This is a genomic window from Delftia sp. PE138 (assembly GCF_018320755.1).
In the GTDB taxonomy this organism is placed as follows: Bacteria; Pseudomonadota; Gammaproteobacteria; order Burkholderiales; family Burkholderiaceae_C; genus Comamonas; species Comamonas tsuruhatensis.
The window spans coordinates 1-54,678 of sequence record NZ_JABEPN010000008.1 but is presented as its reverse complement, the minus strand read 5'-3'; the positions used below and the strand labels follow the sequence as shown (position 1 = coordinate 54,678).

Genomic DNA, 54,678 nt, shown 5'->3' with positions numbered 1-54,678 from the left:
CCTTGTCGCGGGTCTCTAGGGGGTGTCAGGCCGTGGCCTCGCTGCGCTCCTCGGCGCGCGCCGGGCGGATCTGGCCGCGCTCCTGCACGAAGACGATGTGCTCGTCGGGCTGGTCGCTGTTGATGAAGCTGCGAAAGCGCTGGCGCACTTCGGGCGTGGTGACGGCGGTTTTCCACTCGCACTGGTAGGTGTCCACCACATGCTGCATCTGGGCCTCGAGTTCGGCGCCCAGGCCCAGGCTGTCGTTGACCACCACGTCCTTGAGGTAGTCCAGGCCGCCTTCCAGGTTTTCGCGCCAGGTGCTGGTGCGCTGCAGGCGGTCGGCCGTGCGCACGTAGAACATCAGGAAGCGGTCGATGAGCTGCAGCAGCCTGTCCTTGGACAGGTCGGAGGCGATCAGCTCGGCATGGCGCGGCTTCATGCCGCCGTTGCCGCAGACGTAGAGGTTCCAGCCCTTGTCGGTGGCGATCACGCCCACGTCCTTGCCCTGGGCCTCGGCGCATTCGCGCGTGCAGCCCGAGACGCCGAACTTGATCTTGTGCGGTGCGCGCAGGCCCTTGTAGCGGTTTTCCAGCTGCACGGCCAGGCCCACGCTGTCGTCCACGCCGTAGCGGCACCAGGTGGAGCCCACGCAGCTTTTGACGGTGCGCAGCGACTTGCCGTAGGCATGGCCGGACTCGAAGCCGGCCGCGATCAGCTCCTCCCAGATCAGCGGCAGCTGCTCCACGCGCGCGCCGAACAGGTCCACGCGGGCGCCGCCCGTGAGCTTGGTGTAAAGGCCGTATTTCTTGGCCACCTGGCCGACGGCGATCAGGCCGTCCGGCGTGACTTCGCCGCCGGGCATGCGCGGCACCACGGAGTAGCTGCCGTCCTTCTGGATATTGCCCAGGTAGTAGTCGTTGCTGTCCTGCAGGCTGGCCAGCTGCGGCTGCAGCACGAACTCGTTCCAGCACGAGGCCAGGATGCTGGCCGCCAGCGGCTTGCAGACATCGCAGCCCAGGCCCTTGCCGTGTCGGTGCAGCAGCTCGTCGAAGGTCTTGATGCCGCCCACGCGCACCAGGTGGTACAGCTCCTGGCGCGAGTGCGGGAAATGCTCGCAGACATGGTTGTTGACGGCCATGCCGCGCCGGGCCATCTCGGCCTTCATGACCTGGGTGGCCAGGGGCACGCAGCCGCCGCATGTGGCGCCGGCCTGGGTGCAGGCCTTGAGCTCGGCCATGGTGCAGGCGCCTTCGCCCACGGCCGCGCAGATCTGCGCCTTGGTGACGTTGTTGCACGAGCAGATCTGCGCCGTGTCGGGCAGGGCGTCCACGCCCAGGCCGGGCCTGGCCTTGCCGTCGCTGGAGGGCAGGATGAGGAACTCCGGCTCCTCGGGCAGGGCGATGCTGTTGAGCGTCATCTGCAGCAGCGTGCCGTACTCATCGGCATTGCCCACCAGCACGGCGCCCAGCAGCTGGCGGCCGTCCTCGCTGACCACGATCTTCTTGTAGACCTGCTTGCGCTCGTCGATGAACTGGTAGTTGCGGCTGCGCGGCGTCTTGCCCTGGGCGTCGCCGATGCTGGCCACATCCACGCCCATGAGCTTGAGCTTGGTGCTGAGATCGGCCCCGCCGAAGGCGGCCTCGGCCTCGCCCGCAATGTGGCGGGCCGCCACGCGTGCCATGTCGTAGCCGGGTGCCACCAGGCCGAAGGTCTGCTCGCGCCAGGAGGCGCATTCGCCAATGGCGTAGACGCTGCGGTCACTGGTGCGGCAATGGTCGTCCACGGCCACGCCGCCGCGCGGGCCTATGGCCAGGGCGCATTGGCGGGCGATCTCGTCGCGCGGGCGGATACCGGCGGAGAAGACGATCATGTCGGTTTCCAGGTGCGTGCCGTCGGCAAACACCATGCGGTGGCGCGCCGTGGCGCCGTCGGTGATCTCCAGCGTATTGCGGCCCGTGTGCACCTGCACGCCCAGGTCCTCGATCTTGCTGCGCAGCACGCGGCCGCCGCCGTCGTCCACCTGCACGGCCATCAGGCGCGGGGCGAACTCCACCACATGGGTCTCCAGGCCCAGGTCGCGCAGGGCCTTGGCGCATTCCAGGCCCAGCAGGCCGCCGCCCACCACCACGCCGGTTCTGGAGCGCGCGGCCGATGCCTGCATGGCCTCCAGGTCCTCGATGGTGCGGTAGACAAAGCAGTGCGGCCGGTCGCGCCCCGGCACGGGCGGCACGAAGGGCGCCGAGCCCGTGGCCAGCACCAGCCTGTCGTAGGGGATGACTTCGCCATCGGCCGTGGTCACGGTGCGCTCGCGCCGCTCCACGGCTGCCGCCTTGGCCGCCAGGCGCAGCGTGAAGCCGCTGGCCTCGAAGAAGCCGGGCGCCACCAGGCTCAGGTCCTCGGCGCTCTTGCCGGAGAAGAATTCCGACAGGTGAACACGGTCGTAGGCGGCGCGCGGCTCCTCGCACAGCACAGTGACGTTCGCATCTGCCACCCCCAGGGCATGCAGCTGCTCGAGAAATTTGTGGCCCACCATGCCGTGGCCGATCACAACGATGTTCATCTGGCGTCCTGCGTTGCGCATCCAGTGTTTTGCGGGCCGCAGGCCAGGGCCGGCGGGTCAGGGCTGCCAATGCAAGTGCCGTGCCAGCACCGCTGCGCGGTGCCTGCCCGTGGTGCACGCTGCCTGGTGCGCAGACAGCGTGCACCGCAATGCGCCCGCCGCACCGCGCAGGGGCGGGGTGCGCCGTGGTGGTGCGTCAAGTGCGATCAAGTGCGCCAGGTCCGCCAGGAACGCCCGGTGCTTCAGGCGCGAGGCAGTCCCTGCGCGCGGCTGCGCCAGGCCTCGGGCGCGCAACCGAATTGCGCAGCGAACCAGCGCGTGAAGGCGCTGTGGCTGGCATAGCCGAGCATGGACGCGATCTGGCCCACGCTGTAGTGGGGATGGTCCAGGTAGCGCAGGGCCAGTTCGTGGCGCACTTCGGTCAGCAGCTCGCTGAAGCTCAGGCCCTCGCGGTCCAGTTCACGCTGCAGCGTGCGCAGGCTGCGCCCCATGCCCTGCGCCACGCCTGCGCAGGTGGCGTTGCCCGAGGGCAGCAGCAGGTAGATGACCCGGCGCGCCTGGTGCCCCACGGAGGCGGCACGGTGGGCCGGCATGGCCTCCACCAGCCGCAGCGCATAGCGCGCCAGCGCGGGGTCGGCCAGCGGGTTGGGCTCGTCCAGGTCGGCGGCGCGGCAGGCGATGCCGTTGAACTCGGCGCCGAACGTGATGCGGCAGCGGAACATGCGGCGGTGCTCGGACAGGTCGGCCGGTGGCGCGTGGCTGAAGCTGACGCCCTGCGGCCGCCAGCGCTCGCGCAGCAATGCCTCGCACATGCGCCACAGCACGCCCATGGCCAGTTCCACGGACTGGCGCATGGCGCCGTGCAGGACGAAGTCCTCGCGCAGGATGACGATGTCCCCTGCATCCTCCAGGTGGATCAGCAGCGATTCGTTGACCAGGTGCATATGCGCGACCAGCGTGTCCAGCGCATGGCGCAGCGTGGGCTGGTGCTGCAGCAGCAGGCTCACGGCGCCGAAGCTCGACAGCTGGCGGTGCCGGGCCATGCGCAGGCCCAGGGACTCGCAGCCCGTGGACTGGGCCGCGTCTTCCAGCAGGCGCGCGACGATGGCCACGTCGATCAGCTGGTCCTGCTCGCGCAGCAGCGCGGGCCGCAGGCCGGCCTGGCGCAGTGCCTTGTCGGGGTCGCCGCCCAGTTCGCGCATGACGTCCGAAAAATGGGTCAAGGCCGCCGCGCGCACCATGGTGACCATGCTTGCCCTCCTGTCAGTCCGTGGCCTGGTGGCACGAAATGCAAAGAGGATGGCATGGCTTGCATAGTCCGCGGAACCGGGTTTTCCTACATTGCAGAGACCGGCCCCACGCCGGGCGGACCGTGCCGCCACGGGCCTTCACAACAATGACAGGAGACAGGCATGCGCATAGAGCCCATGACATGCGCCATCGGCGCCGAATTGCTCGGCGTGCGGCTGGCCGACGCGGTGCGCGACGACGCGCTTTTCTCGGAGATCCGGGCGGCGCTGCTGCGCCACAAGGTGCTGTTCCTGCGCGACCAGGGCCTGGCGCGCGCCGAGCACGTGGCCTTTGCGCGGCGCTTCGGCGAGCTGGAGGACCATCCGGTGGCCGGCAGCGACCCCGAGCATCCGGGCCTGGTGCGCATCTACAGGACGCCCGAGCAGCCCAACGACCGCTACGAGAATTCCTGGCACTGCGACGCCACCTGGCGCGAGGCGCCGCCCATGGGCTGCGTGCTGCACTGCGTGGAATGCCCGCCCGTGGGCGGCGACACCCTGTGGGCCAACATGGCGCTGGCCTACGAACGCCTGCCGGACGCCGTCAAGGCGCTGATCGCGCCGCTGCGCGCGCGCCACAGCATCGAATGCACGTTCGGTGCGGCCATGCCCATCGAAAGGCGGCTGGCGCTCAAGGCCCAGTACCCCGATGCCGAGCATCCCGTGGTCCGCACCCATCCCGAGACCGGCGAGAAGGTGCTGTTCGTGAACGGCTTCACCACGCATTTCACCAATTTCCATACGCCCGCCAATGTGCGCGTGGGCCAGGACTTCACGCAGGGCGCCTCCGGCCTGCTGCAGTACCTGATCGGCCAGGCTGCCATCCCCGAGTACCAGGTGCGCTGGCGCTGGCGGGCGGGCAGCGTGGCGATCTGGGACAACCGCGCCACCCAGCACTACGCGGCCATGGACTACCCGCCCAGCCACCGGAAGATGGAGCGCGCGGGCATCGTCGGCACGCCGACCTTCTGAACCACGATCACGACACAAGGAGACATGCCATGAACTTTCTCGACGGCCACCTGTTCCCCGAAAACCAGCAGCCCCTGATCATCACGGCCGCGCCCTATGCGCCCTCGTGGCTGCCCTCGGACTTTCCCGGCGAGATCGCCGTGACCATGGAAGAGCAGATCCAGAAGGCCGTGGACTGCTACAACGCCGGCGCCACCGTGCTGCACCTGCATGTGCGCGAACTGGATGGCAAAGGCAGCAAGCGCCTGTCCAAGTTCAACGAGCTGATCGCCGGCGTGCGTGCGCGTGTGCCCGAGATGATCATCCAGGTGGGCGGATCGATCAGCTTTGCTCCCGAGACGGACGGCGCGGCCGCCAAGTGGCTGTCCGACGACACGCGCCACATGCTGGCCGAGCTGCAGCCCGTGCCCGACCAGGTCACGGTGACCATCAATACCTCGCAGATGAATTTCCTGGAGCAGTTCGATGCGCGCGACATACGCGGCACCTCCATGGAGGACCCGGCCGTCTTCAATGCCTACAGGGAGATGACCGTGCCCGCCCAGCCCGGCTGGGCCGAGGAGCACATCCGGCGCCTGTCGGCCGCCGGCATCCAGAGCGCCTTCCAGTGCTACAACATCAACAGCTTCGAGTCGGTGGAGCGGCTCATGCGCCGCGGCATCTACAAGGGCCCGCTGGTGATGAACTGGGTGGCGATTGGCGGCGGCATGGATGCGCCCAGCATCTACAGCCTGGCCAACTTCGTGCGTGCCGTGCCCGACGGCGCCGTGCTCACCGTGGAAAGCTCGGTGCTCAACGTGCTGCCCGTGAACATGATGGGCATCGCCATGGGGCTTCATGTGCGCTGCGGTACCGAGGACAACCTCTGGAACCAGCGCCGCACGGCCAAGATGGGCACGGTGGCGCAGATCGAGCAGCTGGTGCGCATCGCAGGCGAGTTCGGCCGCCCCATCGCCACGGCGCAGCAGGCGCGGGAGATCTGCCGGATCGGCCAGTTCTACGGCACCGTGGACGAGACGCTGGCGGCCAACGGCTTCGCACCCAACCGCAACGGCGCCCAGCAGGGATTTCTGCGCAAGGCCGCCTGAACCGGGAGCCCATGATGCAACGCATGCCCCCCTGGACTGCCATCGCCCTGGCCGCCTCGCTGCTGGCCGGTGGCGCCCACGCCTTCGGCGACAAGCCGGTCCGGCTCATCGTGCCGGCGCCGCCCGGCGGCACCATCGACGTGTTCGCGCGCATCATCAGCGACCAACTGGCGCAGGAGGTACGCCAGCCCGTCATCGTCGAGAACCGGCCCGGCGCCGGTGGCGCCATCGCCGTCAAGCACATGCTGTCCCAGCCGGCCGACGGCAGCACGCTGCTGGTGACGGTGACCAACATCCTCACCGAGGTGCCCCATGTGCTCAAGGTCGGCTTCGACCCCATGAAGGACGTGCGGCCCGTGGCGCAGATGGCGCGCTCGGTGATGCTGTTCATCGCCTCGCCGCAGTTTCCCGCGCGCGACGGGGCCGAGGCCATCGCCTACGTGAAGGCCCACCCGGGCACGCTGTCGTTCGCCTCGTACAGCCAGGGCACGGCCTCGCAGTACGCGGGCGCCATCCTCAACAGAAGGGCCCACCTGGACATGGAGCATGTGGCCTTCCCGGGCTCGGCGCCCGCGCTGGCCCAGGTCATGGGCAACCAGATCCCGCTGATGTTCGACGGATCGGTCACCTCCAAGCCGCTGATCGCGGGCGGCAAGGTCAGGCTGCTGGCCGTGGCCTACAAGAGCCGGCTGCCCGACTACCCGCAGGTGCCCACGCTGGCCGAGCTGGGCTACCCCGAGGTGGATTTCAGCAACTGGAGCGGCGTGTTCGCCTCGGCGCAGACGCCGCGCCCGCTGCTGGAGAAGATCCACGGCGCGCTGGCCCGGGTCAACGCCCGCAAGGCCGTGCGCGAACGCTATGCGGGCACGGGCTTCGAGCCCGTAGAAGGCGATCGCTCGCTGGAGCAGATGTCCACCGACCTGCGCACCGAGTTCGACCGCAATGCCGAGATCGTCCGGAACTTCGACATCCGGCTCAACTGATGCAGGGCGCCTCACGCAGGCGCTACACAAGGAGACTCCATGGCAAAGGCCATACGCTTTCATACCACCGGCGGCCCCGAGGTGCTCAGGCTGGAGCATGCCGAGGCCGGCGCGCCGGGACCCGGCCAGGCGCGCGTGCGCCACAGCTTCATCGCCGTCAATTTCATCGACATCTATTTCCGCACGGGCCGCTATCCGCTGGCCCTGCCCAACGGCCTGGGCTCGGACGCCGTGGGCGTGGTCGAGGCCGTGGGGGAGGGCGTGACCGAAGTGCGGCCCGGCGACCGCGTGGGCTACCTGATGGGCCCGCAGGGCGCCTACAGCGATGTGCGCGTGATGCCGGCCGATGTGCTGATCCCGCTGCCCGACGGCATCAGCGACCGCACGGCGGCCACGCTGATGATGAAGGGCATGACGGCGCAGTACCTGTTCCGCCAGGTCCATCCGCTGCAGGGGGGCGAAACCATCCTCTACCACGCGGCGGCCGGAGGCGTGGGGCTGATCGCCTGCCAGTGGGCGCGTGCCCTGGGCGTGACCATGATCGGCACGGTGAGCACCGACGAAAAGGCCGCCGCCGCGCGCGCCAACGGCTGCGCCCACGTCATCGTGACCTCGCGCGAGAACACCGTCGCTCGCGTGATGGAGATCACGGGTGGCCAGGGCGTGCCCGTGGTCTATGACTCGGTGGGCAAGGACACGCTCATGGATTCGCTGGACTGCCTGCAGCCGCGCGGCCGGCTGATCAGCAACGGCACCTCGTCGGGCTCGGTGGTGGTGGACTCCCAGCTGCTGGCCTCCAAGGGATCGATCTGGATGACGCGGCCCGCGATGGTGCACTACATCCAGCCGCGCGCCCACATGCTGGAGATGGCGCGCGAGCTGTTCGACCATGTGCTGGCCGGGCGCATCGCCAGCGAGCCCCAGCAAAGCTTTGCGCTGGCCGATGCGGCCCAGGCGCACCAGGCGCTGGAGTCGCGCCGCACCGCGGGCGCGACGGTGCTGATTCCCTGAAATGGACCTGCCATGCAGACCCCTGCGCTCCATGCCTTCGGCACCGTGGCCGCAGGCCGCAGGCCCGTCACCTGCGGCCTTATCCGCAGTGCCAGCCTGCATGGCTATGCCGACCTGGTGAAAAGCCTGGGCCATGATCCCGCCGTCCTTGTGCGCGCGGCGGGACTGTCGGCGCGCCTGCTCGACGACCCGGAGACGCTGATTCCCATCCATGCCGTGCGCGAGCTGCTGGAGGTGGCCGCGCGCACCACGGGAACGCAGGATTTCGCGCTGCGCCTGGCGGCGCGGCGCAGCCTGTCCCACCTGGGCCCCATCAGCCTTGTGCTGCAGCAAGAGCCCACGCCGCGCCAGGCGCTGGACACGCTGTGCCGCTACCTCAAGCTGCTGAGTGCGGGCATGTTCGTACGCATCGAGGACGCGGGCTCCGGGGTGCTGGTGCGCCAGGACCTGGTGCCCATCGCGGGCATGGCCATGCGCCAGTCCATGGAGCTGGCGGTGGGCGTGATGTTTCGCGTGCTGCGCGAGCTGATCGGCGCCCAGTGGCGCCCGCAGCAGGTCAGCTTCGTACACCGCGCACCGGCCGATGCATCGGCCCACCGTGCCTTCTTCGGCGTGACCCCTTTGTTTGACCAGCCTTTCAACGGCATGGTCTGCCGCCTGGCGGATCTGCAACTGCTGCGCGAATGCGGCCAGGCGCAGGGCTCGGGCGTTGCGCGCTTTGCGCGAAGCCATCTGGAGCAGGCGCTGCGCAGCCGGGGCGAAGGCATGCAGGCGGCCTGCAGGGAGCTGATCATTGCATTGCTGCCGGGCGGCCGCTGCACGGCCCAGCAGGTGGCGCGCCACCTGGGAATGGACCGCCGCACGCTGCACCGCCGCCTGCTTGCGGAAGGGCAGACTTTCTCGGCACTGCTCGACACCCTCCGCAGGGAACTGGTGCTGCGCCATCTGCAAGACGGTGGCCAGCCCCTGAGCGAGGTGGCGGGCCTGCTGGGGTTTGCCGCGCCCAGCGGCTTTTGCCACTGGTTCCGGGCCGCTTTCGGCGCCAGCGTCTCGGACTGGCGCAGGCGGGGGCAGGGACGGGTTGGCGAGGCCTAGTGCGTCAGGCGGTCTTGCGCAGAAATCCCTGGTTGCCGCCGTTGCGGTTGGGCGCGAAGCCGTTGGCCGCCAATGTCTCTTCGGCGGTGTCGTAGAACACGCCAATCTTGCTGATGGCGCGCGCCTGTTGCGCCGTGGCGATGGGGCGGCCGAACTCGCGCGCGATGCGCGCCAGCTGTTCGATCTGGGAGACCGTGCTGGCCTTGGCGCTGCGCGACTGGTTCCACAGGCAGTCCTCGGTGCCGCAGCGCACGTGCAGCCCCATGGCGATGCCCATCATGTTCACGGGCAGCACGTTGCGCACATTGCTTTCCACGGTGAGCACGGCGCCGTCGGGCACGGCGCGCACGAAGTGGGCCAGGCTGTAGATGCTGGGCGCGTCCATGCCGCCGCCGATCGCCACCCAGTTCATCACCAGCGGGCCCTTGTAGATGCCGCGGCGCATGAGCCGCTCCACCGACTCGAAGCTGTTGATGTTGTAGCACTGGAAGGCGCTCTGGATGCCGGCGGCGGACAGGCGCCGGATGTGCTCCTCGGCCCAGCCGGGCTGGGCGGGCACGGTCATCTCCTTGTAGGCGTCGAAGATGGCGGGATTCTCGCGCGAGGTGCCCCTGAAGTCCGCGTCCTCGGCCTGCTCCGTCACGTTCATCTGCGAGGTATTGACGGTCACCGTGACCTGGTCGGGCACGGGCTCCAGCTCGGCCAGCATGTGGCGCGTGTCATCGGACAGCCACTTGGCGGCCGCGCCGTCCGTCTCGGGAGCAAAGCTGATCGATCCGCCCACCTGGATGATCATCTCGGGCACACGCGCACGCACGCCGGCGATCAGCTCGTTGAACTTCGACAGGCGCTTGCTGCCTTTGCCATCCAGCTCGCGCACATGCAGGTGCAGCACGGTGGCGCCGGCGTTGTAGCAGTCCACGGCCTTCTGGATCTGCTCGTCCATGGTCACGGGAATGTCTTCGGGGAAATCGCCGGGCAGCCAGCCCGGCGCATAGGGGGCTGCCGTGATGATCAGGGGCTGCTGGTTTTCGGGGAACAGGTGGCCATCGAGAAAATTCATGGGACGCTCCGGTGGGTGGGGGTGAGGGGTAGGTGTGGGAAGAGTCTGTGCAGGGCCTCAGCGCGGGATGTCGCCGACGATGCCCGCGCGCTCCATGCGGCGGGGCGCCGGGTAGTAGTCGTTGAGCGCGTAGTGCTGGGTGCTGCGGTTGTCCCAGACGGCCACGTCGCCGGGCTTCCAGGACCAGCGCACCTGGTATTCGGGAATCGTGGCGCGGCTGATCAGGTAGTTCATCAGCAGCGCGGCGCCGGGCGCCTTGTCTATGCCGTGGCGCACGTTCTCGGGCGTGCTGTAGTTGACGAAGTGGGTGCTGAAGCCCGCGCCCACGAACAGCAGCTTCTCGCCGGTCTCGGGGTGGGTGCGCACCACGGGATGCTCCACGGGCGGGTGCTCGCTGGCCAGCCGAGCGCGCGCCTCGGGCGCCATCACGGCACCGAAGGTGTGCTCTATGCCGGCCTTGGCGCGCAGGCCGTCGATGCTGCGCTTGATGCTCTCGGGCAGCTCCTCGTAGGCCTTGACCATGTTGACCCAGATGGTGTCGCCGCCGATCGGCGGGCACTCTATGCAGCGCAGCACCGCGCCCATGGCCGGGTTGGGGCGCCACAGGCCATCGCAGTGCCAGGTGTTTTCGTAGCTGTGCGGATCGTCGCTGCGGTAGATGCGCACCAGGCCAGGGTGCTCGGGATCGCTGCCTGCCACGGGATGGTCCTCCAGTGGGCCGAAGCGGCTGGCAAAGGCCACATGTTCGGCGCGCGTGATGTCCTGGTCCCGGAAGAACAGCACGCGATGGGTCAGCAGCGCGGCGCGGATGTCCGCGAACAGTGCGGCGTCGCGTGCGGCATCGCCGAGATGGATGCCGGAGATTTCGGCGCCGATGGCGGGGGTGATCTGTCGGATCTGCATGGTCGGTGTTTCCCTGGAAGTCAGTTCGCGGTGATCTGGTATTTCTTCACGATGCCGGCGTTGCGCTCGGACATCTGGCGTGTCTCGCGCTGCAGCGCGGCGGTGTCGGTGAGCACCTCGGGCTCCAGCCCCACGTCGGAGAGCTTTTGCTGCACGGCCGGCGCGCTGGCCGCTTTCCCGATGGCGGCGCGCAGGCGTTCCATGGTTTCGGGCGGCAGGCGGGCCGGCGCGATCAGGCCCACCCAGCCGCGAAACTGCAGCTCGGGGTAGCCGAGTTCGGCGGTGGTCGGCACCTGGGGCAGGTGGCGTGAACGCCGGGGGCCGGAGAACGCGTAGGCACGCAGCTTGCCGGCCCTGATCAGGGGTACCGAGGTCAGCATGCCGTCGAACATGACGTCCACCTGGCCGCCCAGCAGGGCCTGCACGGCCGGCGGCGAGCCCGCGTAGCCCACGTGCTGCAGGTCCAGGCCCGCCTTGTCGCTGAGGATCAGGCCGGCGTAGTGCGACACGGTGCCGGGGCTGTAGCTGGCAAAGCTGGTCTGGCCTTTGCGTGCCTTGAGCTGCGCGAGCAGCTCCTGCAAGTCCTGGGCGGGCTGGCTGGCCGCGGCCACCAGCACCACGCCCGAGCGGGCCAGCGAGGCCAGGGGCACCAGGTCCTTGAGCGGATCGAAGGGCATCTTGATCACATGGGGGATCTCGGCCAGCAGATTGCTTGCGCCCACCAGCAGCGTCTGCCCATCGGCGGGCGCCTGCAGCAGGGTCTGCATGCCCAGCAGGCCGCCTGCGCCCGGGCGGTTGTCTATCACCACGGCCTGGCCTGTTTCAGACGCGAGCTGCTGGCCCACGACGCGCGCCACGATGTCCATGGTGCCGCCCGGCGGTGCGGGCACGATGAGCCTGAGCGGCTGGCGGCTCCAGGCCGTACCGGCGATGGCGATGGTGATGGCGCAGCCCGCGAGCAGCGTGGCGATGGCGTGGGGCAGTCTCATATCCGTGTCTCCTTGTTCCGTGTTCTGGCATCCAGTATCGAAAGCCCGCTTTCCCGGGACTTGCCATTGGGGGACAGGCATTTGCCTTGTTGGGACAAATCCATGGCAACCCTGACCAGGGCAACCCGCGCATGTCGTGAATTGCAAAACCGTTGGCATGAACTGCCAAGAAGCGGCGCGATGGCTTTCCTAGAGTCGATTCGTGGCGCAGGACCGCGCCAGCCCCACGACGAACAGGAGACCCCCATGCCCCGACTTCACCCCCATCCCTGCGGCCTGCACGCGCTGGGCCTGCTGTGTCTGGCAGGCGCGGCCGCCGCCCAGGCGCCCACCTCGGTCACGCTGTTCGGCGTGATGGACGCCGGCATCAGCCGCTACAGCGTGCGCAGCGATTCCTGGGACGCGGGCCCCGCGCGCTCGGCGCGGCAAAGCACCTGGGCGCTGTCGCCCTCGGGCAACCTGGCCAGCCGCATCGGGCTGCGCGCCAGCGAGGACCTGGGCGGCGGCCTCATGGCCGGCCTGTGGCTGGAGGCGCCGGTGGCCAATGACACGGGCGGCGGCGCACTCAACTTCGGGCGGCGCGCCACCATCAGCCTGTCCGGTCGCCTGGGCGAGCTGCGCATGGGGCGCGACCACACGCCTTCGTTTCTGAACGACTGGGCCTTCGACCCCTTCACCGTCAACGGCGTGGGCACCAACCTGATCGCCGTGGTCAACAGCAACCTGGCCATCGCCCGCGCGCTGGCCACGGGCGGCCTGCTGGGCGGCGGGCTGTCGGCGGGCACGGACACCTATCTGCGCGCAGGCAACTCCATCGGTTATTTCCTGCCGCCGGGCCTGGGCGGCGTCTACGGGCAGGCCATGTACGCCTTCCCCGAGAACAGCTCGAAGCGGGGGCGCTACGCGGGTGCCCGCATCGGCTGGGCCATGGGGGCGGCCGATGTGGCGCTGGGCTATGGCGAGAACACCCTGGGCACCTCGGGCGCCGGCGCGGAAAAGATCCGCTCGCTGAACCTGGGCGGCTCCTATGACTTCGGCACTGTCAAGCTGTTTGGCGAATGGTCCGGCGTGCGCAACGAGCGGCGCGACGCCGGCACGCTGGCCGCGATCAACGACCGCTACCTGGGCGTGCTGGCCGGCGTGAACATCCCCGTGGGCCAGGGGGCGCTGCGCGCCTCCTATGCACGTGTGCAGTTCAGGAATGGCCAGGGCCTGGCCGACGGCGATTCCTCGGTGAACAAGCTCGCCCTGGGCTATGTGCACCCGCTGTCCAAACGCACGGCGCTGTACGCCACGGTGTCACGCATCAGCGTGGGCAACGGGCGCAACAACCCGGGCGTGATGGGCGTGACGCCGCTGGTGGTCAGCAACCCGGCCATCCTGCCCCAGCCCGGCTACCTGACCACGGGCGGCATGCAGCCGGCCGGCGCGCTCGGGCTGGACCTGGGCCTGCGGCTGATGTTCTGAACGGCCGGGCCCATAGTCCTGAACGGCCGTGCCAATAGCCGTGCCAATAGCCGTGGCGCCCGGGTGCCCATCTTCGCCTGCGCTAATCTGCGCGGCATGAATGGATCTTCTGCATGGACCCTGGGTTGGCGCACCCTGTGGCGCGACCTGCGCGCGGGCGAGTTGCGCCTGTTGATCGTCGCCGTGATGCTGGCCGTGGCCGCGCTCAGTTCGGTGGGCTTTTTTGCCGACCGGCTGCAGGCGGGGCTGCAGCGCGATGCGCGCCAGCTGCTGGGCGGCGACGTGGTCGTGGTCGGCGACAACCCCACGGCGCCGGCCTTTGCCGAGCGCGCACGCGCCGAAGGGCTGCAGGCCCTGGAGACATCCAGCTTCCCGACCATGGCGCGCGCCAGCGACGCGCAAGGCGGCATGAGCCGCTTGGTGGCGCTCAAGAGCGTGCCCGAAGGTTATCCGCTGCGCGGCAGCCTGCGCGTGGCCGATGCCCCCGGCGCGGCCGACCGGGCCACGCGCGAGATACCGGCGCGGGGCGAGGCCTGGGTCGATGCGCCGCTGCTGGAGTCGCTGGGCATAGGCGTGGGGGACATGCTACTGCTGGGCGACGCCCAACTGCGCGTGGCGCGCATCATCTCCATCGAGCCCGACCGGGGCGCAGGCTTCATGAACTTTGCGCCGCGCGTGATGATCACCTCCGCCGACCTTGCCGCCACAGGCCTGGTGCAGCCGGCCAGCCGCATCACCTACCGCCTGGCCGTGGCCGGCGCGGGTGATGGCTCCGAGCCGGCCGTGCAGCGCTACCGCGTCTGGGCCGAGCAGCAGGCCAAGGCGCCCGGCGTGCATGGCGTGCGCGTGGAGTCGCTGGACAGCGGCCGCCCCGAGATGCGCCAGACGCTGGACCGCGCCGAGAAATTCCTGAGCCTGGTCGCCCTGCTGGCGGCGCTGCTGTCGGCCGTGGCCGTGGCCCTGGCTGCGCGCGGCTTTGCCAACAGCCACCTCGACGCCTCGGCCATGCTGCGCGTGCTCGGCCAGAGCCAACGGCGCATTGCAGGGGCCTATACGGTGGAGTTCGTGCTGGTCGGTCTGGCCTCCAGCGCCGCTGGCGTGCTGCTGGGCTGGGCCATCCACCATGTGTTCGTGCTGCTGCTGGCCGGGCTGGTGGAAACCGCCTTGCCCGCACCGGGCCTGTGGCCTGCGGTCTTCGGCGTGGGCATGGGGCTGACCCTGCTGCTGGCCTTTGGCCTGCCGCCCGTGCTGCAGCTGGCGCGCGTGCCGCCGCTGCGCGTCATGCGCCGCGACCTGGGCGCGCTCAAGCCTGCCTCGGTGGTGGTGCTGGCCGTGGGCGTGGCAGGCTTTGCGGCGTTGCTGCTGGCGGCCAGCCGCGACATCAAGCTGGGCCTGATCGCCGTGGGTGGCTTTGCCGTGGCCGTGCTGCTGTTCGCGGCCCTGGGCTGGCTGGCCGTGCAGGTGCTGCGCCGCCTGGTGCACGAGAGCACGGCGCCACGCTGGCTGGTGCTGGCCACGCGCCAGATCGCCGCGCGCCCCGCCTATGCCGTGGTGCAGATCAGCAGCCTGGCCGTGGGGCTGCTGGCGCTCATGCTGCTGGTGCTGCTGCGCACCGACCTCATCGGCAGCTGGCGCCAGGCCACGCCGGCCAATGCGCCCAACCGCTTCGTCATCAACGTGCAGCCCGAGCAGGCCGACGGTTTCCGCGCGGCGCTGGACAAGGCTGGCGTCACCTCCTATGACTGGTTCCCCATGATCCGGGGGCGTCTGGTCACCGTCAACGGCAAGCCGGTCAGCCCCGACGACTTCAGCGAAGACCGTGCCAAGCGCCTGGTGGACCGGGAGTTCAACCTCTCCACCACGGCGCAGGCGCCCGCGCACAACCTGATCACGGCGGGCACCTGGACGCCTGGCGCCAAGGGCGAGATCAGCGTGGAGGACGGCATTGCCGAGACCCTGGGCCTCAAGCTCGGCGACACGCTGGGCTTCGACGTGGGCGGCGTGCCCAGCGAGGCGCGCATCACCAGCCTGCGCAAGGTGGACTGGGGATCGATGCGGGCCAACTTCTTCGTCATCTATCCCGTGGACCACCTGGACGACGTGGCCGTCAGCTACCTGGCCGCCTACCGCGCGCCCGACGTGGCGGGCTTCGACAACGCCCTGGTGCGCGAGTTTCCCAACATCACCAACGTGGACCTGAGCACCACGCTGGCCCAGGTGCAGCGCGTGCTGGACCAGGTGATACGCGCGGTGGAATTCCTCTTCGGCTTCACCCTGGCCGCCGGCCTGGTCGTGCTCTTCGCCGCCGTCACCGCCACGCGCGAGGAGCGTGCGCGCGAGTACGCCATCATGCGCGCCGTCGGTGCCCAGGCGCGGCTGCTGGCGCAGGTGCAGCGCGCCGAGCTGGCTGGCGTGGGCCTGCTGGCGGGTTTCCTGGCCAGTTGTGCGGCGGGGGCCGTGGGCTGGGCCCTGGCGCGCTGGGTGTTCGAGTTCAACTGGACCGTGCCCTGGTGGGCTCCGCTGGCGGGGGCCGTTGCCGGGGCCTTGCTGGCCTGGATGGCGGGGTGGTGGGCGTTGCGGGAGGTGTTGAGGAGGCCTGTGATGGATACGTTGAGGCAGGTGGCTGAGTAGGTCTTTGGGCTCTGTTTTTTGCCCCTGCCGGGTGGTTGTTTTTCGAGGCCGGGGTTCGGCCCGGCAGCCGACCCGCTTTCTTGTCGCGCGACAAGAAAGCGGGGCAAAGAAGCGCGCCCCAAACTGCCCACGACCCTTCGCTTCGCTGCGGGCGACCTGCGTTGGGCGGGATGCGGGGTGTGCCGCAGAACTCGCTTTGCGCTTCGCGCGCCGCTCAAACAACTGCGGCAAGTCAGATGACGAAGCAAGCCTGTCCTTCGGCAGGCTTGCCACCCCGCATCCCGCCCAACGCAGGCGTGGGCAGAAGGGGGGAGGCTGAGGGATAGCCAACAGCCAACAGCCAACAGCCAACAGCCGGCGCCATCGCTCCGCTCGGCGTGAAACCGGCGCCGAGCGAAGCGACGGCCCGTCAAAACTCCCCGTATGTCAGCGCCTGCGGCGTGGTGGTTGCGGGGTTGCAGTCCTGCCGAAGGACAGGACTGCTTCGTCAACTGACTCGCTGCGGTTGTCTGAGCGGAGTTCACGAAGTGAACGCAGCGAGTTCCGCAGCGAACCCCGCAACCGCCACGACGCAGGTTGCCCGCAGCGAAGCGGAGGGTCGCGGACATTCGGGTCGCCTTCTTTGATCTGACCTTTCTTGGCGAATCAAGAAAGGGCAGTCGGCCGCCGGGCCGAGACCCGGCCTCGAAAAACAACCACCCGGCAGGGGCAAAAAAAGGCGACTCCGGCGAGCAGGGACACAACTCAGCCCTCCTTGAACAACCTCCCCCCCACAAAATCCACAAACGCCCTCACCTTAGGCGACAACTGCCGACTCGACGCCCACAGCGCCGAAAACTGCCCCGTGTGCGTCAGGTCCTCCGCCAGCACCCGCTGCAGTTCGCCACGCCCCAGTGCATCCCGCGCAAGGAAGTCCGGCATATAGGCCAGCCCCATGCCCGCCACGGCCGCGCCCAGCATGGCTTCCATGTTGTTGCAGACCAGGGCGGCGGGCAGGTGGGGCGGCATGCCGGGCAGCACCCATTCTTCCAGCTTGCCGCTGCTCAGGAAGCGGTAGCGCAGGCAGCTGTGCTGTGCCAGCTCGGCGGGGGATTGCGGTATGCCCCGTGCCGCCAGGTAGTCGGGCGAGCCGGCCAGGATGAAGCGGAACGGCCCCAGCCGGCGCGCGACCAGGCGCGAGTCGGCCAGTTCGCCGCTGCGGATGACCACGTCCAGGCCGGCCTCGACCACGTCCACCAGGTGGTCGTTGAAGTCCAGGTCCAGGTCAACCTCCGGGTACAGGGCCTGGAACTCGGGCAGCACAGGCAGCAGGAAGCGGTAGCCGATGGTGGGCAGGCTCACGCGCAGCCGTCCGCGCGGCGCCTCGGCGGCGGCCTGCATGGTGGCGCGCGCATCGTGCAGTTCATCCAGGATGCGGCGGCAGCGCTCATGGAACAGCGCGCCTTCCTGTGTGAGCCGCACCTGGCGCGTGGTGCGCTGGAACAGGCGCAGGCCCAACTGCTGTTCCAGCCGCGCCACGTTCTTGCCTACGGCCGAGGCCGAGATGCCCAGGGCGCGCCCGGCCTCGGCAAAGCTCAGCAGGTCGGCTGCACGCACAAAGGATTCGAGTCCGCTGAAGCTGTCCATGTCGATTGCCAACCTGGGGTCGGGAGTGTGGGGAGTCTGGCGCCTATTTTCACGGCATTGCAGCGCTTTTATCGTTCATGCATGCCTGGCCATGTGCGGCCGGGAAATTGCGAAAGCCTTGCCAACCATGTCCTCCTGCCTGACTTCTTCCCGCGCACCGGGTGCGCTCCACGGCACAGCGCGACCGCATGCATCCCCGGTCTGGGTGCTGTTGTCGGTCTGCCTTGCAGCGCTGGCGATGCCGCTGAGCTTTACCGGGCCGGCCGTGGCCCTGTCTGCGCTGCGCGAGGCGCTGGGCGGCGGGCCGCTGGCGCTCAACTGGGTGACGAATGCCTTCATGCTGAGCTTTGGCGCCACGCTGATGGCGGCCGGCGCGCTGGCCGATCTGCACGGGCGGCGGCGCGTTTTCCTGACCGGGCTGGGCGTGGTGCTGGCCAGTGCGCTGGCCCAGGCATGCCTGGGCGGGCAGGGGGCCATTGTCGTGTTCAACCTGCTGCGTGCGCTGCAGGGCCTGGGCGCGGCGGCCGCGCTGGCGGGCGGCACGGCGGCGCTGGCCCAGGTGTTCGATGGAGCGGGGCGCATGCGTGCCTTCAGTGGCGTGGGCACGTCGTTTGGCGTGGGCCTAGCCTTCGGGCCGTTGCTGTCGGGCTGGTTGCTGGGCGTGGCGGGCTGGCGCGGCGTGGTGCTTTGCGTGGCCGCCGTGGCGCTGGCCGCGCTGGTGCTGGGGCTGCGCTGCATGCCTCAGTCGCGCAACCCGAAGGCGCAGCGGCTGGACCGGGCCGGTGCGCTGCTGTTCACCGCAGCCCTGGCGCTGCTGACCTGGGGCGTGCTGCAGGGGCCGGAGGCGGGCTGGTACAGCGGGGCGGCGCTGCTGCCGCTGGCCGGTGCCGCGCTGGCGCTGGCGGCCTTTGTGGCCGTGGAGCGGCGCGTGCAGCAGCGCACGGGGCAGCCCATGCTGGACCTGTCGCTGTTTCGCTATCCGCGTTTCGTGGGCGTGCAGTTGCTGGCGGGTGCGCCGGCCTATGCCTTCGTGGTGCTGCTGGTGCTGCTGCCGGTGCGCTTCATCGGCGTGGAGGGCATGGCGCCGCTGCAGGCGGGGCAGCTGATGTTTGTGCTGTCCCTGCCCATGCTGTTCGTGCCGTTGCTGGCGGGCTGGCTCACGCGCTGGGTTTCGGCCGCGCTGCTGTGCCTGGCGGGGTTGCTGGTGTGCGCTGCGGGCCTGCTGTGGCTGGGCGGGTGCGCGCCGGGCACGGCCTTTGCGCAGATGGCGGCGCCGCTGGTGTTGGTCGGCCTGGGCATCGGGCTGCCCTGGGGTTTGATGGATGGCCTGGCCGTGAGCGTGGTGCCCAGCGAGCGCGCGGGCATGGCCACGGGCATTTTCAGCACGGTGCGCGTGGCGGGCGAGGGCATGGCGCTGGCGCTGGTGGGCGCGGGGCTGGCTGCATTGCTGGCATGGCGTCTGTCGGCACTTGCAGCTCAGGCGCCCCAGGCGGTGCATGCCACCGGCCGCGCGGCGCAGTTGCTGGTGACGGGGAACATCGCCGAGGCCATGGCCCTGCTGCCCGGCCTGTCTGCACCCGCCGTGCTGGCGGCCTATGGCCAGGCCTTTGGCATCTTGCTGGATGTGCTGGCAGGCATCACGGTGCTCACGGCGCTGGCGGTGTACGGGTTCCTGCGTGCCGGGGCCCCCACGGATACCGGTACGGGCACGGACATGGCACATGCCTGACAATCGCGGGTTTCACTCAGCCGCCAGCCGCTTTTCGCCATGTCAGAGGAATCCCAAAACAACGCCCCCCAGACCCCCTATGAATGGATCGGCGGCGAGCCCAGGGTGCAGGCCCTGGTGGACCGTTTCTACGATCTCATGGACCTGGAGCCCGGCTATGCCGAACTGCGTGCCGCCCATGGCAGCACGCTGGCCGACGCGCGCCAGAAGCTGTTCTGGTTCCTGTGCGGCTGGCTGGGCGGCCCTGACCATTACCAGGAACGCTTCGGCCATCCGCGACTGCGCATGCGCCACATGCCGTTTTCCATCGGCATCCTGGAACGCGACCAGTGGGTGGCCTGCATGGACCAGGCCATGGGCGAGACCGGCGTGCCCGAGGATTTGCGCGTGCGCCTCAAGGCCAGCTTCATGAACACGGCCGACTGGATGCGGAACCGGTAGCAGGTGGCTGCCCCCGGCGCTGCTGAAAAAAAAAGGCCGGCCCCCTGCAGGAGGCCGGCCCAAGCAGCAATCGGTTGGGGTTCAGAGCTTTTCGTCGCGCATGTAGTACCAGTGGTACAGGAACCGCTGCCCCAGCCGGCGAAACGGCGCAAACGCGGGCGAGCGCACCATGTTGAAGACGTTCGGATACTCCAGCTCCGAGTTGTAGATGGGCAGCTCGAAGGTCTTGCTCTGGCGCCCCGCGATGCGCTCGGCCATGCGACGGCCCGCGTGGGCCGAGAAGGAGACGCCGTTGCCGCCATAGCCCACGGCGTAGAAGATGCTCTGGCCCGGGTCGGGCTGGAAGACGCGCGGCATCATGTCGTGGCTCACATCGACCCAGCCCCACCAGGAGTAGTCGATGGTGATGCCCTTGAGCGCCGGGAACTTGCGGTGCAGGCCGTCCACCAGCTTGGCCATGTGGATGGGGTTGGGCGCATCGGCACCCGTGACGGCGCTGCGGCTGCCGATCTGCACGCGGTTGTCGGGCAGGCGGCGGTAGTAAAAGCGCAGCGTGCGCGTGTCGGTGATGACCTGGGTGGTCTTGAAGCCCGTGGCCTCCAGTTCCTGCTCGGTCAGCGGCCGCGTGACCAGCGAGTTCGAGAGGATGGGCATGATCTTGGAGCGCAGGCTGCCATGCAGGGCGTTGCTGGTGTAGCCGCCCGTGGCAAAGCCCACGGCGCGCGCCCGCACGGTGCCGCCGGGCGTGCGCAGGTGGTGCACGCCGTTGCGCGTCTCGACGCCCAGCACCGGGCTGGCCGGGTGCACCTTGACGCCCAGCTCCCGCGCCTTGCGCAGGTAGCCGAAGGCCAGCTTGAGCGGGTGCACGCCGATGCCGTCGGGCTCGTGCATGGCGCCGTGGCTGTCGGCATCGTTCACATAGTCGCGGCGCAGCTCCTCGGGGCTGAGCATGCGGGCGTCGTAGCCGAAGACCTCGCGCATGATCTGGGTCTCGTTGCGCAGGAAGTCGAGTTTCTTTTCGCGGTGGGCGATGTAGAGGTGGCCGCCGGGCTGGGGCTCGCACTCGGGGAATTCGGCCACCAGGTCCTTGAAGGTCTGGAAGCCCTCGCGGATCTCGGCGTCGAGCTTGAGCGCCACGTCCTTGCCCCAGCGTGCGATCCATTGCGAGCGGTACAGGCGCCCGCTGGCGTTCTGCCCCTGGCCGCCGTTGCGGCTGGTGCAACCCCAGGCGGTCTGGTTGGCGTCCAGCACCACGGCGCGGATGCCGTGTTCGCGCGCCAGGAACAGGGCCGTGGCCAGGCCCGTGAAGCCCGAGCCGACGATGGCCACGTCCACGTCCATGTCGCCGGTGACCGGGCCGTCATCGTCTGGCGGGCGTCCCGCCGTGCCGACCCAGTAAGTGGGCGCATAGCCCGTGCCGTGGCCCGGGTTGGCGGCCACCAGCGGGTCGTACTGAGGGTCGTAGGGACGCAGGTGGCTGGGGCGGATGTCCTCGGCTTTCATGGCGGATGTCTCCTGGTGCGGCGGCTTGGGATCTGCCGCTTTTTGCTATGGATTCGGTGGAATGGGGCCAGTGCCGGCGAGCCCTGCAAGGCGGTGCACCGACGATGGAATCAGCATAGCCAGCAGGCCATGGAGCCAGTTAGCGCCACAGCCCAGCTTTCGATAGAGCCAGTGGCGGCCGGTGCGCGCGCCTGGACCTAACGATTGATGGCATCTGGTTCTAACGGGTCCGTGTGCCTGCTACCTACCATGGCCCATCGACATTTCGATGACGCGGCGCGGCAGCCCTGCCCGGGCCCGGCGCCGTGGGACCCACCACAGACAAGGAGACAGCATGAGCGCAGACACCAACCCTCCCGACGCACAGTTCCTGGCCCGCTTCGCCGAGGCCTGGAACCGCCACGACATCGAGGCCCTGATGGGCTTCATGGCCGATGAATGCGAGTTCCACGCCGTGGCCGGCCCCGACCTCATGGGCCGCAGCTTCATCGGCCGCCAAGCCGTGCGCGAGGGCTTCCAGATGGCCTGGCAGGCCTTTCCCGATGCGGCCTGGCTCGATGGAGACCACTTCGTGCAGGGCGACCGTGGCGTGTCCGAGAGCACCTTCAAGGGCACCAAGGCCGACGGCCTGCGCGTGGAAGCGCGCATGGTGGATGTCTTCACCTTCAAGGACGGAAAGATCGCCGTGAAGAACGCCTTCCGCAAGGACCGCCCGCCGGTGGCGGCCGCCTGACGGCGCGGGGCCTTGCGGCCCCGTGCCACCGGGAACACCGGATACGCCACGGCAAGGCGCGCACCTGCGCAGCCACCACAACAGAGCATCAGCCGTGGCGCCTGAATAAAACAGGAGACAAGACATGATCGGAAATCAGCACGCCTCTTCACCGGGGCTTTCGCACGGGCTCAAGGAACGCCACATGACCATGATCGCCCTCGGTGGCGTCATCGGCGCCGGGCTGTTCGTGGGCAGCGGCGTCGTCATCAAGTCGGCCGGGCCGGCCGCGATTCTTTCCTTCCTCATCACGGGCCTGCTCGTGGTCCTGGTCATGCGCATGCTGGGCGAGCTGGCCTGCTCCATGCCCGGGGGAGGATCGTTCTACGAGTTTGCGCGCGAGGCCTGGCGCGACCGCCCCGGCGTGGGCCGGCTGGCAGGCTTTCTGACGGGCTGGATGTACTGGTACTTCTGGGTCATCGTCGTGGCGCTGGAGGCCGTGGCCGGAGCCGACCTGGTGCGCTACTGGCTGCCCGATGTGCCCAACTGGAGCATCAGCCTGGTGCTGCTGGTGATGCTGACGCTGACCAACCTGGTGTCGGTCAAGTCCTTTGGCGAGTTCGAGTTCTGGTTCGCCTCCATCAAGGTGGCGGCCATCGTGGTCTTCCTGTTCGTGGCCGGCGTCTACGTGCTGGGCCTGACGCCCGCCTCGCAGGGCATGCACTTCGGCAACCTCACCGGCAACGGCGGCTTCATGCCCAACGGCATCGTGCCCGTGCTGACCGGGGCGGTGGCGGCCACGGGCTTTTACTTCGGCGCCGAGATCGTGACCATTGCCGCCGCCGAGACGGCCGAGCCGCAGAAGGCCGTGGCCAAGGCGACCAACTCGGTGATCACGCGCGTGCTGGTGTTCTATGTGGGCTCCATCTTCCTGGTGGCCTGCCTGGTGCCCTGGAATGCGGGCGGCATTGCCACGCCGTATGTCAGCGCGCTCAACACCATGGGCGTGCCGGCCGCCGCGCAGATCATGAATGCCATCGTGCTGACGGCCGTGCTGTCGGCGCTCAACTCGGGGCTGTATGCGTCATCTCGCATGCTGTTCGCGCTGACGCGGCGCGGCGACGCGCCCCAGGCGCTGGCCAAGGTCAGCCGCAATGGCGTGCCCACGCGGGCCATCCTGGTGGCCACGCTGTTCGGCTACGGCGCCGTGGTGATGTCCTATGTGTCGCCCGACAAGGTGTTCGCCTTCCTGGTCAACTCCTACGGCACGGTGGCGATCTTCGTCTACATCCTGATCGCCATCTCGCAGCTGCGCCTGCGCGCCCGGCTGGAGCGCGAGGCGCCCCACCAGCTCAAGGTGCGCATGTGGTGCTATCCGTACCTGACCTGGTTCGCCATCTTCGGCATGCTGTCCATCGTCATCGCCATGGCCTTCATCCCCGAGCAGCGCACGCCGCTGGCGCTGGGCGTGGCCAGCCTGTGCATTTTGCTGCTGGCCTACGCCGTGCGGCAGTTCCTGCAGCGCGGCGTGGCGCCCGTGGTGACATCGCTGTCCGAGGCTGCGCGGCCCGAGCCGCAGAAGTACTGACCCAGGGGCGACGGGACCGGCAGGGCCGGTCCCGGCCATTCCTTGCGTTACTGCTGCTCCTCACGGATCGCATCGGCCAGGGCCTTCACGCCCTGGCCGATGTCGTTGGCGGGTATGGATTGGTAGCCCATGCGCATGTAGCTGCCGGGCGTGCCCGGGCGTGCGAAGAACACATCGCCGGGCTCGATGAGCACGCCGTGCGCGGCGGCGCGCTGCGCCAGGGCTTCGACAGGAATGTGGTCGGGCAGTTGCACCCAGCACGAGCCGCCGCCGCGCACGGGCGTGATGCGGCAGCCGGGCGCATGCTCGGCCATGGCGGCCGTGAGGGCTGCGTGCCGCTCCTTCTGCGCCTGGGCCAGGCGCCGCTGCTGGGCCTCGTAGTGGCCCAGGGAGATGAACATGGCCAGCGTGCGCTGCACGAAGGTGGCGGGGTGGCGGATCATGAGCCGGCGCAGTGCACGCAGCTCGCGTATCAGCTCTGGTGCGGCCACGATGTATCCCACGCGCAGGCCCGGCGCCAGGCTCTTGGACAGGCTGCCCACGTAGATCACGCGGTTGCTGCGGTCCAGGCTCTTGAGCGCCGGAATGGGCTGGCCGTCGAAGCTGCTCTCGCTCTCGTAGTCGTCCTCGATGAGGATGATGTCGTGCGCCTCGGCCATCTCCAGCAGCGCCTCGCGCCGGGCCAGCGGCATGGTCACGCCCGTGGGGCACTGGTGGCTGGGCGTCACGTAGAGGTAGTCCAGCTGGCGCAGCAGCGGCGTGACCGGCAGGCCCTGGCCGTCCACCGGCAGCGGGATGACCTGGGAGGTGCGGCTGCTGAAGATGTTGCGCGCATCGGGGTAGCCGGGCTCCTCGATGCCCACGGCCGTGCCCTCGCGCATCAGCAGGTCGGCCACCATGTAGAGGGCGTGCTGCGCACCCACGGTGATGATCAGCTCGTCGGCCGAGGCCCAGACGCCGCGGCGCGGCAGGATCTTGGTCTGCACCTGCTGGATCAGCATCTCGTCGTCGCGCGCGATCTGGTCGGGCGCCCACTGGCGTATGTCCAGCACGCCCAGGGCCTTGAGGCAGCATTCGCGCCAGGCGGCCGTGGGAAACAGCTCCTTGTCGAACTGGCCGTACAGGAAGGGATAGGGGTAGCGCTGCCAGTCCTCTTCCTTGACGATGCTGCGCTGCTGGCTGGGCAGCAGCCACAGGCGCCGCGACCAGTCGGTGCGGCGGCCTTCGCCAGGGGTGCTGCTGGCCGCAGCGCCGCCCGGCGTGCGCCCCTTGAGTACGTCGGGATGGATGAAGTGGCCCTTGCGCTGGCGGCTCAGCAAAAAGGCTTCCTCGGCCAGCTGCTGGTAGGCCAGCACCACGGTGATGCGTGCCACGCCCAGGTGGCGCGCCAGCTCGCGGCTGGAGGGAATGGATTCGCCGGGTGCGAGGATGCCCGAGAGGATGGCATCGACCAGCATCTCGCGGATCTGGCCCTGCAGGCTCAGGGAGGGGCGGGCGCTGCGGCGAAACAGCTGCCCCCACATGGCGCCCTCGGGCGGTTGCGGCTGCGTGGCCGCGCGCTTGTCTGTCATGTCTTGTCGTTCCCGCCGCTGCGGCGGGCCGCTCGCTGTGTTTGTCTCCCGCGCAGGTGCAGGGCAGGGCCTGCATCCGCGACCGGCCAATATAGGCCAGCCGGTGCGCCACGGGGCCCGGAGTTTGCGATGGTTGCAATTTTTGCGGAGAGGCCGGAAATTGATATACAATCGTTGTCTTGGCGGCTGTAGCTCAGCTGGATAGAGTACTTGGCTACGAACCAAGGGGTCGTGGGTTCGATTCCTGCCAGCCGCACCAAAACGACAAGCCTCAGAACTGCAAAGTTCTGAGGCTTTTTCGTTTCAGGCGCCCGCACGGAGGCCGTGGCCATGGTTCAGGCGCTGGTCAACGGTTATTTTTCGATATTTTCATGGTTTTCCGTAGGCGTTCAAAAAGCACGCTATAATTCGAAGATTGGCGGCTGTAGCTCAGCTGGATAGAGTACTTGGCTACGAACCAAGGGGTCGTGGGTTCGATTCCTGCCAGCCGCACCAAAACGACAAGCCTCAGAACTGCAAAGTTCTGAGGCTTTTTCGTTTGTGCTCAGTTGGTGTCGAGGTTTGTGCGGCGTCTTCGCCTGCTGCGGTGATCTGTGTGAAGATCGGCTCCCTATGAGCAAGGCTTTCACCAAGGAATCCGACGGCGACGACGATGATGAAGTCGGCCTGCCGCCCTTGCCGCCGGGCGGCAAGAACTACATCACGCCCCAGGGCTTCGAGCGGCTGAAGACGGAGCTGCTGGACCTGATCGACAACGAGCGCCCGCGCATCGTGGAGATCGTGCACTGGGCGGCCAGCAATGGCGACCGCTCCGAGAACGGCGACTATCTGTACGGCAAGAAGCGCCTGCGCGAGATCGACCGGCGCATCCGCTTCCTGACCAAGCGGCTGGAGATCGCCGAGGTGGTCGATCCCTCCGTGCATGCCGGCAGCGAGCAGATCTACTTCGGCGCGACCGTCACCTATGTCGATGACGAGGGCGAGGAGCGCACCATCACCATCATGGGCATCGACGAGGCCGACAGCGCACGCCAGCAGGTCAGCTGGATCGCACCCGTCTCGCGCGCCCTGCTCAAGGCCCGTGTGGGCGACGAGGTGGCCCTGCCCACACCCGCAGGTGTGCGCACGCTGGAAGTGCTGGAAGTCACCTACCCGGAGCCGGGCAGCGCCGCCGGGTGAGAGCGTTCAGGGCTGCAGTTTCTGCAGCAGCTCCAGCGTGGGATAGCCATCGGCCACCAGGCCCTGGCTTTGCTGGAACTGGCGCAGGCCCGCGCGCGTGGCCGGGCCCATCACGCCATCGGCCGTGCCGGCTGAAAATCCCCGGTCGTTGAGCGCGGCCTGCAAGGCGCGCAACTGCTCGCGCGACAGCGGGGCCAGATCGCGCGGCCAGGCCGCCTGCACGCCCGGGCCACCGGCCAGCTGCTGCGACAGCAGGCCCACGCCCAGCGCGTAATTCACGGAGTTGTTGTAGCGCAGGATGGTGCGGAAGTTGGCGCCCACCATGAAGGCCGGGCCGCGCGCGCCGGCCGGTGCGATCACGCTGGCTTCGGCCATGGCGGGCAGGGCGGAGCCGTCCACGGCCTGCACGCCCTCGGCCGCCCATTGCGCGCTGTCCTGGCGCACGCTGGTCTCGGCGCGTGCATGGTCAAAGCCTGCCGGCAGGCGCACTTCCACGCCCCAGGGCTCGCCCGTCTTCCAGCCCGAATGGGCCAGGTAGTTCGCCGTGGAGGCCGTCACATCGGGCAGGCTGCCCCAGATGTCACGGCGGCCATCGCCATCGGCATCCACCGCATAGGCCAGGAAGACCGAGGGCAGGAACTGCGTATGGCCCATGGCGCCGGCCCAGGAGCCGATCATGTGGGCCGCGTCGATGTCGCCGTTGTCGATGATGCGCAGGGCGGCCAGCAACTCCTTCTGAGCCCAGGCCGCGCGCCGGCCGTCGAAGGCCAGGGTGGCCAGCGCATCGACGGTGGGGAAGTTGCCGAAGTTGTTGCCGTAATTGCTTTCCATGCCCCAGATGGCGGCGATCACCTCGGCCGGCACGCCATGGCGCTGGCTGGCCGCCTGCAGCGGTGCAGCCGCTTCGCGCAGCTTGGCACGGCCCTGGGCAATGCGCTGGGCCGAGACGGCGCTGTCCAGGTACTGCCAGGGCGTGCGCGTGAACTCGGGCTGCGAGCGGTCCAGCTGCACCGCGCGCCGCTGCAGCCGGGCCGGCTCCAGCGCGCTGCTCACGGTCTTGGCGGAGATGCCGGCCTCCAGCGCCTTGCGCGCAAAGTCCCGCTTCCAGGCCTCGAAGCTGGCGGCCTCGGCCTGCTGGGACGCCTCTTGCGCGCCGCTTGCCTCGGCAGCAGGCGCTGCGGCCGGGCCGGCCTGTGCCGCCGCGGCAGGGGCGGCCGCAGCCATGGAAGTCGCCGCAGCGGAAGCTGGCGCTGGCACTGGCGTGGGCGCAGGTCGGGAGGCGCAGCCGGCCAGCAGAGCGGCAGTCAGGGCGGTGGCCAGTCCGGCGCGGGTCAGCATGTGGGGGCCGTTGGCGTTGCTGGGGACGGGGGCGGTGGCATGTGCGTGGGGCATGCAGCCATTGTCTCCGCTGCGCCCTGGCGCTGAATGCAACACGGTGTTTCCGCACCAAGCCATCCATGGATCGCTATGCTGTGCTCCCATGACTGCTGCACCATCGCCCTCCCTGTCCCCGCCTGTGCAGGATGCCGCGCAGGCGCTGCGTGCCCTGCTGCGCCCTGGCCAGCGCTGGCTGGTGCTGACGGGCGCAGGTTGCAGCACAGGCTCGGGCATTCCGGACTACCGCGATGCGGCGGGGCAGTGGAAGCGGCCCCAGCCCGTGACGCTGCAGGCCTTCATGGGCAGCCATGCCACGCGCCAGCGCTATTGGGCGCGCAGCCTGCTGGGCTGGCCCGTGATGGCGCAGGCCCGGCCCGGCCCGGCCCATGAGGCGCTGGCGCTGCTGCAGCAGCGCGGATGGATGGCCGGCCTGGTCACCCAGAACGTGGACGGCCTGCATACGGCAGCAGGCAGCGAGGGTGTCATCGACCTGCACGGCCGCATTGCCGCCGTGCGCTGCATGGGTTGTGGCGCCGGCATGGAGCGCGCCGCGCTGCAGGCCATGCTGCTGCAGCGCAACCCCGGCTGGGCCGGCCTGAGCGCCCAGGCCGCGCCCGATGGCGATGCCGACCTGGAGGGGCGCGACTTCAGCCGCTTCGACGTGCCGGCCTGCCCGCACTGCGGCGGCGTGCTCAAGCCCGATGTGGTGTTCTACGGCGAGGGCGTGCCGCGCGAGCGCGTGGCGGCGGTGCGGGCCGCGCTCGGGCATGCGCAGGGCCTGCTGGTCGTGGGCTCGTCGCTGATGGTGTATTCGGGCCTGCGCTTCGTGCACGAGGCCGTGGCCCAGGGCAAGCCGGTGGTGGCGGTCAACCAGGGCCGCATGCGGGCCGAAGATCTGCTGGCCTGCAAGTTCGAGCACGACTGCGGCCAGCTGCTTCAGCAACTGGTGCAGGACCTGTAGAGACGAGACCGGCCCGCAGGGCCGGGGTCAGGGAATGACGCGCGATGCGCGCACCACCGAATGCACGCGGCGCAGGTTGCGCAGCGCGGACTCCACCTGCTGGTTGTCGTGCACCGAGATCACGAAGCACAGGTCCGTGGTGCTCATGGCGGCCTCGTCGGCCATGTCCACGCGCAGGATGTCCACTTCGGCGCCGGCCAGCTCGGCTGCCACGCGGGCGAGCACGCCCTTGCCGTTGTTGACGGTGACGACGATGCGGGCCTCGAAAAGGCGCGCGGCATCGATGTCATCTGCCCATTCCACGACGATGAAGCGGTCGCTGTCCTTTTCCTGCAGGCGCTGTGCGATCTTGCATTGCGCGTGGTGCACGATCAGGCCTTCGCCGCTGCCCAGATAGCCCACGATGGCGTCGCCCGGCACGGGCCGGCAGCACTGCGCGTAGTGGATGGAGCCTTGGTTGGAGCCGTCCAGCAGCACGGCGCCCTGGAAGGGCCGGTTGCTGGCATTGAAGCGTTCGCGCGTGAGCAGCAGGGCGTCGGGCCGGTGGCCGTGGCGCGCCATCAGCGCCGTCAGGCGCGAGGCCACCAGCGACGCAATGCGCCGGCCCATGCCGATGTCCACCATCAGGTCGGCGCGGCTGCGGCTGCCTGCCATGCGCAGCACTTCGTCCCACAGCGCCTGGTTGGCTTCATCGGCCGGCGGCACGGCGTCCATGCCTTCGGCGCGCATGGCCTGGGCCAGCAGGTTCTCGCCCAGGCGTGCCGATTCGCTTTGCGCGGCCGACTTCAGGTAATGGCGGATCTTGGAGCGCGCGCGGCCGGTCTTGACGAAGCCCAGCCAGGCCGGGTTGGGCGTGGCGTCTTCGGAGGTGACGATCTGCACCACGTCGCCGCTCTTGAGTTCGGTGCGCAGCGGCACTTCCTCGTTGTTGATGCGCGCGGCGGTCATGTGGTTGCCGACCTTGCTGTGGATCGCATAGGCGAAGTCCACCACGGTGGCGCCGCGCGGCATGGCCATGATCTCGCTCTTGGGCGTGAACACGTAGACGGCGTCGGGGAACAGGTCCACCTTGACGTGGTCCCAGAACTCGGCGGCATCGCGCGTCTCGTTCTGGATGTCCAGCAGCGATTGGAGCCACTGCGTGCCCAGCTGCTCGGAATCGTGGCCGGGCTGGGCCTTGTAGAGCCAATGGGCGGCCACGCCGGCCTCGGCGACGATGTGCATTTCCTCGGTGCGGATCTGGAACTCGATGTTCACGCCCGAGGGGCCCACCAGCGTGGTGTGCAGCGACTGGTAGCCATTGTTCTTGGCAATGGCGATGTAGTCCTTGAAGCGGCCCGGCATGGGCTTGTACATCTGGTGCAGCACGCCCAGCGCCGTGTAGCAATCGATAACGCGCGGCAAGATGATGCGAAAGCCGTAGATGTCCGTCACCTTGGCAAAGCTCAGCTGGTTCTTCTCCATGCGCAGATAGAGCGAATACAGCGTGCTTTCACGGCCGGCAAGGCGGGCCTGCAGCCCCGCGCCGGCGAACTCGGCATTGACCTCGTCCTGCACGCGCTGGACCAGATCGCGGCGTCGCTTGCGCGAGCGGGCGATGGCTTTTTCCAGCGTGGCGTAGCGCCAGGGATGCAGGTGGCGGAAGGCCAGGTCCTGCAGCTCGCGGTAGGTCTGGTTCAGCCCCAGGCGGTGGGCGATGGGTGCGTAGATCTCCAGTGTTTCCGACGAGATGCGGCCCCACTTGCTGCGCGGCATGTCGCCCATGGTGCGCATGTTGTGGGTGCGGTCGGCCAGCTTGATCAGGATCACGCGCACATCGCGCGCCATGGCCAGCAGCATCTTGCGGAAGGATTCCGCCTGGTTCTCTTCGCGCGTGTTGAACTGCAGCTTGTCCAGCTTCGTGAGGCCGTCGACCAGCTCGGCCACGTCCTGGCCGAAGCGCTGGGCGAGATCGGCCTTGGTGACGCCGCAGTCTTCCATCGCATCGTGCAGCAGCGCGGCCATCAGGGCCGGGGCGTCGAGCTTCCAGCTCGCGCACAGCGCCGTGACCGCGATGGGATGGGTGATATAGGGTTCGCCGCTGCTGCGCCACTGGTCGCTGTGGGCCTGGTCGGCGAAGGCATAGGCTTCGCGCACCTGCTCGATGCTGGTGGCATCCAGGTATCCCAGGTGCTCCATCAGTCCGGCAAAGGCATTGGCCGACACGGCGGTTGCCTGCTCTGCAGACATGCGCTCGGGCCGGGGTGGCGGTACGGGATCAGAGGGGGCTGTGAACGAAGTCAAGGCCGCTTTCATGACTTAAATGTAGCGTGCATGCTGGTTTGTGCAGGCTTCATGTAAAAAAAGCACCGCTGTGCGGTGCTCTTTGTGGGGCCATTGTGTTGCTTTGCAGCAAATCAGCCCGGAACCTTCTTCAGCATCTCGATGCCGACCTTGCCTTCGGCGATCTCGCGCAGCGCGGTGACGCCGGGCTTGTTCTTGGTTTCGATCTTGGGCGTGTGACCCTGGCTCAGCATGCGTGCGCGGTAAGTGGCGGCCAACACGAGCTGGAAGCGGTTAGGGATCTGCTCCAGGCAGTCTTCAACAGTGATGCGTGCCATCAGGATCTCCGGGAAACGTCAGTTGGGTTCAGAAATATTGAGAGACTCGAAGGTCTCTGCGCGGCGGCTGCGCTGAGCCGCATACTTGAGGCGCTGGGCGTGGATGATCGTCTTGAGATCAAACAGTGCGCTCTCGAACAATTCGTTGATTATAACGAAGTCGAATTTCGCCACCTGGGCCATCTCCTCGGCCGCGTTCTTCAGGCGCAGCTCGATCACCTCGGGCGCGTCCTCGCCCCGGTTTTCCAGGCGGGCACGCAGCTCGTCCCAGCTGGGCGGCAGGATGAAGATCAGCACGGCGTTCGGAAACGCTTGCTTGACCTGCAGTGCGCCCTGGTAGTCGATCTCCAGCAGCACGTCGGTGCCGACCTGGATACGCTCTTCCAGAGCCTTCTTGGCCGTGCCGTAGCGGCGGCTGTGCACGTTCGCCCATTCGACGAAGGCGTTGTTCGACACCATGGCGTCGAACTCCTGGTCGGAGACGAAGTAGTACTCGCGGCCGTGCTTTTCCTGGCCACGCGGCGCGCGCGTGGTGTGGGAGACGGAAGGGGAGACGCGCGCATCGAACTCGCGCAGCGCACGCACCAGGCTGGACTTGCCGGCCCCGCTGGGGGCCGAGACGACAAAGAGGTTTCCGGGGTAATCCATGGAATTTTGCGCAGTGTGTTCACGCATGGGCATCTGTGTTGGGCTTATTCGATGTTCTGCACCTGCTCGCGCATCTGCTCGATCAGCACCTTCATGTCCACGCTGATGCGGGTCAGCTCCAGCGTGGCGGACTTGGAGCCCAGCGTATTGGCTTCGCGGTGCAGTTCCTGGATCAGGAAGTCCAGGCGCTTGCCGATCTCGCCGCCCTTCTTGAGCAGGCTCTGGATCTCGTCCAGGTGCGAGTCCAGGCGGGTGACTTCCTCGGCCACGTCGATGCGGATGGCAAAGGCGGTGGCCTCGGTCAGGGCGCGGTCCTGGGCGGCTTCGGGCGCCACGGCGCCTTCGGCCAGGGCCATCGCTTCCTTCCAGCGCTCCATGAAGCGCAGGCGCTGCTGCTCCACGAGCTGGGGCACCAGGGGCGTGGCATCTGCCGCGAGCTTGCGCAGCTGCGCGATGCGGTCCAGCAGCATGGTGGCCAGGCGCTTGCCTTCGCGGGCGCGGGCCTCCAGCAGTTCGGTCAGGGCCTGCTCTGCCAGCGTGGGCAGCACGCTGCTCCAGTCAACGGCCGAGTTGCCGCTGCCGCTGGCCAGGCGCAGGGCGTCGGAGACGGACAGGCTGCGGGCGTCGGGCAGCCAGGACTGGACAGTGTCCTGGAGCATGGCCAGGCGCTGCAGCATGGCGGTGGAGGGGTCGGGCAGGGAGTTGCCGTCGTCGTTGTCGATGGCGGCGCGCACCTCGACCTTGCCGCGCTTGAGGCGGGCGGTCAAAAGGGCCCGCAAGGCTGGCTCATGCGCGCGCAGTTCGTCGGGCAGGCGGAACGAAAGATCCAGGAAGCGGCTGTTGACCGAGCGGATCTCCAGACCGAGCCGGCTGTTGCGGCCCGACGCTCCACCATCTTCTTCGGACGCGCCGTGCTGGGCACTGGCGTATCCGGTCATGCTGTAAACTGGCATTGGACTTTTGATGGATGCTTGCAATTACCCGATTATCCGGGTTTCGCCCCATCCCTGAGACTCACCGGAGAAAAATGTCTTCCAAGATCAAGCCGGCGCCATTGCCGCCAGGCAGCACGATCGGCGGCTATCGGGTGGTGCGCAGGCTTGCTTCCGGCGGTTTCGGCGTCGTTTACCTGGCCTTGGATGCAGAGGGCAAGCAGGTGGCGATCAAGGAATACCTGCCCGCCTCGCTGGCCACCCGTGCCCCCGGAGAGCTGCAGCCCGCCGTGGCGCCCGAAAAACTTTCGCTGTACCGCCTGGGCCTCAAGAGCTTCTTCGAGGAAGGGCGTTCACTGGCGCAGATCTCGCACGCTTCCGTGGTCAGCGTGCTCAACTTCTTTCGCGAGAACGAAACCGTCTACATGGTGATGAACTACCTGGAGGGTGCCACCCTGCAGGACTTCGTTGTCACCGCGCGCGAGCTCAAGGCCGAGAAGGTGTTCCGCGAATCGACCATTCGCTCGCTGTTCGACGAGGTGCTGCGCGGCCTGCGCATCGTGCACCAGCACAAGATGCTGCACCTGGACATCAAGCCGGCCAACATCTTCATCACCAATGACGACCGTGCCGTGATGATCGACTTCGGCGCGGCGCGCGAGGTGCTGTCCAAGGAAGGCAACTTCATCCGCCCCATGTACACGCCGGGCTTTGCCGCGCCCGAGATGTACCGCCGCGACGCATCGCTGGGTCCCTGGACCGACATCTACGCCATCGGCGCCTGCATCTATGCCTGCATGCAGGGATTTCCGCCCAACGAGGCGCCGCAGCGTCAGGACAAGGACCGGCTCACGCTGGCGCTGACCAAGCTGCGCGGCGTGTATTCGGACAATCTCATCGAGGTGGTCGAGTGGTGCATGGCCGTGGACCCGGGATCGCGTCCGCAGTCGGTTTTTGCGCTGCAAAAGGAATTGAGCCGCGAAGGCGAGCGTCGCTACACCAAGCTCAGCGTCTCCGAGCGCATGCGCCTGCAGCTGGACACGCTGGTGACCGACGCCAAGAAGAACATGCAAAAGATCAGCGGCGCAGCAGGCCTGCCAGCCGTGGGCCAGGAGCGCAAGCCATGAGGTTTTCGGTATTCCAGCTGAGCCGCCGCGGCGGCCGTGCGCTCAATGAAGACCGCATGGGTTACTGCTACACGCGGGAAGCCGTGCTCTTCGTGCTGGCCGACGGCATGGGCGGCCATCCCGAAGGCGAGGTCGCCGCGCAGCTGGCGCTGCAGGTGATGTCCGTGCATTTCCAGCGCCAGGCCAAGCCGCTGCTCGAAGATCCGCAGGGCTTTCTGGTCGATGCGCTGCTGCACGCGCACCGGCAGATCCTGCGCTATGCCAGCGCCAAGGGAATGATCGACACGCCGCGCACCACGCTGGTCGCCGCCGTCATCCAGAAGGGCAAGATCACCTGGATCCATTGCGGCGACTCGCGCCTGTACCTGGTGCGCGGCGGCGAGCTGCTGGTGCGCACGCGCGATCACTCCTATCTGGAGATGGGCGAGATCGCCGCGCAGCTCAAGACATCGAGCCGCAACGTGCTGTTCACCTGCCTGGGCTCTCCGTCCAAGCCCATCTACGACGTGACCGAGCCGCGCCGGCTGGAGCAGGGCGACAAGCTGCTGCTGTGCTCCGACGGCCTGTGGGGCAGCGTGGACGAAGGGCACCTGCTGCGCACCCTGCACGGCCGCACCGTGTCCCAGGCCATTCCCCAGCTGGTCGATACGGCGCTGCGCAATGCGGGCGATGCCAGCGACAACGTCACGGCCATTGCCATGGAGTGGGAGACGCCAGACGCCTTCGAGTCCACCATGGGCATCTCCACCCAGGACATCGAGAACGACGCGTTTGAATCCACGATCCAGGGCGGGGCAATCGAAGACCTGGAAGATGAGCTCGACGACGCGGCCATCGAGCGCTCCATCGCCGAGATCAACGAAGCGATACGCCGCTCGGCCGAGCGCCAGTTCAAGCGCTGACCGCCGCTGCCGGCCCGCGGCAGCGGTGCCGTTGGCGCGCATGGACTACCGAACCTATTGACGACAAAGGGCGCACGGGCGCCCGACTGGATTTCTACGATGAAGATTGTGTTGGCCTCCAACAACCGCGGCAAGCTCGCCGAGCTGCAAGCCATGTTCGCCCCGCTGGGCGTTGAACTGATTCGCCAGGGCGACCTGTTCGAGGGCGAGGCGCCCGAGCCGCATTGCACCTTTGTGGAGAACGCGCTGGCCAAGGCCCGTTTCGCAGCCGAGCGCACCGGCCTGCCCGCCATTGCCGACGACGCCGGCATGTGCGTCTCGCACTTCGGCGGCCTGCCGGGCGTGGACACGGCCTACTACTGCACGCAGTTCGGCTACGAGAAAAGCGACGACAACAACGTGCGCGCTCTGCTGGAGCAGATGCAGGGCGTGGCCGACCGCCGCGCCGCCATGGTCAGCACCCTGGTGGGCGTGCGCAGCGCAAAGGATCCCGAACCGCTGATCGCCATGGGCCGCGTGCTCGGCGAGATCACCACCGAGCGCCGTGGCACGCAGGGCTTCGGCTTCGACCCCGTGATGTACATCCCCGAGCTGGGCCAGACCTTCGCCGAGATGGACCCGGCCGTGAAGCACGCGCATAGCCACCGCGGCCGCGCCACGCTGCAGATGATCGAACTCGTGCGCGAGCGCTGGGTGCGATGATTCCCATCCAGCCCCAGGATTCGGCCTCCGGCGCCCAGGCCGCCGTGCAGCGCGACATCCAGCACTACATGCGCCCCGGCACGCTGCAGCTCGGCAGCCTGCCGCCGCTGTCGCTGTATGTGCACCTGCCCTGGTGCATTCGCAAGTGCCCGTACTGCGACTTCAACTCGCACGAGCACGGCCGCGACGGCCCCGAGCTGCCCGAAGACCGCTACGTCGACGCCCTGGTCGCCGACCTGGAGAGCGCGCTGCCGCTGATCTGGGGCCGCACCGTGCACAGCATCTTCATCGGCGGCGGCACGCCCAGCCTGTTCTCGCCCGAGGCCATCGACCGGCTGCTGGCCGCCATCCGCGCGCGCCTGCGCATGGAGGCCGATTGCGAGATCACCATGGAGGCCAACCCCGGCACCTTCGAGACCGACCGCTTCCGCGCCTTCCGCGCGGCCGGCGTCACGCGGCTGTCCATTGGCGTGCAGAGCTTCGACGACCGCTTCCTGCAGGCCGTGGGCCGCGTGCACGACGGCGCCCAGGCGCGTGCGGCCGTGCGCGAGGCGGCCGACAGCTTCGAGACCTTCAACATCGACCTGATGTACGCGCTGCCCGGCCAGACCGAACTGGACCTGGCGCGTGATCTGGACGTGGCCCTGTCCTTCGCGCCGCCGCACCTGTCGGTCTATCACCTGACCATCGAACCCAATACGTATTTCGCCAAGTTCCCGCCGGCTATCCCCGAGGACGACCTGGCCTACGACATGCTGGACCGCATCACCGCGCGCACCGCCGCCGCAGGCATGCAGCGCTACGAGATATCGGCCTATGCGCGCGAGGGCCACCAGTGCTGGCACAACCGCAACTACTGGCAGTTCGGCGACTACCTGGGCATAGGCGCGGGCGCGCACAGCAAGCTCAGCTTTGCGCACCGCATCGTGCGCCAGGTGCGCTTTCGCGATCCCGCTCGCTACATGGACCAGGCCCTGGCCGGCGCGCCACTGGCGCAGGACGGCGAGGTGCGCCGCGCCGACCTGCCCTTCGAATACATGCTCAACGCGCTGCGCCTGCGCGAAGGCTTTGCGCTGCAGGACTTCATGGAGCGCACGGGCCTGCCGCTGTCGTCCATCGCCAAGGGGCTGGATGCAGCACAGGCCAAGGGCCTGATCACGCGCGACCTGGGCCGGGTGGTGCCCACGGAGCGGGGCTTTGACTTCCTCAGCGACCTGCAGGAGCTGTTCCTGGCGGAGTGAGCGGGCCAACGACCATTGAAAAAGGACGCCTCGGCGTCCTTTTTTCGTCCAGCGCCACCGCGCAATCGGTCGGCGATCAGCCGCAGCGCACGGCCACGATGCGGCCTGTGCCGTCGACCACCAGGTTCAGGCGTTCCTGATTGAACTCCATCGTCGTTGGCTGGCCTTCGCGCAGCACGCGGGCCATGTAGGCGCCCGACTGCTTGCGTGCGGCCTCCAGCGTGGCCGAGGTATTGCTCTTGCCCACGAAGGACTGGGCCGATGCCGCATTGCAGACCTGCACGGGGCGCGGGGCCGGTTGCGCCCCACCGCCGCTGCTGCTGCCACCAAAGGGATTGCCCATGCCGGCGCAACCCGCAACCAGGGTGGTGGCGCCCAGCAGGGCCAGGGCGGCAAGGCGGCGGTGCAGGGCTGGGGTGGTGATCGTCGGCATGGTCTGTCTCCTCAATTCAGGGGGTGTGTGCTGCACAGTATCAGGGCGGGCGCTGGCGCATCGCCTCGGACAACGCCGCATACCTTAGCCGGGCTCGGGCGGTGCCATTGGCATGCGGAAGTAACAGGCGGCAGCAAAGGCATCACGAAGGCATTGCCAAGGTGCTGCCAGGGCATCACCGCCGCGCGCTGCGGCCTTCCGCAGGGGCGTGGTGGAAGACCGTGGCCTCCAGGCCCATGGCGCGTATCCTGGCCGCCGCCTGATCGGCGCTGCGCTGCTTGGCAAAGGGGCCCGAGCGCACGCGCACGATCTCGCCCTTGTTGCTGTGCAGGGTCTGGCTGAGCGTGGGCAGCTTGGCTTTCTCCAGCCGCTCCACCACGCGCCCGGCATTGGCGGCTTCAGAGAACACGCCGATGTTGATGTAGTAGTTGCCCGGCTCCAGAGCCGCCGAGGCAGGCTTGGCAGGTGCCGGGGCCTTTGCGACGGGTTCGGCAGGCTTGGCAGGCTTGGCTGGTTTGGTTTCAGCCGCCACCTTGGAGGGCTTGGCGGGCGCTGGAGTGGCTGTGTGTACGGACGCTGGTGCAGGTGCAGGTGCTCTGGCTGGCACCAACGCGGCCTTGACGGGAATGGCTGCCGCTGCAGTGGCCGCGACGGCACCCGCAGCGCCGGCAGCTGCTACTACGGGCATGGGTTCGACCGTGCCGGAGACGGTGCTGCCGGCGGCGGGCAAGGGCGCTTGCGGATCAGGGCGCGCCTCTGCCTGGGCGACTGGCTCTTGCGGCCGGGGCGTGGGTGCGGGAGTGGGGGCGGGTGTGGGCGCCGGTTCCGTCCTTGGCGTTTCAACGGCAGCTACGGCTGCGGCGGGCGTTGGCGCCACGGCTGGTGCAGCTGGCGAAACTGGTGCAGCGGCCGGCATGGCTTCGGATGGAATCACCTCGGTCTGTGCCGCCATGAAATGTGGCGTGCCCGACAGCGCCCAGATGCCGGCACCCGCAGCGGCGGCAAGCACCGCACCGGCCGCCACGGCCAGCCGCTTGCGCAAGGGCGTGGCCGCCCGGCGGGCCAGGCGTTCGTGCGCTGCGGCCATGTTGGGGGCCTCGCCAATGGCTTGCAGGGTGAGGCGGCGCACATGGTGCCAGTACAGGGCATTGGCGCCCAGGCCGGGAATGGCAATCGCCATCAGCACCAGCATGGCATCGATGCCGTGGGCTATGGCCGGGGGCAGGCCCAGCGCGGGGCGCAGCAGCAGGCCCCAGACCAGGCCCGTGCCGCCGGCGGCCAGCGCGTAGAGGCCGCCCTCTTGCCACAGCCCGCGCAGCCCGCACCAGGGCAGGGTGAACAGGCCTGCGGCCAGGTTCCAGGTGGGCAGGGGCTTGCCCAGCGCATCGAAGCGCTCGAACAGGCGCAGGTAGTAGTCGCGCGAGGGCTCGCCAATCAGGCTGGCGTACAGGCCGGGCATCAGGCCTGCACCCTGGCCACCGGTGAAGCTGGTCGTGCCGGAATTCGTGCCGGAACTTGCGCCGGGGGCCGCCCTTTCGTCGGCGGCCGGGCCGTCATCGCCGTGCTGCAGCGCATAGGCTGCGGCGGCGAAGGCGCTGGCGATCGAGGGCGGCAGCTTGCTGGGGCTCTTGGCGGTGCCGGGCTCGGCAAAGGCGGGCTCCTGCCGTGCAGGGGCCGCCTGCCTTCCGAAGTCGATGGTGGCGGGAGGTGCTGAGATGGCGTCTTCCGATGGGGCGGGCATGTCAGCAATTGTGTCATGCACTCGTGGCTGTCGGAATCACGACATTCGTGGCTATCGATCGGGCGAATCCATCGCGCCCGATCGATTGGAGGCTGCTGTCAGCCCTGGCGCGCGGGCAGCACCGTGGCGCGGCACTCGCCGAAGCCGATGCGCGCGGCGCCCGGCTTCTCGCACCAGCCGCGCAGGATCACGGCATCGCCATCCTGCAGGAAGGTGCGGCTCTCGCCATTGGCCAGCGCCACGGGCTTCTTGCCGCCTTCGGTCAGCTCCAGCAGAGCGCCGGCCTCGCTGGAGGTGGGGCCGGACAGCGTGCCCGTGCCCAGCAGGTCACCGGGCTGCAGGTCGCAGCCGTTGACGCTGTGGTGGGCCACCAGCTGGGCCATGGTCCAGTAGGCGTGGCGGTAGCTGGTGTGGGTGATCTGCTGGGCGGCCTGGCCTTCGGCGCGCATGCGGCCGGTCTCCAGCGCCACGCTCAGCTGCACGTCGAACGCGCCGCGCTCGGAATTGGCGGGCGAGCTGAGGTAGGGCAGGGGCTGGGGATCTGCGGCGGGCCGCGTGAACGCCGTGCGATAGGGCTCCAGCGCCTCCAGCGTCACGATCCAGGGCGAGACCGTGGTGGCGAAGTTCTTCGACAGGAAGGGGCCCAGCGGCTGGTATTCCCAGGCCTGGATGTCGCGCGCCGACCAGTCGTTGAGCAGGCACAGGCCGAAGATGTGGTGTTCGGCCTCGTCCATGGAAATCGCCTCGCCCCAGGCGTTGCCGGCGCCGGTGTAGATGCCCATCTCCAGCTCATAGTCCAGGCGTGCGCAGGGCTTGAGTGCGGGCGCGGCGGCGTCGGGCGCCTTCAGCTGGCCCATGGGGCGGCGGAAGTCCACGCCCGACACGCGCAGGCTGGAGGCGCGGCCGTGGTAGCCAATTGGCACCCACTTGTAGTTCTCCATCAGCGGGTTGTCCGGGCGGAACAGCTTGCCGACGTTGGTGGCGTGGTGCACCGAGGTGTAGAAGTCCGTGTAGTCGCCGACCTGGGCCGGCACCGTGTATTCCACGTCGGACTGGGCCACCAAGCAATCCTGCAGTGCCGCCTGTGCGGCAGCGCCTTCGCGCAGCGCGCGCGACAGCGCCAGGCGCAGGGCCGACCAGGCGGCCGGCCCCATGGCCATGAAGCCGTTCAGGCGCTGCTGCGAAGCGGCCTCCAGCTGCGGCTGCACGGCATCGCCCAGCGCCTTGAGGGCGCTTGCGCGCGCCAGGTCCAGCACCTGGTCGCCGATGGCCACGCCGCCGCGCCAGGCCTCCTGGCTGCCTGCGCGGCGGAACACCGCAAACGGCAGGTTCTGGATGGGGAAGTCGCTGGCGCCGGTGTTGGCCGAGGCCACCCAGCTGCGCAGGCCTGCGTCATGGGTTTCGTTCAAGGACATCTGTCTCTCCTGGTTGGGTTTGTCTGTCGTTGGTATGAAAAGGGGTTTGGCGGGGCAGGGCGAGGCGTGGCGGGGTCAGGCGGCGGCAAAGCCGCCGTCCATGTTCCAGTGTGCGCCGCGCACCTGGGCGGCCTGCTCGCTGGCCAGGAAACCGGCCAGCGCCGCCACCTGCTCCACGGTCACGAAGGCCTGGGAGGGCTGCTTGGCGCCCAGCAGCTGGCGGGCCGCCGCGTCGGCATCCAGCCCCTCGCGCGCGGCCAGCGCATCGATCTGCCGTTGCACCAGCGGCGTCAGCACCCAGCCCGGGCAGATGGCGTTGCAGGTCACGGGCGTGGTGGCGAACTCCAGCGCCACCGACTTGGTCAGGCCGATCAGCCCGTGCTTGCTGGCCACATAGGCCGGCTTGCGCGCCACGCCCACCAGCCCGCTGACCGAGGCGATATTGATGATGCGGCCCCAGCCGCGCTCCAGCATCTGCGGCGCGCAGGCCTGGATGGCGTGGAAGGGCGCCGACAGGTTGACGGCCAGCAGCTCGTCCCACTTGCCGGCCGGGAATTCGAGCAGCGGGCTCACATGCTGCATGCCTGCGTTGTTGACCAGGATGTCGATGGCGCCCATCTCGGCCGCAATGCGCTGCGCCAGCGGGGCGATGGCGCTGCCGTCGCGCAGGTCCAGCCCGTAGTGGCGCACCGGCACGCCATGCGTTTGGGCGATTTCGCGCACCAGCGCATCGGTCTCGGCAGAAGCGGCGGCCTGGCCATGCAGCGCGATGGCCGCGCCCTCGCTGGCCAGATGGCGCGCCACGGCCAGGCCGATGCCGCTGGTCGAGCCGGTGATCCAGGCCACGCGGCCCGCATGCGGGCGGCTGGCCGGGGCGGAGGGGGTGGGGTTCATTTCAGAAGATCCATTTCCATATGCACGTACTCGCTGAGAAAGCGCACCCGCGCCCAGTAGATCAGCAGCCCGTCGGCATTGCAGGCCCAGCGCAGCGCCTGCATCAGCGGCGTGCCCAGGGCCACGCCCAGGTGCTCGGCGGCCAGTTCGTCGGCCGGCGCCACGCTCAGGTGCTGGCGCGCCACGGCAATGCGCGAGGGGTCGCTGCTCAGGGCCACGGCCAGGGAGCTGCGCTGCAGCTGGGCCTCGATCGCGGGGAACAGTTCCTGCTCCAGGTACAGCTGCGACAGGCAAAACCGCGCCGCGTCATGGTCGTACACGCGCAGCAGGTGCACGTAGGCGGGGGCCATGCGGCCCACGTCGGGGAAGCCTTCGGGAATCGGCGGCAGGCAGTCGCGCCCGGTGTGCAGGGTGATCTGGCCGATGTGGGCGCCAAAGGCCACCAGCTCCTTCCAGCTGGTGGGCAGCAGAAAGGACGGCGGCTTGTAGGGCGCCGCAATCACCCGCGTGCCGCCGCGCTTGCGCGTGAGCAGCAGGCCCTCTGCCACCAGGGCGCCCAGCGCCATGCGCACCGTGGTGCGCGACACGCCATGCAGCGCCTGCAGCTCCTGCACCGTGGGAATGGCGCTGCCTACGGGCCAGGCGCCCGTGGACACCTTGCTGCGGAACAGCCGCGCCAGCTGCAGGTGCAGCTTGTCCCGGCCTTGTTGAGGGGCCGACGCGGTGGAGTTGGAGGGCATGAAGGCAATAAAGTATCTATTCAGTGCTTTTATTTTTGCACAAAGCAATAGCCCTGACAGCCTGCACTGACGCCCGTCGTTGACAAATGTCTTCAATTGGACAGGCCGAATGACTTTTAAACTGCGGCCCTTTTTCCGTTTTTCGAACGTTGGCCAGAGCGGCCGTTGGGTATTTCATGCAGCAGCAACATGCTTGGGAGTTTTTTCGCGCCGGTGGAGTGGACCAGGTGGTCATCCGCACCGGGCAGGACATTGCGCACATCGGCGAGCTGGACCAGAAGCTGTGGGTGGCCCTGGCCTGCCCCACGCGCGGCATCGAGTTCGACAGCGACACGCTGGACCTGATCGACGAAGACAAGGACGGCCGCATCCGCCCGCCCGAGCTGATCGCCGCCTGCCAATGGGCCGTGGCGCGCGTGCGCGACCCGCAGGTGCTGGCCGATGGCGGCGACGTGCTGCAACTGTCCAGCCTGGAGCGCGACAGCGAGCAGGGCGCCCTGCTGCATGCCGAGGCCGAGCGCATGCTGGCCCTGTCCGGCCAGGCCGGCGGCTCCGCGCTGAGCCTGGCCCAGGTGCGCGAGCGCCTGGCCTCCCTGGCGGCCATGCGCTTCAATGGCGATGGCATCGTCAGCCCCGCCACGGCCGAGGGCGACAAGGCACTGGCCGAGCTGATCGAACGCATTGGCAAGGCCTACGGCACCGCTGCCGGCGCCGACGGCGTGGCCGGCATCGCGCGCCAGCAGGCAGAGGCTTTCTATGCGGACCTGCGCGCACTGCGCGACTGGCATGCGGGCGCCGAGGCCCTGGGCTGCGGCATTGCCGAGCGCGACCAGGCCCTGGCCGCCGCCCGCGCCGTGGACGCGGTCCAGGCCAAGGTGGACGACTTCTTCGCACGCACACGCCTGGCCGCCTTCGACACGCGCGCGCAGGACCCGCTCAACCCCTCCGTGGAGGGCTATGCCGCCCTGGGCCGCGAAGTGCTGGACAGCGGCGCCCAAGCCATTGCCGCGCTGCCCCTGGCCGCCGTGGCGGCCGATCGCGCGCTGCCGCTGACGCAGGGGGTCAACCCCGCATGGGCCGGCGCGCTGCAGGCGCTGCGCGAGCAGGCCGTGCAGCCCGTGCTGGGCGAAGACCTGCAGGAGATCACCGCCGCGCAGTGGGAGCAGGTCAAGGCCGCCCTGCAGCCCTGCCGCCAATGGCTGGCGGCCCGGCCCGCCACGCCGCTCGATGCCCTGTCTCAACAGGAGGTGCAGGCGCTGCTGGACGGCGGCCAGGAAGCCGCGCTGCTGGACCTCATCGCCCAGGACGAGTCCGAAAAGGAACACAGCCTGCAGGCCGTAGCGCTGGAAAAATTGATCCGCCTGCAGCGCGACCTGCTGGCGCTGCTCAACAACTTCGTCTCGTTCAGCCTCTTTTACCGGCGCGAGGGCGCGGCCTTCCAGGCCGGCACGCTCTACCTGGATGCGCGCAGCTGCGACCTGACCGTGGAAGTGAGCGACACGGCTGCCCATGCCGCGCTGGCCGGCCGCGCCAAGACCTGCCTGGCCTACTGCGAGCTCAGGCGCGAGGGCAAGAAGAAAGCCATCGTCGCGGCCTTCACTGCGGGCGATGTGGACTTTCTCTTCGTGGGCCGCAACGGCGTGTTCTATGACCGCGCGGGCAACGACTGGGACGCCACCATCGTCAAGCTCATCGAGAACCCCACCAGCATCGGCCAGGCCTTCTTCCTGCCCTACAAGAAATTCCTGCGCATGGTGGAGGAACAGGTGGCCAAGCGCGCCTCGGCCAAGGAAGATGGCGTGACCGCCAGCCTGGGCACGCAGGCCGGCCAGCTGGTCACGGCGCCCGGCACCGCTGCGGCCAACGCCACAGCCGCCACGGCTGCGGCCGCCCCGCGCAAGACCGATGTGGGCACCGTGGCCGCCCTGGGCGTGGCCCTGGGCTCCATCAGCGCCGTGCTGGTGGGCATCTTTGGCAAGTTCATCGACCTGGGGCCCTGGATTCCCGTGGCCCTGGTCGGCCTCATCGCGGCCATCTCAGGGCCCAGCATGATGATTGCCTGGCTCAAGCTGCGCCAGCGCAGCCTGGGGCCCATCCTGGACGCCAGCGGCTGGGCCATCAACGGCCGCATGCGCATCAACCTGCCGCTGGGCCGCAGCCTGTCGCAGACCGCCAAGGTGCCGGTGGGCGCGCGGCGCACGGCGGGCGATCCCTATGCGGAAGGCAACGGCCTGCGCAACATCCTGGTGGCGCTGGCCGTGGTGGCCTTGCTGGCACTGATGGCCTGGCGCCTGCACTGGGTCGATGGCCTGCTGCCCGCCGGCTGGCAGTACGGCGCGGCACCGGCCGCTGTGCCGGCTGCGCAAGAGACGGCGCCTGCACCGGCAGCGGCCCCAGCACCGGCACCGGCACCTGCAGCGGCGGCTCAGTAAGTCGATGCCAAGGGGCGAGCAAGCCACTTGCCCCGCCCCGGTCGGGAAACCTCAAGGCGCGACAATAGCGCCATGACCACCCCCACCCACGTACAACGCAGTGCCGTGCCCCTGAGCACGCACGACACCACCCGCATCGACGACCTGCGCATCAAGGCCGTGCGCCCCCTGATCACCCCGGCCCTGCTGCAGGAATGGCTGCCCGCGCCCGAAGCCGCGCAGCAACTGGTGGAAACCAGCCGCGCCGCCATCTCGGACGTGCTGCAGGGCCGGGACGACCGGCTCATCGTCGTCGTCGGACCCTGCTCCATCCACGACCACGACCAGGCCATGGACTATGCGCGCCAGCTCAAGGCCCAGGCCGACGCCCTGGCCGGCGAGCTGCTCGTGGTCATGCGCGTCTACTTCGAGAAGCCCCGCACCACCGTGGGCTGGAAGGGCTACATCAACGACCCGCACCTGGACGGCAGCTTCGCCATCAACGAAGGCCTGGAAATGGCCCGCGCCCTGCTGCTGGACGTGCTGGCCCTGGGCCTGCCCGTGGGCACGGAATTCCTGGACCTGCTGTCGCCGCAATTCATCAGCGACCTGGTCAGCTGGGGCGCCATCGGCGCGCGCACCACGGAAAGCCAGAGCCACCGCCAGCTGGCCAGCGGCCTGTCCTGCCCCGTGGGCTTCAAGAACGGCACGGACGGCGGCGTCAAGGTGGCCAGCGATGCCATCCAGGCGGCCAGCGCGCCCCACGCCTTCATGGGCATGACCAAGATGGGCCAGTCCGCCATCTTCGAGACCCGCGGCAATGGCGACTGCCACGTCATCCTGCGCGGCGGCAAGCAGCCCAACTACGGCGCCGAGCATGTGCAGGCCGCCTGCGCCCTGCTGGAAGGTGCGGGCCTGCGCCCGCAGGTCATGATCGATGTCTCCCACGCCAACAGCGGCAAGCAGCACCGCCGCCAGATCGACGTGGCGGCCGACGTGGCCCAGCAGATCGCCGGTGGCGATGCCCGCATCACGGGGCTGATGATCGAAAGCCACCTGCAGGAAGGGCGGCAGGACATCGTGGACGGCCAGCCGCTGGCGCATGGCGTGTCCGTGACCGATGCCTGCATCAGCCTGGAACAGACCGTGCCTGTGCTGCAGCAGCTGGCTGCGGCGGTGAAGGCGCGACGGGCGAAGCTGCGGGGGTGAGTTGACTGGCCGGGTCTGTTTGGGACCCGCGTCAGACAAGGGAGCAGTCCTGTCCTTCGGCAGGACTGCAATGCTGCAACCGCTACAGCGCAGTGGCGTGCATACAGGTCGCCGATGTAAAGACAGGGTCGGCAGACTGCGAGATCTCATTCAGATGCTGGGGCAGCGCATGCCCGCATCACGCTTTTCAGACCAGTCCGATTGCGCCATGCATTTTCGCATTGAATGATTGATTTTTATATCGGCTCAAGAGATTTTCTATTGTTGCATCCAGTGTATCTCAAGGATTGCGCAGATATGTTTGTCCATATTCCGCAGTGACAGGGATGGCGGGCAATGAATAATGAATGGCAGCTTCAACGTAACCCAGGATCTTCATTTCAAAGAATTCGGGTCATATATCATGGGTTTTGATTCTGCGGAGGAGGGATAGGTATGAGGCCTGGTGATGCAAAGCGGGTATTTGACCTCGCAGTTGGGCGCTCCGCCCCACCGCTTGCCTCCATGATCACCATTTTTGCCATTAGTTTTTATAGCCCTACTCTCGTTGCCCAATTCAGCATAGCCCTTTCCTTTGCATCACTTTTCTTTGTATTGCCGGCGAGTATTGGTGCCATCTTCTTTTCGGAAATCGCTGCCAGCAAAGATAAGGAGCAGTCAGACTCACTCATCAGTTTGCTGTTCTGGTTGGTCCTCTTGTACACCGGGGTTTGTTTTATTCTGGTGTATTGGCTTCCTGTTATCTCGAGAACCCTGATATCAGGTTTGCCAGAAGAACTATTAAATGGAGCCATATCCCAGGCAAGGTTGATAATTCTGTGTATTCCATTCTTCGGAGTTATCAATGTATGTAGCTGCGTTCTTGAGTCAAGATCACATACTGCCATCGTTGCAAAATTCAGAATGTGGCAGGTTTTTTTCCATGCAGCCTGTGTGGTTGTTGTGCTGGTGCTGCTTGGGAGGAATGAGTGGATGAGTGATGACTCGGTCGCTCTTGCCTATCTGTTCAGTGACATCATTTTTTCCATTGCCGCATATGCTTTGATGCGGAAATACTGTCAATTCGGTTTTTCATTCAATTTTCGTGGATTTCCTGGCAGAAGAATATTTTCCGTTTTGATTCCTGGTTATGCCAATTCTTTCTTTGGAAAATATCTGCTCTATATATTGTCAATGTCTGTTGCAGGGCTGGGTGCAATGTATTCTGCAATTCAATCCCAAGCTTCTGCCATATTGCTGTTGGCAGAACTGCCTGCCATGGGGGTCTGTGCTCTTCTGGCGATGGAGATATCAAAAAATCGTGGAAGATGGGCAGTGCAATTTCAGTTCATCAAAGATTCTTCTTCATTGATGATTTATTGTGCCATTATTCCGGCTGTTGCATTGATTGTATTCATGCTGTTCTATGAAATATCGAAGGCCAATGGTTATCAAATTGTCGGGGAGGGGTTAATTTCCTTGGTGTGCAAAGGAATTACGGATGTGGGGTTTTTCTATGCGGCAGCAATTTCTGGCGGGCTAGGCCTTTATTGGTCGTCAAGAATCATTTTTTGGGTTGTTTACGCATTGGTGTTTTTTGCCCCGATGTCATTGGGATTTCATGGCTCCAGTTATTCCATGATCAATTATGTTTTCTCATTTTCTTCTCTCCTGTCCTGTGCGCTGTTGGTCCTGCTTATCCGCAACAGGCGAGATTCCCTATCCGAAGAGAAGATTGGCTTGAAGCAGAGCCTGTAGCAGTGGTGGCCCTTGGCGAGGTGATCTGTCCTTCGGCAACCCCGCAACCGCCACGATGCAGGCGCTGACATACGGGGTGGGGAGGCGGGGGAACGTTCTCAGGCCCGCACGGGCCTGGGCTCCAGATTGCGCGCCGTGCCCAGCCAGGTCGCGCAATGCGTTTCATGACCATCCTCTGCCACCGCGAACAGGTCGGCTGCGCAGATGCTGAGCACGCGGCCGGCATCCACCACGCGGCCGCGCGCCCGCAGGTGGGTGCCGCGTGCGGGGGCGAAGAGCTTCACGCTGCCGTCCACCGTGGCATTGGCCCAGCCGGCAGGCAGCAGTGAACCTGCGGCCGACACCGCCGCAAAGTCGCCCAGCGCAAAGACCGCCGTGGCCTGCAACTGGCCCGGCTGAAAGCACAGGGCATCGGCAATGGGCATCTCCAGCTCGGTGGCTCCGGGCTCAGCACGCACGAAGCGCAGGCCCAGGGTGCGCGCCATGGGCATGGCCAGCACGGTGTTCTGCAGCGCCTGGGTGGATGGGGTGGGGTGCGTGGTCGGCTCAGTCATGGCCTGTCTCCTTCGTGGTGGGTGAAGCGGCACGGCGCACGCGCGGCCAGGGCGCGGCGGGTTTGTCGGGTGCGTTGGATGGGGCCGGTGCCGTCTGCGCCAGATCCCGCTCGGCCTGGCGGGCGCGCAGCCACTGCACATGGTCCAGGGCCTGGGCGCGCTGGGCCTGCAGCGCAGCGATCTGTTCGTCTATCTCCTGTACGCGCTGCTGCACGGCATCGGCCAGGTCACCGGGGCCTATGCGCCCCGCACGCCAGGCGCGCAGGTTCTCGGCAATGCGCGGCAGCCCGAACCCCAGCGCGCGGGACATGGCGATGAACACCACCTCGCGCCGGGCCGAGCGCGGATAGTCGCGGTAGCCATTGGGCAGGCGCCGGGGCTTGAGCAGGCCCGCGCGCTCGTAGTGCCGCAGCGCGTGGATGGAGACGCCCGTGAGCCGGGCGAGTTCGGAGATCAGCATGTGCCAAGGCTAGCAAGGCTCGTGCTGGGCTAGGGTTGGGAAGGGGACAGGTTTTTTTCTATCGCTGTCTCTTGCCAGTCGTCTTCAAGCCGGCTGCGCGGCAGGCCTCATCACGCGCGCCGTGAACCGGGCCATGAACTCGCGCGTGACAATGCGCCCGCCCAGGGCCGTCAGGTAGTTGGCGCAGCCGTGCACCACCGAGGCGCGGTTGTCGTCGAAGGCTTTCAGCCCCAGGCGAACCACGTCTTCGCTGGATGCTTTTTTCCCGAAGGATGCGGCCTCGCCGGCGCGGGCGAAGAACGCCGTGTCGGTAGCGCCCGGGCACAACGCCAGCACGCGCACGCCGCGCGGCCGGTACTCGGCCCAGAGCGCTTCGCTGAACGAAAGGACGAAGGCCTTGGTCGCCGCGTAGACAGCCATGTACGGGACCGGCTGAAACGCTGCCGTGGAGGCGATGTTGATGACGCCGCCCTGGCGCTGCTCCAGCGCGGGGAGCAACAGGTGCGTCAGCTCCACCAGGGCGCCCACATTCAGATCGATGGCCTCCCGCTGCATGGCCAGCGCCAGTTCATCAAACCTGCCGTGGGTGCCGAAGCCGGCGTTGTTCACCAGCAGATCCGGCAGCAGGCCCTTGGCGCTGACGGTATCGAAGACCCGCCGGGCCGCCCCGGGTGCGGCCAGGTCCTCCACCAGGAACTCGGCGCCGGGCAATTCGCGGGCGAGCTTCTCGAGCCTGTCGCGGCTGCGCGCGATCAGCACGACTTTGGCGCCACGGCGGGCAAGCTCCCTGGCAAATACTTCGCCGATGCCCATGGAGGCGCCGGTCACCAGGACGGTTTTCTGGGAGAAATCAAAAGGGGTTTTCATGCACTCGAGTATTGCGACAGGGGGCCCGCCTGGGAATGGGCAGCGCTGGTAAGCTGATTTGCATTCATGAAAAACCAACCGCCCACCACCTGGGATGACCTGCGCGTGCTCCTGGCGCTTCACCGCCACCAAAGCCTGCTGGCCGCAGGCGCTGCCCTGGGCCTGTCCACCTCCACCGTCGCGCGGCGCATCGAAGCGCTGGAGCAATCCCTGGGCCGCGCCCTGGTACACCGCAGCAGCGCAGGGACGACGGTCGAGCCCGATGCGATGGAACTGGTGGAGCTGGCCGAGCAATTCGAGCTGGGACTGGGCGGCATCAAGCGCGACGACCGGCCCGCTGAGAAGGCCCATGCGCTGACCGGCACCATCCGCGTCAGCATGGGCGAAGGCTTCGTGAAGCCGGTGACCGCCGTGCTCTCGCAGTTGAGAAGCGCGCACCCCGGGCTGCATATCGAAGTGGCCGTGGAGTCGCGCTTCACGGATGTCGGGCGGCGCGAAGTGGACGTCGCGCTCCGGGTCGGGCGCTCCAGCTCGGCCGTGGTGGTGGAGAAATGGGCGGGGCAACTGACGTTTGGCCTGTACGCCTCGCACGGCTATGTCGAGCAGCGCCTGCCGGGTCGCCGCCTGCGCGTGCAGGACTTCGCCGGCCACGACTTCGTGGGACAGGACCTGGCCACCGGCCGGCAGGACGCCTCCAACCTGTGGCTGGCCAGCCGGGGCGCCACCCGGTTCGTCTTTCGATCCGCCTCCGACCTGGCCCGCCAGGAGGCCACGGAGCAAGGCCAGGGCATCTGCCTGCTGCCCGACGCCATGGCCCATGCCGTGCCCGGCCTGGCACGGCTGGAGGTGGATGCGCCGCTGCCGTCCTGCCCGGTGTACCTGGCCTATCACCGCGACCGCCGCAACGTGCCGGGCGTGCGGGCGGTCATTGACGCGCTGGGCGCGGCGCTGGCCGAAGGGCTGCAGCCGCCCGCAGAAAAAGCCGAAGTGGCCAACCCTGCCGCGCAGTCATGACAGGCCCGGTCTTTCCAGACCTTTCAAGGCGAGGGCGCGGCCGACGGACCCGGTGAGCAGCCAGGACCATCGTTGGCCGTCGATCCCAACGAAACAAGAATGGGCAGTGGCTGGCGCGAAACGACCCGTTGTGGTCGTTCGTGCCTCGGCGCCTGCAACCGCTCAATCCTTGAGCAAGCGCGCCTTCACCGTTCGCCCCTTGATCTTCCCGCTATTGAGCCGGGCAACCACGTCATGCGCAATCTTGCGGTCCACGGCCACATAGGTTGCGAACTCGTTGATGTCGATCTTGCCCACTTGCTCGCGGGTGTAGCCCAGGTCTGCGGTGAGCGCGCCCAGCACATCGCCCGGGCGGATCTTGTCCTTGCGGCTGGCATTGATGTGGATGGTGGCCTTGGATGGCAGGAGCCGGCCACCGGGAGTCGGCGTCAGCTCGTCCAGCGGGTACCAGACGGATGGGCTGCCCTGCATCTGCTCGATGTTTCCGACCGCGCCCATTTCGTCCATCGTCGCAAGACTCAGGGCCAGGCCTTTCTGGCCGGCGCGGCCTGTGCGGCCGATGCGGTGCACGTGCACTTCAGGGTCGGGCGTGATGTCCACGTTGATGACGGCGCCCAGGTTGGTCACATCCAGCCCGCGAGCCGCCACATCGGTGGCGACCAGCACGGAGCAACTGCCGTTCACGAAGCGCACCAGCACCTGGTCACGGTCACGCTGCTCCAGATCGCCGTGCAGCTCCAGCGCGCTGTAGCCCTGGGCCTGCAGCAGCTCGGCAAGGGCCCGGCAGCGCGCCTTGGTATTGCAGAAGGCCAGCGTGCTCTCGGGCCGGAAGTGCTCCAGCAGGCGAGCCACCGCAGGCAGCCGCTCTTCCTTGTCCACCTCGTACCAGCGCTGCTCGATCTGCTCGCCGCTGTGCTGCGCGGCGACCTTGACCGTGACCGGGTCACGCATGAAGCGCGCGGCCAGCTTGGCGATGCCTTCAGGGTAGGTTGCGGAGAACAGCAAGGTCTGGCGCTGCGGGGGGCACTGCTTGGCGACCTTGGCGATGTCATCGACGAAACCCATGTCGAGCATGCGATCTGCTTCGTCAAGCACCAAGGTGTTCAGCGAATCAAGGTTCAGATTGCCCCGGTCCAGGTGATCGATCACACGGCCGGGCGTGCCCACGATCACGTGCGCGCCGTTCTCAAGGCTCGCGTTCTGGCCGCGCAGCGGAACGCCACCGGACAGGGTCACCACCTTGACGTTGTCTTCCGCACGCGCCAGGCGGCGAATCTCGGTCGTCACCTGATCGGCCAGCTCGCGGGTGGGGCAGAGCACCAGGCCTTGCACCGAGAAATTGCGCGTATCCAGCTTGGCCAGCAGCGCCAGGGCAAAGGCTGCGGTCTTGCCGCTGCCGGTCTTCGCCTGGGCGATCACATCCTTGCCTTCAAGCGCAGGGGGCAGGCTGGCGAGCTGAATCGCCGTCATTTCAAGGTAGCCGAGCCGCTCAAGATTGGCGAGCGTCGCAGGCGAAAGCGCAAGTTTGTCGAAGGAATGGGGGGAAGCCGAGGGTGCAGTCATGGCGGCATTTTAGTTTTGGCGCTCTCAGGGCCGGGGCGCGGCGCGCTGGTCACTGAGAAAGAGCAGGGGCTTGCTGGGCCATTGCCGGCATGTGCGAGAAGACGGCCAGCGGGGTGTTGACGGCATGGATGGCAAGAGGTCTGCCGTGGGGCTGCTGGCGTTGGCATCGGCGGCGTCCTGGCTGCGCACGCTCGGATCAGTGCCCTTGGGCAGGTTTCGGAGCAGCAGCCCGTTGGTGTTCTTTCAGGGGCGGACACTCCAGTTCGGCCGTGGTGTCGGAGAAATGGGCGGGGCAACTGACGTTTGTCCTGTGCGCCTCTCACGGCGATGTCGAGCAGCGCCTGCCGGGTCGCCACCTGCGCGTGCAGGACTTCGCCAGCCACGATTTCGTGGGACAGGACCTGGCCACCGGCCGGCAGGACGCCTCCAACCTGTGGCTGGCCAGCCGGGGCGCCACCCGGTTCGTCTTTCGATCCGGCTCCGACCTGGCCCGCCAGGAGGCCACGGAGCAAGGCCAGGGCATCTGCCTGCTGCCCGACGCCATGGCCCATGCCGTGCCCGGCCTGGCGCGGCTGGAGGTGGACGCACCGCTGCCGTCCTGCCCGGTGTACCTGGCCTATCACCGCGACCGCCGCAACGTGCCGGGCGTGCGGGCGGTCATTGACGCGCTGGGTGCGGCGCTGGCAGACGGGCTGCAACTGCCAGCAGAAAAGGCGAAGGCGGCCAGCACCGCCGCGAAGCCATGACAGGCACGGTCTTTCCAGATCTTCTGGTCTTGCATGTCGATGAGCCGGGCGACGAAGCTGCGTCCGTTACGCTGGCCAGCGACCAGGCGGCCGTCACCGTGTTCTGCCACCCCTGCACCTTGCGCGCCGGACAGAGGGTTCGCAATCGTCTCATTGCATTGGACGTCCGGCTGCTCCAATCACCGTATGGCTTCGATTGGCCGCAGGACGAGCGAGAAAAGCTGGGGCGCGACAGACTGATCAGGACCGGACATTACACGTACAGCGGCACGGGGAGGGTTATCGATGCAGGCCGTGGACAGGTGCTGGTTCACGGATTCCTCGTCGATTTTGGGAAAGTTCCAGAAATCGATCACGTCGAATTCGATATCCTGAGGCTGGACTGTGAAGGGAATGCCAGCGATGAGGAGTGCAGGGGCATCATTGGTCGGTGACCTTGACGGGAAAAAACGGAGCCGTGGCTGGCGTGGAACGACCCGCTGTTTGCGTGCGTGCCTCGGCTGCAGGTGTTTGCTGCGCAGCGGCTCCAGTTCTCTAGCTTTCTGCATTCGATGCCGGAAGGCGGCCGTCCCCCTTGAGTTAGGGCCTCAGGGATTCCCGGTTCGATTCAGACAAGATAATCCGGGTTGATTCGCTTACACTCGTGAAGTTTGACTCCAATGCATCAAATGCAGTCTGCTATTAATTTCCCGCTGGTCAACGTCGATTATTCGCTAAATGCTCTCGCAGACCATGACGTCACAGGACGGATTATTGATGCGATAGTATCGGTATATTCATTCCGAAATTTCGATGAGATCCCGAAGCGACTGCCACATGTCTTGGAGTTGTGCACGAAGAAGGAGCACTTCTGGCGGGAGCTGATAGCGGTTGCGGCTAGGCGGTACCGAGTCAGAGACACGGGGCAGGAAGTGTTGTTGTTCGAACAATCGCTTGAGTGCGGATTCCTCCGCACGTTTCGGTTCAGACCAGAGCCGTCATGGGCTTTGAGTTCTTTGGAACTGGCAGATGGTCACGAATGGGTCACTCTCGCTAATGAAGGTGTCCTGTATGACTTGCTTGACTGTGCGACAGCTAAGGCTGTGCACCAAGCATGGAATGATCAAAAGACCCGTGCGACGGACTTGCCAGCTGAGTTCGTGAATGGGCGATTGGCGAACACAACGGTCGGCCGCGCTGTAGTTCTGTCGCGCGGAGAAGGATGTGTCGTCTGCGGATCACAGGCTTCTTGCTATGCGGCGACGACCATGGGCGAGATTCAGGCTCCTTTGTTGATCCACCTCCCGATGTGCCCCGATCACCTTGCTGATGCCAAAGCTCATCCAACGATCTTTCAATTCGTTGTCGAGTTGCTTCAACAGTCAGTTGAACTCCCTGACCTGACCATGCTGCCGTCGATTCCGGATGATCTAGTTGGCCTAGTGCACAGGTTTTCCGCTTTGGGTCTTGGCGCGGAAGTGGGTGACGCGAAGAAGGGGAGTCGCGGGTGGGAATTAAGTATGCCGCTCGTCAGCGGCTGGCGATGGCTGCTCAGAATCAACTCCTTTACAGACTATTGCTATCTGCTGTTTGAACCGAATCAGAAGAAGCCTGCTTACAAGGCAGACTCGGCACCTCATCACCGCGAGCTGAAGTTTTTCCCTGATCACGAGCATTCTCGGCCTGATAGGAATTCTGACCGGGTGGCGCCGAGCTTTCTGTACGGCCATCCACTACTCGATATTAAGACTGGCTAACACCACCGATCCACGAAGCGTGCACAGATGATCGCCGCTGCCAGTTTTAGCAGCGCTTCGTGGATATCCAGTCGTCTTTCAAAGCGGATTCGCAACTTGCCAAAGCCTGCAAACCATCCATGGGTCCGCTCCACCACCCAGCGATGCTTGCCCAGTCGCTCGCTACTCTCAACGCCTCGCCTGGCAATGCGGCTGGCGATGCCCCGTTGTCTCAAGTGCGCACGGCAACGCTTGTAGTCATAGCCCTTGTCGGCATGCAACTTCGATGGTCTTTTGCGGGGGCGCC

47 protein-coding genes and 2 tRNA genes are annotated in these 54,678 nt (G+C 67.5%); 26 read left to right on the top strand and 23 right to left on the bottom strand.

The window, feature by feature from the left end; genetic code table 11:
- Positions 1-25: 25 nt before the first annotated feature.
- Positions 26-2,542 (bottom strand): nitrite reductase large subunit NirB, encoded by a 2,517-nt coding sequence (nirB, locus tag HFGMBDPB_RS23265; protein ID WP_212646366.1) that lies wholly within the window; start codon positions 2,540-2,542, stop codon positions 26-28.
- Positions 2,543-2,784: 242 nt separating this feature from the next.
- Complete coding sequence (locus HFGMBDPB_RS23260) at positions 2,785-3,792, bottom strand: AraC family transcriptional regulator (RefSeq protein WP_212646365.1); 1,008 nt, start codon at positions 3,790-3,792, stop codon at positions 2,785-2,787.
- 162 nt (positions 3,793-3,954) lie between these two features.
- Here HFGMBDPB_RS23260 and HFGMBDPB_RS23255 point away from each other — a divergent pair, with 162 nt between their 5' ends.
- From HFGMBDPB_RS23255 to HFGMBDPB_RS23235, 5 genes are read left to right on the top strand one after another with little or no spacing between them, the layout of a single operon-like run.
- On the top strand, positions 3,955-4,803 hold the full coding sequence (locus HFGMBDPB_RS23255) for a TauD/TfdA dioxygenase family protein (RefSeq protein ID WP_016454322.1): 849 nt from the start codon (positions 3,955-3,957) through the stop codon (positions 4,801-4,803).
- 29 nt (positions 4,804-4,832) lie between these two features.
- The gene (locus HFGMBDPB_RS23250) at positions 4,833-5,891 is read left to right on the top strand and encodes a beta-keto acid cleavage family enzyme (protein WP_212646364.1); all 1,059 of its coding nucleotides are present in this window, start codon (positions 4,833-4,835) and stop codon (positions 5,889-5,891) included.
- A gap of 14 nt (positions 5,892-5,905) precedes the next feature.
- Positions 5,906-6,874, top strand: a complete 969-nt coding sequence (locus HFGMBDPB_RS23245; protein ID WP_133072779.1) for a Bug family tripartite tricarboxylate transporter substrate binding protein — start codon at positions 5,906-5,908, stop codon at positions 6,872-6,874.
- 39 nt (positions 6,875-6,913) lie between these two features.
- Entirely contained in the window at positions 6,914-7,885 is a 972-nt protein-coding gene (locus HFGMBDPB_RS23240; protein ID WP_212646363.1) for a quinone oxidoreductase family protein, read from the top strand.
- A gap of 12 nt (positions 7,886-7,897) precedes the next feature.
- Complete coding sequence (locus HFGMBDPB_RS23235) at positions 7,898-8,980, top strand: AraC family transcriptional regulator (RefSeq protein ID WP_160853327.1); 1,083 nt, start codon at positions 7,898-7,900, stop codon at positions 8,978-8,980.
- 4 nt (positions 8,981-8,984) lie between these two features.
- Here HFGMBDPB_RS23235 and HFGMBDPB_RS23230 read toward each other — a convergent pair whose 3' ends face one another.
- From HFGMBDPB_RS23230 to HFGMBDPB_RS23220, 3 genes are read right to left on the bottom strand one after another with little or no spacing between them, the layout of a single operon-like run.
- The gene (locus tag HFGMBDPB_RS23230) at positions 8,985-10,043 is read right to left on the bottom strand and encodes a beta-keto acid cleavage family enzyme (RefSeq protein WP_212646362.1); all 1,059 of its coding nucleotides are present in this window, start codon (positions 10,041-10,043) and stop codon (positions 8,985-8,987) included.
- Between the two features lie 57 nt (positions 10,044-10,100).
- A complete protein-coding gene (locus HFGMBDPB_RS23225; RefSeq protein ID WP_016450763.1) occupies positions 10,101-10,946 on the bottom strand; it encodes a TauD/TfdA dioxygenase family protein in 846 nt (281 codons plus the stop codon).
- A gap of 20 nt (positions 10,947-10,966) precedes the next feature.
- On the bottom strand, positions 10,967-11,935 hold the full coding sequence (locus HFGMBDPB_RS23220; protein ID WP_212646361.1) for a Bug family tripartite tricarboxylate transporter substrate binding protein: 969 nt from the start codon (positions 11,933-11,935) through the stop codon (positions 10,967-10,969).
- A gap of 246 nt (positions 11,936-12,181) precedes the next feature.
- Between HFGMBDPB_RS23220 and HFGMBDPB_RS23215 the strand changes: the two genes are divergently transcribed.
- Together HFGMBDPB_RS23215 and HFGMBDPB_RS23210 are read left to right on the top strand one after the other, a co-directional pair.
- The gene (locus tag HFGMBDPB_RS23215; RefSeq protein ID WP_212646360.1) at positions 12,182-13,402 is read left to right on the top strand and encodes a porin; all 1,221 of its coding nucleotides are present in this window, start codon (positions 12,182-12,184) and stop codon (positions 13,400-13,402) included.
- A gap of 96 nt (positions 13,403-13,498) precedes the next feature.
- Positions 13,499-16,033, top strand: coding sequence for an ABC transporter permease (locus HFGMBDPB_RS23210; RefSeq protein WP_212646359.1), 2,535 nt, complete (start codon positions 13,499-13,501; stop codon positions 16,031-16,033).
- 744 nt (positions 16,034-16,777) lie between these two features.
- On the opposite strand, the gene HFGMBDPB_RS23205 is transcribed toward HFGMBDPB_RS23210, so the two are convergent.
- Complete coding sequence (locus HFGMBDPB_RS23205) at positions 16,778-17,659, bottom strand: LysR family transcriptional regulator (RefSeq protein ID WP_043825190.1); 882 nt, start codon at positions 17,657-17,659, stop codon at positions 16,778-16,780.
- A gap of 205 nt (positions 17,660-17,864) precedes the next feature.
- On the opposite strand from HFGMBDPB_RS23205, the gene HFGMBDPB_RS23200 reads away from it, so the two are divergent.
- Together HFGMBDPB_RS23200 and HFGMBDPB_RS23195 are read left to right on the top strand one after the other, a co-directional pair.
- The gene (locus tag HFGMBDPB_RS23200; RefSeq protein WP_212646481.1) at positions 17,865-19,388 is read left to right on the top strand and encodes an MFS transporter; all 1,524 of its coding nucleotides are present in this window, start codon (positions 17,865-17,867) and stop codon (positions 19,386-19,388) included.
- 39 nt (positions 19,389-19,427) lie between these two features.
- A complete protein-coding gene (locus tag HFGMBDPB_RS23195) occupies positions 19,428-19,829 on the top strand; it encodes a group II truncated hemoglobin (RefSeq protein ID WP_034367729.1) in 402 nt (133 codons plus the stop codon).
- A gap of 81 nt (positions 19,830-19,910) precedes the next feature.
- Here HFGMBDPB_RS23195 and HFGMBDPB_RS23190 read toward each other — a convergent pair whose 3' ends face one another.
- Positions 19,911-21,332 (bottom strand): NAD(P)/FAD-dependent oxidoreductase, encoded by a 1,422-nt coding sequence (locus HFGMBDPB_RS23190; protein WP_016454802.1) that lies wholly within the window; start codon positions 21,330-21,332, stop codon positions 19,911-19,913.
- Positions 21,333-21,666: 334 nt separating this feature from the next.
- Between HFGMBDPB_RS23190 and HFGMBDPB_RS23185 the strand changes: the two genes are divergently transcribed.
- Together HFGMBDPB_RS23185 and HFGMBDPB_RS23180 are read left to right on the top strand one after the other, a co-directional pair.
- Positions 21,667-22,065 carry a nuclear transport factor 2 family protein gene (locus HFGMBDPB_RS23185; RefSeq protein ID WP_016454801.1) on the top strand — a complete coding sequence of 133 codons (399 nt, stop codon included), beginning with the start codon at positions 21,667-21,669 and terminating at the stop codon, positions 22,063-22,065.
- 124 nt (positions 22,066-22,189) lie between these two features.
- Positions 22,190-23,632 carry an amino acid permease gene (locus HFGMBDPB_RS23180; protein WP_016450754.1) on the top strand — a complete coding sequence of 481 codons (1,443 nt, stop codon included), beginning with the start codon at positions 22,190-22,192 and terminating at the stop codon, positions 23,630-23,632.
- Positions 23,633-23,679: 47 nt separating this feature from the next.
- Here the strand turns inward: HFGMBDPB_RS23180 and pdxR are convergent, their stop codons facing one another.
- Positions 23,680-25,203, bottom strand: a complete 1,524-nt coding sequence (gene pdxR / locus HFGMBDPB_RS23175) for a MocR-like pyridoxine biosynthesis transcription factor PdxR (RefSeq protein WP_212646358.1) — start codon at positions 25,201-25,203, stop codon at positions 23,680-23,682.
- 182 nt (positions 25,204-25,385) lie between these two features.
- Here pdxR and HFGMBDPB_RS23170 point away from each other — a divergent pair.
- From HFGMBDPB_RS23170 to greB, 3 genes are all read left to right on the top strand, one after another.
- Positions 25,386-25,462: transfer RNA gene (locus tag HFGMBDPB_RS23170), tRNA-Arg, on the top strand.
- Between the two features lie 159 nt (positions 25,463-25,621).
- Positions 25,622-25,698 (top strand) — tRNA-Arg (locus HFGMBDPB_RS23165).
- A 117-nt stretch (positions 25,699-25,815) separates the two neighbouring features.
- A complete protein-coding gene (greB, locus tag HFGMBDPB_RS23160) occupies positions 25,816-26,382 on the top strand; it encodes a transcription elongation factor GreB (protein WP_012203948.1) in 567 nt (188 codons plus the stop codon).
- Between the two features lie 6 nt (positions 26,383-26,388).
- Here the strand turns inward: greB and HFGMBDPB_RS23155 are convergent, their stop codons facing one another.
- Positions 26,389-27,774 carry a lytic murein transglycosylase gene (locus HFGMBDPB_RS23155; protein ID WP_016450307.1) on the bottom strand — a complete coding sequence of 462 codons (1,386 nt, stop codon included), beginning with the start codon at positions 27,772-27,774 and terminating at the stop codon, positions 26,389-26,391.
- 88 nt (positions 27,775-27,862) lie between these two features.
- Between HFGMBDPB_RS23155 and HFGMBDPB_RS23150 the strand changes: the two genes are divergently transcribed.
- A complete protein-coding gene (locus tag HFGMBDPB_RS23150) occupies positions 27,863-28,720 on the top strand; it encodes an NAD-dependent protein deacetylase (RefSeq protein ID WP_212646357.1) in 858 nt (285 codons plus the stop codon).
- Between the two features lie 27 nt (positions 28,721-28,747).
- Here HFGMBDPB_RS23150 and HFGMBDPB_RS23145 read toward each other — a convergent pair whose 3' ends face one another.
- From HFGMBDPB_RS23145 to HFGMBDPB_RS23130, 4 genes are all read right to left on the bottom strand, one after another.
- Positions 28,748-31,015: a RelA/SpoT family protein gene (locus HFGMBDPB_RS23145; RefSeq protein WP_016450309.1), complete on the bottom strand. Its 2,268-nt coding sequence runs from the start codon at positions 31,013-31,015 to the stop codon at positions 28,748-28,750.
- A gap of 101 nt (positions 31,016-31,116) precedes the next feature.
- Positions 31,117-31,320 carry a DNA-directed RNA polymerase subunit omega gene (gene rpoZ / locus HFGMBDPB_RS23140; protein ID WP_016450310.1) on the bottom strand — a complete coding sequence of 68 codons (204 nt, stop codon included), beginning with the start codon at positions 31,318-31,320 and terminating at the stop codon, positions 31,117-31,119.
- Positions 31,321-31,338: 18 nt separating this feature from the next.
- The gene (gene gmk / locus HFGMBDPB_RS23135; RefSeq protein WP_016450311.1) at positions 31,339-31,968 is read right to left on the bottom strand and encodes a guanylate kinase; all 630 of its coding nucleotides are present in this window, start codon (positions 31,966-31,968) and stop codon (positions 31,339-31,341) included.
- A gap of 44 nt (positions 31,969-32,012) precedes the next feature.
- Entirely contained in the window at positions 32,013-32,906 is an 894-nt protein-coding gene (locus tag HFGMBDPB_RS23130) for a YicC/YloC family endoribonuclease (RefSeq protein ID WP_017407182.1), read from the bottom strand.
- An 89-nt stretch (positions 32,907-32,995) separates the two neighbouring features.
- Between HFGMBDPB_RS23130 and HFGMBDPB_RS23125 the strand changes: the two genes are divergently transcribed.
- From HFGMBDPB_RS23125 to hemW, 4 genes are all read left to right on the top strand, one after another.
- Entirely contained in the window at positions 32,996-34,027 is a 1,032-nt protein-coding gene (locus HFGMBDPB_RS23125; RefSeq protein WP_016450313.1) for a serine/threonine protein kinase, read from the top strand.
- Positions 34,024-34,929 (top strand): PP2C family protein-serine/threonine phosphatase, encoded by a 906-nt coding sequence (locus HFGMBDPB_RS23120; protein ID WP_016450314.1) that lies wholly within the window; start codon positions 34,024-34,026, stop codon positions 34,927-34,929. The genes HFGMBDPB_RS23125 and HFGMBDPB_RS23120 overlap by 4 nt, the downstream gene beginning before the upstream one ends.
- Before the next feature lie 99 nt (positions 34,930-35,028).
- Positions 35,029-35,631: an RdgB/HAM1 family non-canonical purine NTP pyrophosphatase gene (rdgB, locus tag HFGMBDPB_RS23115; protein ID WP_016450315.1), complete on the top strand. Its 603-nt coding sequence runs from the start codon at positions 35,029-35,031 to the stop codon at positions 35,629-35,631.
- Positions 35,628-36,872 carry a radical SAM family heme chaperone HemW gene (hemW, locus tag HFGMBDPB_RS23110; RefSeq protein WP_046240974.1) on the top strand — a complete coding sequence of 415 codons (1,245 nt, stop codon included), beginning with the start codon at positions 35,628-35,630 and terminating at the stop codon, positions 36,870-36,872. Before rdgB ends, hemW begins: the two co-directional genes overlap by 4 nt.
- Before the next feature lie 76 nt (positions 36,873-36,948).
- On the opposite strand, the gene HFGMBDPB_RS23105 is transcribed toward hemW, so the two are convergent.
- The 5 genes from HFGMBDPB_RS23105 to HFGMBDPB_RS23085 all read right to left on the bottom strand — a co-directional run bounded on the left by HFGMBDPB_RS23105 (position 36,949) and on the right by HFGMBDPB_RS23085 (position 42,095).
- Complete coding sequence (locus HFGMBDPB_RS23105) at positions 36,949-37,305, bottom strand: I78 family peptidase inhibitor (RefSeq protein WP_212646356.1); 357 nt, start codon at positions 37,303-37,305, stop codon at positions 36,949-36,951.
- A gap of 175 nt (positions 37,306-37,480) precedes the next feature.
- Positions 37,481-39,046, bottom strand: a complete 1,566-nt coding sequence (locus HFGMBDPB_RS23100; RefSeq protein WP_070080610.1) for an SPOR domain-containing protein — start codon at positions 39,044-39,046, stop codon at positions 37,481-37,483.
- 98 nt (positions 39,047-39,144) lie between these two features.
- Positions 39,145-40,461, bottom strand: coding sequence for a fumarylacetoacetase (fahA, locus tag HFGMBDPB_RS23095; RefSeq protein ID WP_212646355.1), 1,317 nt, complete (start codon positions 40,459-40,461; stop codon positions 39,145-39,147).
- A 75-nt stretch (positions 40,462-40,536) separates the two neighbouring features.
- Positions 40,537-41,355 carry a 3-hydroxybutyrate dehydrogenase gene (locus HFGMBDPB_RS23090; protein ID WP_016450320.1) on the bottom strand — a complete coding sequence of 273 codons (819 nt, stop codon included), beginning with the start codon at positions 41,353-41,355 and terminating at the stop codon, positions 40,537-40,539.
- The gene (locus HFGMBDPB_RS23085) at positions 41,352-42,095 is read right to left on the bottom strand and encodes a GntR family transcriptional regulator (protein ID WP_126312809.1); all 744 of its coding nucleotides are present in this window, start codon (positions 42,093-42,095) and stop codon (positions 41,352-41,354) included. The genes HFGMBDPB_RS23090 and HFGMBDPB_RS23085 overlap by 4 nt, the downstream gene beginning before the upstream one ends.
- 176 nt (positions 42,096-42,271) lie before the next feature.
- On the opposite strand from HFGMBDPB_RS23085, the gene HFGMBDPB_RS23080 reads away from it, so the two are divergent.
- The 3 genes from HFGMBDPB_RS23080 to HFGMBDPB_RS23070 all read left to right on the top strand — a co-directional run bounded on the left by HFGMBDPB_RS23080 (position 42,272) and on the right by HFGMBDPB_RS23070 (position 47,452).
- Positions 42,272-44,527, top strand: a complete 2,256-nt coding sequence (locus tag HFGMBDPB_RS23080) for a hypothetical protein (RefSeq protein ID WP_212646354.1) — start codon at positions 42,272-42,274, stop codon at positions 44,525-44,527.
- Between the two features lie 72 nt (positions 44,528-44,599).
- Positions 44,600-45,715, top strand: a complete 1,116-nt coding sequence (locus HFGMBDPB_RS23075; RefSeq protein ID WP_212646353.1) for a 3-deoxy-7-phosphoheptulonate synthase — start codon at positions 44,600-44,602, stop codon at positions 45,713-45,715.
- 504 nt (positions 45,716-46,219) lie between these two features.
- Positions 46,220-47,452, top strand: a complete 1,233-nt coding sequence (locus HFGMBDPB_RS23070) for an MATE family efflux transporter (RefSeq protein ID WP_249343646.1) — start codon at positions 46,220-46,222, stop codon at positions 47,450-47,452.
- A 98-nt stretch (positions 47,453-47,550) separates the two neighbouring features.
- Here HFGMBDPB_RS23070 and HFGMBDPB_RS23065 read toward each other — a convergent pair whose 3' ends face one another.
- The 3 genes from HFGMBDPB_RS23065 to HFGMBDPB_RS23055 form a co-directional block, all read right to left on the bottom strand.
- The gene (locus tag HFGMBDPB_RS23065) at positions 47,551-48,006 is read right to left on the bottom strand and encodes a PaaI family thioesterase (RefSeq protein WP_043792532.1); all 456 of its coding nucleotides are present in this window, start codon (positions 48,004-48,006) and stop codon (positions 47,551-47,553) included.
- Positions 47,999-48,466, bottom strand: coding sequence for a MerR family DNA-binding transcriptional regulator (locus tag HFGMBDPB_RS23060; protein ID WP_016454514.1), 468 nt, complete (start codon positions 48,464-48,466; stop codon positions 47,999-48,001). Before HFGMBDPB_RS23060 ends, HFGMBDPB_RS23065 begins: the two co-directional genes overlap by 8 nt.
- 84 nt (positions 48,467-48,550) lie before the next feature.
- A complete protein-coding gene (locus HFGMBDPB_RS23055) occupies positions 48,551-49,333 on the bottom strand; it encodes an SDR family NAD(P)-dependent oxidoreductase (protein ID WP_212646351.1) in 783 nt (260 codons plus the stop codon).
- Positions 49,334-49,399: 66 nt separating this feature from the next.
- Here HFGMBDPB_RS23055 and HFGMBDPB_RS23050 point away from each other — a divergent pair, with 66 nt between their 5' ends.
- Positions 49,400-50,347, top strand: a complete 948-nt coding sequence (locus tag HFGMBDPB_RS23050) for a LysR family transcriptional regulator (RefSeq protein ID WP_212646350.1) — start codon at positions 49,400-49,402, stop codon at positions 50,345-50,347.
- Between the two features lie 162 nt (positions 50,348-50,509).
- Here the strand turns inward: HFGMBDPB_RS23050 and dbpA are convergent, their stop codons facing one another.
- The gene (dbpA, locus tag HFGMBDPB_RS23045; protein WP_016454517.1) at positions 50,510-51,910 is read right to left on the bottom strand and encodes an ATP-dependent RNA helicase DbpA; all 1,401 of its coding nucleotides are present in this window, start codon (positions 51,908-51,910) and stop codon (positions 50,510-50,512) included.
- An 89-nt stretch (positions 51,911-51,999) separates the two neighbouring features.
- On the opposite strand from dbpA, the gene HFGMBDPB_RS23040 reads away from it, so the two are divergent.
- The 3 genes from HFGMBDPB_RS23040 (at position 52,000) to HFGMBDPB_RS23030 (ending at position 54,392) form a co-directional block, all read left to right on the top strand.
- Entirely contained in the window at positions 52,000-52,656 is a 657-nt protein-coding gene (locus HFGMBDPB_RS23040; RefSeq protein WP_349305393.1) for a LysR family transcriptional regulator substrate-binding protein, read from the top strand.
- The gene (locus HFGMBDPB_RS23035; RefSeq protein WP_212646349.1) at positions 52,653-53,090 is read left to right on the top strand and encodes a hypothetical protein; all 438 of its coding nucleotides are present in this window, start codon (positions 52,653-52,655) and stop codon (positions 53,088-53,090) included. The genes HFGMBDPB_RS23040 and HFGMBDPB_RS23035 overlap by 4 nt, the downstream gene beginning before the upstream one ends.
- A 225-nt stretch (positions 53,091-53,315) precedes the next feature.
- A complete protein-coding gene (locus tag HFGMBDPB_RS23030) occupies positions 53,316-54,392 on the top strand; it encodes a hypothetical protein (RefSeq protein WP_212646348.1) in 1,077 nt (358 codons plus the stop codon).
- Here HFGMBDPB_RS23030 and HFGMBDPB_RS23025 read toward each other — a convergent pair.
- The coding region (locus HFGMBDPB_RS23025) for a transposase (protein ID WP_160854899.1) at positions 54,389-54,678 on the bottom strand (290 nt) is incomplete at its 5' end. The genes HFGMBDPB_RS23030 and HFGMBDPB_RS23025 overlap by 4 nt on opposite strands.

What these genes read in the sequence shown, in the direction of transcription:
- HFGMBDPB_RS23155 (WP_016450307.1), bottom strand. Translation starts at nt 27,774, where the DNA reads ATGCCCCACGCACATGCCACCGCCCCCGTCCCCAGCAACGCCAACGGC.
- HFGMBDPB_RS23105 (WP_212646356.1), bottom strand. Translation starts at nt 37,305, where the DNA reads ATGCCGACGATCACCACCCCAGCCCTGCACCGCCGCCTTGCCGCCCTG.
- HFGMBDPB_RS23145 (WP_016450309.1), bottom strand. Translation starts at nt 31,015, where the DNA reads ATGAAAGCGGCCTTGACTTCGTTCACAGCCCCCTCTGATCCCGTACCG.
- HFGMBDPB_RS23065 (WP_043792532.1), bottom strand. Translation starts at nt 48,006, where the DNA reads ATGACTGAGCCGACCACGCACCCCACCCCATCCACCCAGGCGCTGCAG.
- pdxR (WP_212646358.1), bottom strand. Translation starts at nt 25,203, where the DNA reads ATGACAGACAAGCGCGCGGCCACGCAGCCGCAACCGCCCGAGGGCGCC.
- HFGMBDPB_RS23255 (WP_016454322.1), top strand. Translation starts at nt 3,955, where the DNA reads ATGCGCATAGAGCCCATGACATGCGCCATCGGCGCCGAATTGCTCGGC.
- HFGMBDPB_RS23040 (WP_349305393.1), top strand. Translation starts at nt 52,000, where the DNA reads ATGTGCGAGAAGACGGCCAGCGGGGTGTTGACGGCATGGATGGCAAGA.
- HFGMBDPB_RS23190 (WP_016454802.1), bottom strand. Translation starts at nt 21,332, where the DNA reads ATGAAAGCCGAGGACATCCGCCCCAGCCACCTGCGTCCCTACGACCCT.
- HFGMBDPB_RS23250 (WP_212646364.1), top strand. Translation starts at nt 4,833, where the DNA reads ATGAACTTTCTCGACGGCCACCTGTTCCCCGAAAACCAGCAGCCCCTG.
- nirB (WP_212646366.1), bottom strand. Translation starts at nt 2,542, where the DNA reads ATGAACATCGTTGTGATCGGCCACGGCATGGTGGGCCACAAATTTCTC.
- rpoZ (WP_016450310.1), bottom strand. Translation starts at nt 31,320, where the DNA reads ATGGCACGCATCACTGTTGAAGACTGCCTGGAGCAGATCCCTAACCGC.
- HFGMBDPB_RS23030 (WP_212646348.1), top strand. Translation starts at nt 53,316, where the DNA reads ATGCATCAAATGCAGTCTGCTATTAATTTCCCGCTGGTCAACGTCGAT.
- HFGMBDPB_RS23120 (WP_016450314.1), top strand. Translation starts at nt 34,024, where the DNA reads ATGAGGTTTTCGGTATTCCAGCTGAGCCGCCGCGGCGGCCGTGCGCTC.
- HFGMBDPB_RS23085 (WP_126312809.1), bottom strand. Translation starts at nt 42,095, where the DNA reads ATGCCCTCCAACTCCACCGCGTCGGCCCCTCAACAAGGCCGGGACAAG.
- HFGMBDPB_RS23125 (WP_016450313.1), top strand. Translation starts at nt 32,996, where the DNA reads ATGTCTTCCAAGATCAAGCCGGCGCCATTGCCGCCAGGCAGCACGATC.
- HFGMBDPB_RS23060 (WP_016454514.1), bottom strand. Translation starts at nt 48,466, where the DNA reads ATGCTGATCTCCGAACTCGCCCGGCTCACGGGCGTCTCCATCCACGCG.
- HFGMBDPB_RS23230 (WP_212646362.1), bottom strand. Translation starts at nt 10,043, where the DNA reads ATGAATTTTCTCGATGGCCACCTGTTCCCCGAAAACCAGCAGCCCCTG.
- HFGMBDPB_RS23070 (WP_249343646.1), top strand. Translation starts at nt 46,220, where the DNA reads ATGATCACCATTTTTGCCATTAGTTTTTATAGCCCTACTCTCGTTGCC.
- HFGMBDPB_RS23035 (WP_212646349.1), top strand. Translation starts at nt 52,653, where the DNA reads ATGACAGGCACGGTCTTTCCAGATCTTCTGGTCTTGCATGTCGATGAG.
- HFGMBDPB_RS23050 (WP_212646350.1), top strand. Translation starts at nt 49,400, where the DNA reads ATGAAAAACCAACCGCCCACCACCTGGGATGACCTGCGCGTGCTCCTG.
- HFGMBDPB_RS23100 (WP_070080610.1), bottom strand. Translation starts at nt 39,046, where the DNA reads ATGCCCGCCCCATCGGAAGACGCCATCTCAGCACCTCCCGCCACCATC.
- HFGMBDPB_RS23180 (WP_016450754.1), top strand. Translation starts at nt 22,190, where the DNA reads ATGATCGGAAATCAGCACGCCTCTTCACCGGGGCTTTCGCACGGGCTC.
- fahA (WP_212646355.1), bottom strand. Translation starts at nt 40,461, where the DNA reads ATGTCCTTGAACGAAACCCATGACGCAGGCCTGCGCAGCTGGGTGGCC.
- HFGMBDPB_RS23090 (WP_016450320.1), bottom strand. Translation starts at nt 41,355, where the DNA reads ATGAACCCCACCCCCTCCGCCCCGGCCAGCCGCCCGCATGCGGGCCGC.
- HFGMBDPB_RS23075 (WP_212646353.1), top strand. Translation starts at nt 44,600, where the DNA reads ATGACCACCCCCACCCACGTACAACGCAGTGCCGTGCCCCTGAGCACG.
- HFGMBDPB_RS23205 (WP_043825190.1), bottom strand. Translation starts at nt 17,659, where the DNA reads ATGGACAGCTTCAGCGGACTCGAATCCTTTGTGCGTGCAGCCGACCTG.
- HFGMBDPB_RS23245 (WP_133072779.1), top strand. Translation starts at nt 5,906, where the DNA reads ATGCAACGCATGCCCCCCTGGACTGCCATCGCCCTGGCCGCCTCGCTG.
- HFGMBDPB_RS23240 (WP_212646363.1), top strand. Translation starts at nt 6,914, where the DNA reads ATGGCAAAGGCCATACGCTTTCATACCACCGGCGGCCCCGAGGTGCTC.
- hemW (WP_046240974.1), top strand. Translation starts at nt 35,628, where the DNA reads ATGATTCCCATCCAGCCCCAGGATTCGGCCTCCGGCGCCCAGGCCGCC.
- HFGMBDPB_RS23225 (WP_016450763.1), bottom strand. Translation starts at nt 10,946, where the DNA reads ATGCAGATCCGACAGATCACCCCCGCCATCGGCGCCGAAATCTCCGGC.
- HFGMBDPB_RS23150 (WP_212646357.1), top strand. Translation starts at nt 27,863, where the DNA reads ATGACTGCTGCACCATCGCCCTCCCTGTCCCCGCCTGTGCAGGATGCC.
- HFGMBDPB_RS23260 (WP_212646365.1), bottom strand. Translation starts at nt 3,792, where the DNA reads ATGGTCACCATGGTGCGCGCGGCGGCCTTGACCCATTTTTCGGACGTC.
- greB (WP_012203948.1), top strand. Translation starts at nt 25,816, where the DNA reads ATGAGCAAGGCTTTCACCAAGGAATCCGACGGCGACGACGATGATGAA.
- HFGMBDPB_RS23130 (WP_017407182.1), bottom strand. Translation starts at nt 32,906, where the DNA reads ATGACCGGATACGCCAGTGCCCAGCACGGCGCGTCCGAAGAAGATGGT.
- HFGMBDPB_RS23235 (WP_160853327.1), top strand. Translation starts at nt 7,898, where the DNA reads ATGCAGACCCCTGCGCTCCATGCCTTCGGCACCGTGGCCGCAGGCCGC.
- HFGMBDPB_RS23080 (WP_212646354.1), top strand. Translation starts at nt 42,272, where the DNA reads ATGCAGCAGCAACATGCTTGGGAGTTTTTTCGCGCCGGTGGAGTGGAC.
- HFGMBDPB_RS23220 (WP_212646361.1), bottom strand. Translation starts at nt 11,935, where the DNA reads ATGAGACTGCCCCACGCCATCGCCACGCTGCTCGCGGGCTGCGCCATC.
- rdgB (WP_016450315.1), top strand. Translation starts at nt 35,029, where the DNA reads ATGAAGATTGTGTTGGCCTCCAACAACCGCGGCAAGCTCGCCGAGCTG.
- HFGMBDPB_RS23055 (WP_212646351.1), bottom strand. Translation starts at nt 49,333, where the DNA reads ATGAAAACCCCTTTTGATTTCTCCCAGAAAACCGTCCTGGTGACCGGC.
- HFGMBDPB_RS23195 (WP_034367729.1), top strand. Translation starts at nt 19,428, where the DNA reads ATGTCAGAGGAATCCCAAAACAACGCCCCCCAGACCCCCTATGAATGG.
- HFGMBDPB_RS23185 (WP_016454801.1), top strand. Translation starts at nt 21,667, where the DNA reads ATGAGCGCAGACACCAACCCTCCCGACGCACAGTTCCTGGCCCGCTTC.
- dbpA (WP_016454517.1), bottom strand. Translation starts at nt 51,910, where the DNA reads ATGACTGCACCCTCGGCTTCCCCCCATTCCTTCGACAAACTTGCGCTT.
- HFGMBDPB_RS23210 (WP_212646359.1), top strand. Translation starts at nt 13,499, where the DNA reads ATGAATGGATCTTCTGCATGGACCCTGGGTTGGCGCACCCTGTGGCGC.
- HFGMBDPB_RS23215 (WP_212646360.1), top strand. Translation starts at nt 12,182, where the DNA reads ATGCCCCGACTTCACCCCCATCCCTGCGGCCTGCACGCGCTGGGCCTG.
- gmk (WP_016450311.1), bottom strand. Translation starts at nt 31,968, where the DNA reads ATGGATTACCCCGGAAACCTCTTTGTCGTCTCGGCCCCCAGCGGGGCC.